The organism is Pseudomonas paraeruginosa PA7 (genome assembly GCF_000017205.1).
Taxonomy (GTDB): Bacteria; Pseudomonadota; Gammaproteobacteria; order Pseudomonadales; family Pseudomonadaceae; genus Pseudomonas; species Pseudomonas paraeruginosa.
On the sequence record NC_009656.1, the window covers coordinates 1,541,266 to 1,595,685 of the forward strand.

52 protein-coding genes (2 of these 52 cut by a window edge) are annotated in these 54,420 nt (G+C 67.3%); 27 read left to right on the forward strand and 25 right to left on the reverse strand.

The genetic code is table 11. The features are described from left to right. Both PSPA7_RS07235 and rpoS read left to right on the forward strand, forming a co-directional pair. On the forward strand, nt 1-507 hold the 3' portion of the coding sequence (locus PSPA7_RS07235; RefSeq protein WP_023442978.1) for a peptidoglycan DD-metalloendopeptidase family protein. Its footprint begins 387 nt before the window's first position; the window shows 507 of its 894 coding nt (coding positions 388-894); the start codon falls outside the window, past its left edge; its stop codon occupies nt 505-507. Between the two features lie 100 nt (nt 508-607). Then, entirely contained in the window at nt 608-1,612 is a 1,005-nt protein-coding gene (gene rpoS, locus PSPA7_RS07240) for an RNA polymerase sigma factor RpoS (RefSeq protein ID WP_034080333.1), read from the forward strand. 425 nt (nt 1,613-2,037) lie between these two features. Here rpoS and fdxA read toward each other — a convergent pair whose 3' ends face one another. The 3 genes from fdxA to PSPA7_RS07255 form a co-directional block, all read right to left on the reverse strand. Continuing rightward, nucleotides 2,038-2,361: a ferredoxin FdxA gene (fdxA, locus tag PSPA7_RS07245; RefSeq protein WP_003092272.1), complete on the reverse strand. Its 324-nt coding sequence runs from the start codon at nt 2,359-2,361 to the stop codon at nt 2,038-2,040. Between the two features lie 66 nt (nt 2,362-2,427). Beyond that, entirely contained in the window at nt 2,428-4,995 is a 2,568-nt protein-coding gene (gene mutS, locus PSPA7_RS07250; RefSeq protein WP_003152354.1) for a DNA mismatch repair protein MutS, read from the reverse strand. A 125-nt stretch (nt 4,996-5,120) separates the two neighbouring features. Beyond that, nucleotides 5,121-6,128 carry a TolB family protein gene (locus PSPA7_RS07255; protein WP_012074710.1) on the reverse strand — a complete coding sequence of 336 codons (1,008 nt, stop codon included), beginning with the start codon at nt 6,126-6,128 and terminating at the stop codon, nt 5,121-5,123. A gap of 146 nt (nt 6,129-6,274) precedes the next feature. Between PSPA7_RS07255 and PSPA7_RS07260 the strand changes: the two genes are divergently transcribed. The 3 genes from PSPA7_RS07260 to recX all read left to right on the forward strand — a co-directional run bounded on the left by PSPA7_RS07260 (nt 6,275) and on the right by recX (nt 8,422). Beyond that, complete coding sequence (locus PSPA7_RS07260) at nt 6,275-6,781, forward strand: CinA family protein (protein ID WP_003152358.1); 507 nt, start codon at nt 6,275-6,277, stop codon at nt 6,779-6,781. 133 nt (nt 6,782-6,914) lie between these two features. Continuing rightward, on the forward strand, nt 6,915-7,955 hold the full coding sequence (recA, locus tag PSPA7_RS07265; RefSeq protein WP_003092260.1) for a recombinase RecA: 1,041 nt from the start codon (nt 6,915-6,917) through the stop codon (nt 7,953-7,955). Nucleotides 7,956-7,960: 5 nt separating this feature from the next. Beyond that, entirely contained in the window at nt 7,961-8,422 is a 462-nt protein-coding gene (recX, locus tag PSPA7_RS07270; RefSeq protein WP_003152362.1) for a recombination regulator RecX, read from the forward strand. A 21-nt stretch (nt 8,423-8,443) separates the two neighbouring features. Here the strand turns inward: recX and PSPA7_RS07275 are convergent, their stop codons facing one another. Both PSPA7_RS07275 and PSPA7_RS07280 read right to left on the reverse strand, forming a co-directional pair. Continuing rightward, complete coding sequence (locus PSPA7_RS07275; RefSeq protein WP_003152364.1) at nt 8,444-9,514, reverse strand: LOG family protein; 1,071 nt, start codon at nt 9,512-9,514, stop codon at nt 8,444-8,446. Between the two features lie 82 nt (nt 9,515-9,596). Further along, on the reverse strand, nt 9,597-11,000 hold the full coding sequence (locus tag PSPA7_RS07280) for an MBL fold metallo-hydrolase RNA specificity domain-containing protein (RefSeq protein ID WP_012074711.1): 1,404 nt from the start codon (nt 10,998-11,000) through the stop codon (nt 9,597-9,599). 177 nt (nt 11,001-11,177) lie between these two features. On the opposite strand from PSPA7_RS07280, the gene xfp reads away from it, so the two are divergent. Further along, a complete protein-coding gene (gene xfp, locus PSPA7_RS07285; RefSeq protein ID WP_033996780.1) occupies nt 11,178-13,583 on the forward strand; it encodes a phosphoketolase Xfp in 2,406 nt (801 codons plus the stop codon). A 114-nt stretch (nt 13,584-13,697) separates the two neighbouring features. Here the strand turns inward: xfp and PSPA7_RS07290 are convergent, their stop codons facing one another. From PSPA7_RS07290 to PSPA7_RS07315, 6 genes are all read right to left on the reverse strand, one after another. Continuing rightward, on the reverse strand, nt 13,698-13,919 hold the full coding sequence (locus PSPA7_RS07290) for a DUF3820 family protein (RefSeq protein WP_003092249.1): 222 nt from the start codon (nt 13,917-13,919) through the stop codon (nt 13,698-13,700). 18 nt (nt 13,920-13,937) lie between these two features. Then, complete coding sequence (locus PSPA7_RS07295) at nt 13,938-14,348, reverse strand: quorum-sensing-regulated virulence factor family protein (RefSeq protein ID WP_003092248.1); 411 nt, start codon at nt 14,346-14,348, stop codon at nt 13,938-13,940. Between the two features lie 174 nt (nt 14,349-14,522). Beyond that, a complete protein-coding gene (locus PSPA7_RS07300; RefSeq protein WP_041025301.1) occupies nt 14,523-15,587 on the reverse strand; it encodes a polyamine ABC transporter substrate-binding protein in 1,065 nt (354 codons plus the stop codon). 88 nt (nt 15,588-15,675) lie between these two features. Beyond that, entirely contained in the window at nt 15,676-16,446 is a 771-nt protein-coding gene (locus tag PSPA7_RS07305; RefSeq protein WP_012074714.1) for an ABC transporter permease, read from the reverse strand. Further along, a complete protein-coding gene (locus PSPA7_RS07310; RefSeq protein WP_012074715.1) occupies nt 16,439-17,332 on the reverse strand; it encodes an ABC transporter permease in 894 nt (297 codons plus the stop codon). The genes PSPA7_RS07305 and PSPA7_RS07310 overlap by 8 nt, the downstream gene beginning before the upstream one ends. 4 nt (nt 17,333-17,336) lie before the next feature. After that, a complete protein-coding gene (locus PSPA7_RS07315; RefSeq protein ID WP_079262159.1) occupies nt 17,337-18,452 on the reverse strand; it encodes an ABC transporter ATP-binding protein in 1,116 nt (371 codons plus the stop codon). A gap of 233 nt (nt 18,453-18,685) precedes the next feature. Between PSPA7_RS07315 and PSPA7_RS07320 the strand changes: the two genes are divergently transcribed. After that, nucleotides 18,686-19,402 carry a tRNA-uridine aminocarboxypropyltransferase gene (locus PSPA7_RS07320; RefSeq protein WP_003150104.1) on the forward strand — a complete coding sequence of 239 codons (717 nt, stop codon included), beginning with the start codon at nt 18,686-18,688 and terminating at the stop codon, nt 19,400-19,402. Between the two features lie 6 nt (nt 19,403-19,408). Here PSPA7_RS07320 and PSPA7_RS07325 read toward each other — a convergent pair whose 3' ends face one another. Next, a complete protein-coding gene (locus PSPA7_RS07325; protein ID WP_074197305.1) occupies nt 19,409-20,335 on the reverse strand; it encodes a DMT family transporter in 927 nt (308 codons plus the stop codon). A gap of 132 nt (nt 20,336-20,467) precedes the next feature. On the opposite strand from PSPA7_RS07325, the gene erdR reads away from it, so the two are divergent. Beyond that, nucleotides 20,468-21,121 carry a response regulator transcription factor ErdR gene (gene erdR / locus PSPA7_RS07330; RefSeq protein WP_003092229.1) on the forward strand — a complete coding sequence of 218 codons (654 nt, stop codon included), beginning with the start codon at nt 20,468-20,470 and terminating at the stop codon, nt 21,119-21,121. A gap of 71 nt (nt 21,122-21,192) precedes the next feature. Beyond that, nucleotides 21,193-21,564, forward strand: coding sequence for a diacylglycerol kinase (locus tag PSPA7_RS07335; protein WP_003092226.1), 372 nt, complete (start codon nt 21,193-21,195; stop codon nt 21,562-21,564). A gap of 68 nt (nt 21,565-21,632) precedes the next feature. On the opposite strand, the gene PSPA7_RS07340 is transcribed toward PSPA7_RS07335, so the two are convergent. Beyond that, nucleotides 21,633-23,243 carry an FMN-binding glutamate synthase family protein gene (locus PSPA7_RS07340; protein WP_003150109.1) on the reverse strand — a complete coding sequence of 537 codons (1,611 nt, stop codon included), beginning with the start codon at nt 23,241-23,243 and terminating at the stop codon, nt 21,633-21,635. Between the two features lie 242 nt (nt 23,244-23,485). Between PSPA7_RS07340 and PSPA7_RS07345 the strand changes: the two genes are divergently transcribed. Then, a complete protein-coding gene (locus PSPA7_RS07345; RefSeq protein ID WP_012074719.1) occupies nt 23,486-23,749 on the forward strand; it encodes a type B 50S ribosomal protein L31 in 264 nt (87 codons plus the stop codon). Beyond that, nucleotides 23,749-23,901: a type B 50S ribosomal protein L36 gene (gene ykgO, locus PSPA7_RS07350; RefSeq protein ID WP_003092209.1), complete on the forward strand. Its 153-nt coding sequence runs from the start codon at nt 23,749-23,751 to the stop codon at nt 23,899-23,901. The genes PSPA7_RS07345 and ykgO overlap by 1 nt, the downstream gene beginning before the upstream one ends. Before the next feature lie 27 nt (nt 23,902-23,928). Here the strand turns inward: ykgO and PSPA7_RS07355 are convergent, their stop codons facing one another. After that, nucleotides 23,929-24,714 (reverse strand): helix-turn-helix transcriptional regulator, encoded by a 786-nt coding sequence (locus tag PSPA7_RS07355; RefSeq protein WP_003150111.1) that lies wholly within the window; start codon nt 24,712-24,714, stop codon nt 23,929-23,931. A gap of 127 nt (nt 24,715-24,841) precedes the next feature. Between PSPA7_RS07355 and PSPA7_RS07360 the strand changes: the two genes are divergently transcribed. The 3 genes from PSPA7_RS07360 to PSPA7_RS07370 all read left to right on the forward strand — a co-directional run bounded on the left by PSPA7_RS07360 (nt 24,842) and on the right by PSPA7_RS07370 (nt 28,342). Further along, on the forward strand, nt 24,842-25,657 hold the full coding sequence (locus PSPA7_RS07360) for a carbon-nitrogen hydrolase family protein (protein ID WP_012074721.1): 816 nt from the start codon (nt 24,842-24,844) through the stop codon (nt 25,655-25,657). Between the two features lie 199 nt (nt 25,658-25,856). Continuing rightward, entirely contained in the window at nt 25,857-27,179 is a 1,323-nt protein-coding gene (locus tag PSPA7_RS07365) for an APC family permease (RefSeq protein WP_012074722.1), read from the forward strand. Nucleotides 27,180-27,268: 89 nt separating this feature from the next. Continuing rightward, nucleotides 27,269-28,342 carry a bifunctional transcriptional activator/DNA repair enzyme AdaA gene (locus PSPA7_RS07370; RefSeq protein WP_012074723.1) on the forward strand — a complete coding sequence of 358 codons (1,074 nt, stop codon included), beginning with the start codon at nt 27,269-27,271 and terminating at the stop codon, nt 28,340-28,342. Here the strand turns inward: PSPA7_RS07370 and PSPA7_RS07375 are convergent. Together PSPA7_RS07375 and PSPA7_RS07380 are read right to left on the reverse strand one after the other, a co-directional pair. Next, nucleotides 28,339-29,751: an MFS transporter gene (locus PSPA7_RS07375; RefSeq protein WP_012074724.1), complete on the reverse strand. Its 1,413-nt coding sequence runs from the start codon at nt 29,749-29,751 to the stop codon at nt 28,339-28,341. The genes PSPA7_RS07370 and PSPA7_RS07375 overlap by 4 nt on opposite strands. Before the next feature lie 215 nt (nt 29,752-29,966). Beyond that, nucleotides 29,967-30,854: a LysR family transcriptional regulator gene (locus PSPA7_RS07380; RefSeq protein WP_003157130.1), complete on the reverse strand. Its 888-nt coding sequence runs from the start codon at nt 30,852-30,854 to the stop codon at nt 29,967-29,969. 112 nt (nt 30,855-30,966) lie between these two features. On the opposite strand from PSPA7_RS07380, the gene PSPA7_RS07385 reads away from it, so the two are divergent. Genes PSPA7_RS07385 through PSPA7_RS07410 form a run of 6 tightly spaced genes read left to right on the forward strand, consistent with a single transcriptional unit; the run spans nt 30,967 to nt 38,821 of the window. After that, complete coding sequence (locus tag PSPA7_RS07385; protein ID WP_012074726.1) at nt 30,967-32,694, forward strand: acyl-CoA dehydrogenase family protein; 1,728 nt, start codon at nt 30,967-30,969, stop codon at nt 32,692-32,694. A 39-nt stretch (nt 32,695-32,733) separates the two neighbouring features. Next, complete coding sequence (locus tag PSPA7_RS07390; protein WP_012074727.1) at nt 32,734-33,921, forward strand: CaiB/BaiF CoA transferase family protein; 1,188 nt, start codon at nt 32,734-32,736, stop codon at nt 33,919-33,921. Between the two features lie 52 nt (nt 33,922-33,973). Beyond that, nucleotides 33,974-34,771 carry an enoyl-CoA hydratase gene (locus tag PSPA7_RS07395; RefSeq protein ID WP_041025302.1) on the forward strand — a complete coding sequence of 266 codons (798 nt, stop codon included), beginning with the start codon at nt 33,974-33,976 and terminating at the stop codon, nt 34,769-34,771. Further along, entirely contained in the window at nt 34,768-36,300 is a 1,533-nt protein-coding gene (locus PSPA7_RS07400) for a 3-hydroxyacyl-CoA dehydrogenase (RefSeq protein ID WP_012074729.1), read from the forward strand. Before PSPA7_RS07395 ends, PSPA7_RS07400 begins: the two co-directional genes overlap by 4 nt. Nucleotides 36,301-36,322: 22 nt before the next feature. Next, complete coding sequence (locus PSPA7_RS07405) at nt 36,323-37,525, forward strand: 3-oxoadipyl-CoA thiolase (protein WP_012074730.1); 1,203 nt, start codon at nt 36,323-36,325, stop codon at nt 37,523-37,525. Nucleotides 37,526-37,570: 45 nt separating this feature from the next. Further along, the gene (locus PSPA7_RS07410) at nt 37,571-38,821 is read left to right on the forward strand and encodes an OprD family porin (protein WP_012074731.1); all 1,251 of its coding nucleotides are present in this window, start codon (nt 37,571-37,573) and stop codon (nt 38,819-38,821) included. Nucleotides 38,822-38,826: 5 nt separating this feature from the next. On the opposite strand, the gene metR is transcribed toward PSPA7_RS07410, so the two are convergent. Further along, nucleotides 38,827-39,747 carry a transcriptional regulator MetR gene (gene metR / locus PSPA7_RS07415; RefSeq protein WP_003156821.1) on the reverse strand — a complete coding sequence of 307 codons (921 nt, stop codon included), beginning with the start codon at nt 39,745-39,747 and terminating at the stop codon, nt 38,827-38,829. 110 nt (nt 39,748-39,857) lie between these two features. On the opposite strand from metR, the gene metE reads away from it, so the two are divergent. Beyond that, entirely contained in the window at nt 39,858-42,149 is a 2,292-nt protein-coding gene (gene metE, locus PSPA7_RS07420) for a 5-methyltetrahydropteroyltriglutamate--homocysteine S-methyltransferase (RefSeq protein WP_012074732.1), read from the forward strand. A gap of 122 nt (nt 42,150-42,271) precedes the next feature. Beyond that, a complete protein-coding gene (locus PSPA7_RS07425; protein WP_012074733.1) occupies nt 42,272-43,258 on the forward strand; it encodes an alpha/beta fold hydrolase in 987 nt (328 codons plus the stop codon). Nucleotides 43,259-43,274: 16 nt separating this feature from the next. On the opposite strand, the gene PSPA7_RS07430 is transcribed toward PSPA7_RS07425, so the two are convergent. Both PSPA7_RS07430 and glpD read right to left on the reverse strand, forming a co-directional pair. Continuing rightward, on the reverse strand, nt 43,275-43,604 hold the full coding sequence (locus tag PSPA7_RS07430) for a GlpM family protein (RefSeq protein WP_003119370.1): 330 nt from the start codon (nt 43,602-43,604) through the stop codon (nt 43,275-43,277). A 131-nt stretch (nt 43,605-43,735) separates the two neighbouring features. Continuing rightward, a complete protein-coding gene (gene glpD, locus PSPA7_RS07435; protein ID WP_033996759.1) occupies nt 43,736-45,274 on the reverse strand; it encodes a glycerol-3-phosphate dehydrogenase in 1,539 nt (512 codons plus the stop codon). Between the two features lie 22 nt (nt 45,275-45,296). On the opposite strand from glpD, the gene PSPA7_RS31965 reads away from it, so the two are divergent. Continuing rightward, entirely contained in the window at nt 45,297-45,503 is a 207-nt protein-coding gene (locus PSPA7_RS31965) for a hypothetical protein (protein WP_126593882.1), read from the forward strand. A gap of 46 nt (nt 45,504-45,549) precedes the next feature. Here PSPA7_RS31965 and PSPA7_RS07440 read toward each other — a convergent pair whose 3' ends face one another. The 3 genes from PSPA7_RS07440 to glpF all read right to left on the reverse strand — a co-directional run bounded on the left by PSPA7_RS07440 (nt 45,550) and on the right by glpF (nt 48,892). Continuing rightward, complete coding sequence (locus PSPA7_RS07440; protein WP_003092173.1) at nt 45,550-46,305, reverse strand: DeoR/GlpR family transcriptional regulator; 756 nt, start codon at nt 46,303-46,305, stop codon at nt 45,550-45,552. Between the two features lie 190 nt (nt 46,306-46,495). Further along, on the reverse strand, nt 46,496-48,013 hold the full coding sequence (gene glpK, locus PSPA7_RS07445) for a glycerol kinase GlpK (RefSeq protein WP_003152303.1): 1,518 nt from the start codon (nt 48,011-48,013) through the stop codon (nt 46,496-46,498). A gap of 39 nt (nt 48,014-48,052) precedes the next feature. Beyond that, nucleotides 48,053-48,892, reverse strand: coding sequence for a glycerol uptake facilitator protein GlpF (gene glpF / locus PSPA7_RS07450; RefSeq protein ID WP_012074735.1), 840 nt, complete (start codon nt 48,890-48,892; stop codon nt 48,053-48,055). Nucleotides 48,893-49,156: 264 nt separating this feature from the next. Between glpF and ybaK the strand changes: the two genes are divergently transcribed. The 3 genes from ybaK to PSPA7_RS07465 all read left to right on the forward strand — a co-directional run bounded on the left by ybaK (nt 49,157) and on the right by PSPA7_RS07465 (nt 52,206). After that, on the forward strand, nt 49,157-49,627 hold the full coding sequence (ybaK, locus tag PSPA7_RS07455) for a Cys-tRNA(Pro) deacylase (protein WP_012074736.1): 471 nt from the start codon (nt 49,157-49,159) through the stop codon (nt 49,625-49,627). A gap of 63 nt (nt 49,628-49,690) precedes the next feature. Continuing rightward, nucleotides 49,691-51,175, forward strand: a complete 1,485-nt coding sequence (gene glpK / locus PSPA7_RS07460) for a glycerol kinase GlpK (protein WP_012074737.1) — start codon at nt 49,691-49,693, stop codon at nt 51,173-51,175. Nucleotides 51,176-51,420: 245 nt separating this feature from the next. After that, nucleotides 51,421-52,206 (forward strand): PhzF family protein, encoded by a 786-nt coding sequence (locus tag PSPA7_RS07465; RefSeq protein ID WP_012074738.1) that lies wholly within the window; start codon nt 51,421-51,423, stop codon nt 52,204-52,206. Between the two features lie 643 nt (nt 52,207-52,849). On the opposite strand, the gene PSPA7_RS07475 is transcribed toward PSPA7_RS07465, so the two are convergent. Together PSPA7_RS07475 and PSPA7_RS07480 are read right to left on the reverse strand one after the other, a co-directional pair. Further along, nucleotides 52,850-53,272 (reverse strand): hypothetical protein, encoded by a 423-nt coding sequence (locus PSPA7_RS07475; protein WP_003151565.1) that lies wholly within the window; start codon nt 53,270-53,272, stop codon nt 52,850-52,852. Between the two features lie 98 nt (nt 53,273-53,370). Then, nucleotides 53,371-53,901, reverse strand: coding sequence for a cytochrome b (locus PSPA7_RS07480; protein ID WP_012074741.1), 531 nt, complete (start codon nt 53,899-53,901; stop codon nt 53,371-53,373). Between the two features lie 181 nt (nt 53,902-54,082). Here PSPA7_RS07480 and PSPA7_RS07485 point away from each other — a divergent pair, with 181 nt between their 5' ends. Next, complete coding sequence (locus PSPA7_RS07485) at nt 54,083-54,280, forward strand: heavy-metal-associated domain-containing protein (RefSeq protein ID WP_003151561.1); 198 nt, start codon at nt 54,083-54,085, stop codon at nt 54,278-54,280. Here the strand turns inward: PSPA7_RS07485 and nalD are convergent. Then, a protein-coding gene (nalD, locus tag PSPA7_RS07490; RefSeq protein WP_012074742.1) for an efflux system transcriptional repressor NalD crosses the window boundary here: on the reverse strand, nt 54,259-54,420 show its 3' portion. It continues 477 nt past the right edge of the window; 162 of the gene's 639 nt are visible here — the last part of the coding sequence; its start codon lies beyond the right edge, outside the window — the gene reads right to left on this strand; the stop codon is at nt 54,259-54,261. The two genes, PSPA7_RS07485 and nalD, sit on opposite strands and share 22 nt — an antisense overlap.

A 54,420-nucleotide genomic window follows, 5' to 3' on the forward strand; every position in this document is an offset into this window, starting at 1 on the left:
CCGCCGGTGGCGACCAGACCGGCCCCGGTTCCCCCCGCTGTTAGTACGTCGGTACCTGCCAAACCTGCGCCGGCTCCGGCCGCGACCACCACCCCACCCAGCAGCGGCGCGACTCCCGTCGTCGCGGGGGCTGCGGCAGGCGGTTGGGCATGGCCGGCAAGCGGTACGCTGATAGGTCGTTTTGCCTCAAACGGAAGTTTGAATAAAGGGATTGATATAGCTGGTCAATTGGGCCAGCCTGTCCTGGCTGCGTCTGGTGGGACCGTTGTATACGCCGGTAGTGGTTTGCGGGGCTACGGCGAGTTGGTCATCATCAAACACAACGAGACCTACGTGAGTGCCTACGGTCACAACCGCAGGCTGCTGGTGCGGGAAGGGCAACAGGTCAAGGTAGGGCAATCGATTGCCGAGATGGGCTCCACAGGAACCGATCGGGTGAAGCTGCACTTCGAGATTCGCCGCCAGGGTAAACCTGTCGATCCACTGCAATACTTGCCACGTCGCTGACCGGAGTTCGCCCGCCCACATGTAGGTGAGCGGGTCCGGGCGTTCCCAGCGGAAAAGGAGTCGTCCGGGCTTGAGTCGAACTCATGCAAGGGATAACGACATGGCACTCAAAAAAGAAGGGCCGGAGTTTGACCACGATGACGAAGTGCTCCTCCTGGAGCCCGGCATCATGCTGGACGAGCTGTCTGCCGACGAGCAGCCTTCTCTCCGGGCAACTCCAAAAGCCACCACCTCCTTCTCTTCCAAGCAACACAAGCACATCGACTACACGCGTGCGTTGGACGCAACGCAGCTGTATCTCAACGAAATCGGTTTCTCGCCCCTGCTGACGCCCGAAGAGGAAGTCCACTTCGCCCGTCTGGCGCAGAAGGGCGATCCCGCTGGTCGGAAGCGGATGATCGAGAGCAACCTGCGACTGGTGGTGAAGATCGCCCGGCGCTATGTCAATCGCGGACTGTCCCTGCTCGACCTGATCGAGGAAGGCAACCTCGGCCTTATCCGCGCCGTGGAGAAGTTCGATCCGGAGCGCGGATTCCGGTTCTCGACCTACGCCACCTGGTGGATCCGCCAGACCATCGAACGGGCCATCATGAACCAGACCCGGACCATCCGTTTGCCGATCCATGTGGTCAAGGAGCTGAACGTCTACCTGCGTGCGGCGCGGGAGCTGACCCACAAGCTCGACCACGAACCGTCCCCCGAGGAAATCGCCAACCTGCTGGAAAAACCGGTCGCCGAGGTCAAGCGCATGCTCGGCCTGAACGAGCGGGTCACTTCGGTGGACGTTTCCCTTGGCCCGGACTCCGACAAGACCCTGCTCGACACCCTGACCGATGATCGCCCCACCGACCCGTGCGAGTTGCTGCAGGACGACGACCTCAGCGAAAGCATCGACCAGTGGCTGTCGGAACTCACCGACAAGCAGCGTGAAGTGGTGATTCGCCGCTTCGGCCTGCGCGGGCATGAAAGCAGCACGCTGGAGGAGGTCGGCCAGGAAATCGGCCTGACCCGCGAGCGGGTCCGCCAGATCCAGGTGGAGGCACTCAAGCGTCTGCGCGAGATATTGGAGAAGAACGGCCTGTCGAGCGACGCACTGTTCCAGTGACAGGAATCCTTCGACCCACACAAGACCCGGCGTTCGCCGGGTTTTTTGTGTCTGCTCTTGTAAGCATTAACTTACACGGCGTGTGAGCCTAAGTAGATAAAACCCCGGGAAGATGGTGAAGAACTCTCGTGTATAAATATAACTTATTGAAAATAAAAGGTTTATTTTACAAGGAGTGCTCGCTGACAAAGCCTCGCTGCGGTTTCTGCCAGGTTGCGGGCTCCTGGGGAATCGCTAATATCACTCCTGCGTACAGGGAACACGCAGCCCCGAAGGATCGGGGAAGGGACATCGCCAGGGAGGCGATTCATCAGGATGATGACGAGGGACTGAAGAGTGGGCGGGGGAATACCCCGCCCCTTTTTTTTACCTGCCGTTTTACCCATCGCCAAATAAAAGGCCCGCTGTTTGCGGGCCTTGGCGTATCAGCGCTCCAGGTGCTGGAGCTTGCCGGCGACGCCGTCCCATTCCTCGGCGTCGGGCAGGGCATCCTTCTTCTCGGTGATGTTCGGCCAGACTTCCGCCAGCTCGCTGTTCAGTTCGATGAACTCCTGCATGTTCTCCGGCACTTCGTCTTCGGAGAAAATCGCCTGGGCCGGACATTCGGGCTCGCACAGGGCGCAGTCGATGCACTCGTCCGGGTGGATGACCAGGAAATTGGGTCCTTCGTAGAAGCAGTCTACCGGGCAGACTTCCACGCAGTCGGTGTATTTGCACTTGATGCAGTTGTCGGTGACGACGAAGGTCATTTTCTAATTCTCTCCTCAGGCGGGCGGCTAAGCGCGCGCGATTCTAGCAGCTTGTGCGGTGGTCCGTCAGACCCGCATCTTCCATGCATATAACAGATCGAGAGCTTGCCGCGGGCTGATATCGTCGGGATTGATCCTCGACAATTCATCGATCACCGGGTGCGGCAGGCTGGCGAACAGGTCGCTCTGCATCGGCGAAGCGGGCTTGCCACTCTGCTGGCTTGGCACCTCGTGCGGCAGGCTGGTGGTCTCCAGGCGCTTGAGGTGCTCGCGGGCGCGCTGGATCACCGGGCTCGGTACGCCGGCCAACTGGGCCACCGCCAGGCCGTAGCTCTGGCTCGCCGGTCCCGGCAGGACGTGGTGGAGGAACACGATGCGCTCGTTGTGCTCGGTCGCGTTCAGGTGCACGTTGGCTACCGCCGGCTGGCTTTCCGGCAGCACGGTCAGCTCGAAGTAGTGGGTGGCGAACAGGGTGAAGGCGCGGGTCCGCGCCAGGTCCTCGGCCGCCGCCCAGGCCAGCGACAGGCCGTCGAAGGTGCTGGTGCCGCGGCCGACCTCGTCCATCAGCACCAGGCTCTTGTCGGTGGCGTTGTGCAGGATGTTGGCGGTTTCGCTCATCTCCACCATGAAGGTCGAGCGGCCGCCGGCAAGGTCGTCGGACGAGCCGATGCGGGTGAAGATGCGGTCCACCAGGGACAGCTCGCAGCGTGCGGCGGGAACGAAGCTGCCGATGTGAGCGAGTAGCACGATCAGCGCGGTTTGCCGCATGTAGGTGGATTTACCGCCCATGTTCGGGCCGGTTATCACCAGCATGCGGGTGTCGGCGTCCAGCGCCAGGTCGTTGGCCACGAACGGCGTCTCCAGCACCTGCTCGACCACCGGATGGCGGCCCTGCTCGATGTGCAGGCAGGTATGTTCGACGAACCGCGGGCGATTCAGGTCGAGGTTCAGCGCGCGTTCGGCGAGATTCGCCAGCACGTCCAGCTCCGCCAGCGCCGAGGCGCTGTCCTGGAGCGGGGCGAGATGGCCGATCAGGCGTTCCAGCAGCTCTTCGTAGAGCGCTTTCTCGCGTGCCAGGGCGCGGCTCTGGGCCGACAGCGCCTTGTCCTCGAAGGCCTTCAGTTCCGGCGTGATGAAGCGCTCGGCGCCCTTCAGGGTCTGGCGGCGGATGTAGTCGGCCGGGGCCTGCTCGGCCTGTACCCGCGGCAGCTCGATGAAGTAGCCGTGGATGCGGTTGTAGCCGACCTTCAGGTTGGGCAGCCCGGTGCGGGCTTTCTCGCGGGCCTCCAGGTCCATCAGGAACTGTCCGGCGTTCTCGCTCAGTGCCTGCAGCTCGTCCAGTTCGGCGTCATAGCCGGTCTTGATCACGCCGCCATCGCGGATCACCGCCGGCGGGTTGTCGATGATCGCCTTGGCCAGCAGTTCGGCGAGTTCGGGATAGGTGCCGATGGTGGTGGCCAGCGCCTGCAGGTGCGGCGCCTCCAGTTCGGTCATGGCGTTCTGCAGGTCCGGCAACGCGGCCAGCGCGTCGCGCAGGCGCGCCAGGTCGCGAGGGCGGGCATTGCGCAGGCCGATGCGGGCGAGGATACGTTCGAGGTCGCCGATTTCCTTGAGCTGCGGTTGCAGGTTCTCGAAGCGGTAGCGTTCGAGCAGGCAGGCGATGGACTCCTGGCGGGCCTCCAGCACCGCGCGGTCACGCAGCGGACGGTTCAGCCAGCGGCTCATCAGGCGGCTGGCCATGGCGGTCTGGCAACGGTCGACCACCGATTGCAGGGTGTTCTCGCGACCACCGCTGAGGTTGATATCCAGCTCCAGGTTGCGGCGGCTGGCGCCGTCGAGGATCACCGTGTCATCGAGACGATCATGACGCAGGCTGCGCAGGTGCGGCAGGGCGGTACGCTGGGTTTCCTTGGCATAGGCGAGCAGACAGCCGGCGGCGCCGATGGCCAGGGTCAGGTTCTGGCAGCCGAAGCCTTTCAGGTCCTGGGTGCCGAATTGCTGGCAGAGGCTCTTGTGTGCCGAGTCGCGATCGAAGTCCCACGGCGCGCGGCGGCGCACGCCGCGACGCTTCTCCGCCGGCAGGCCCTGTGGCCAGTCGTCGGGAATCAGCAGCTCGGCCGGGTTGAGGCGTTCCAGTTCGGCCAGCAGGGTTTCCCAGCCTTTTATCTCCTGGACGCTGAAGCGGCCGCTGGTGATGTCCAGTACGGCGAGGCCGAACAGGCGCTCGTCGCCGAGGATCGCCGCCAGCAGGTTGTCGCGGCGTTCGTCGAGCAGTGCCTCGTCGCTCACCGTGCCGGGGGTGATGATCCGCACCACCTGGCGCTCCACCGGTCCCTTGCTGGTGGCCGGGTCGCCGATCTGCTCGCAGATCGCCACCGACTCGCCGAGCTTGACCAGCTTGGCCAGGTAGCCCTCCGCCGAATGGAAGGGAATGCCTGCCATCGGGATCGCCTTGCCGCCAGACTGGCCGCGCGCGGTCAGGGTGATGTCGAGCAGCTTGGCGGCCTTCTTCGCGTCCTCGTAGAACAGCTCGTAGAAGTCGCCCATGCGATAGAACATCAATTGGTCGGGGTGCTGATGCTTCAGTTTGAAGTACTGCTGCATCATCGGCGTGTGTTGGGAGAGGTCGGTCATACGGGCCTTCGGAAGCGGGCTTTGGACGGTGCAAAAGAGGGCAATGTTAACCCGATTCGTCGGCCTGTGTCGGGTCCGTTCGGAACCGGCGCGGACCATCAGGTCCGCGCCTGTGCGGGCCGCTTTCAGCGCGCCGCGGTATAGCTGGCACCGAGCTTCTGCCGGCCGTCGGGCAGGTTGATCTGCGCCGGGTCGAGCCGCCAGACGCGCGCCGCGGCGATGTCGCCGAGGAGCAGGCTGTAGGTCGGGTCGAACGAGGTACTGGAGAAGACCAGATAGTCCTCGTTCACCGGAGCTGCATCGGAATTGTCGCCCTGGCAATGGTTGAGCGGCAGTATCGCCGGGGTGCCGGGCGGGCTGTTGGGAACGACCATGGCCAACTGGTCGTTGCCGGCCGGCTGGGTGCGCGAGAGGAAGTAGGCGGTGTAGTCGCGTACCACCGGATAATAGTCGCGGCCCCCCGCAGCCGGGGTGGCGAGTGCGCTGACCTGGCCGTTCTCCAGGTTCCTGCGCACCACCCGCAGGCTGTCGCCGGCTCCTGTCGCGTAGACCACGTACTTGCCTGAGGGGGTGAGGAACGGCATCGATTCCTCGGTGGTCCAGCCGTCGCTGGTCACGGCTTTCCAGGTGCTCACGCCGACGCTGCCATCGCCATTGAAGACCAGGGTGGCGAGGCGGATGTCGCCTTCGTGCTTGAGCACGACCTGGCGACCGTCGAAGGAGAACTTCGGATCCTCGTTGCGGCCGCCGATGGCCGCGGTGAGGTTGCTCGGCGCCTGGGTGCCGCCGATGGCCCAGGCGAACACGTGCCAGGCGCCATTCTGGCGGCCCATGAAGGTCAGGTGACGGCCGTCCGGGGAGAAGTGCGCATTCATCGGGTCCTCGATGTTCCAGCCGGGCTGGTTGAGCTGACGGGTGCTCTTGCTCTTGAAATCATGCAGGTAGAGGTTCGAGGAGCCGTCCCCGTACTCCATATAACTGTGGTAGACCAGGCGTCCGCCAAGCGCGGGCAGGCTGCTGGCCGGTTGCAGGGCCAGGTTGGCGGTACAGGCCGCGTGGGCTGGAAGGTTGGCGACGGGAGAAAGGAGCAGGGCGAGGGAGAGCAGGGAAGTCTTGGACGAAGCTGCGTTCATGGGGGCCGTTCCTTGGGCGATGTAGGAGCCTGCATGTTCGCGCATTCGACGCCGCCTTGCGCTCGCGCTTGTCCGAAAGCTGCTTCTGAATGGAAAAGCCGATGGTGTAGGGTAGTCCCTTTCCGTTTCTTTTCTGGAGAGCAGCGATGACCGTCACGGACTCCGACCTGACCGCACTGGCCACCCGACTGGGCGAAAGCCTGCGCCATCTGGGCGAGCAAGTCAGCACCGCGGAATCCTGCACCGGTGGCGGCATCGCCGAGGCGATCACCCGCATGCCGGGGAGTTCGGCCTGGTTCGAGGCCGGCTACGTGACCTACTCGAACCGGCAGAAGACCCTCCAGTTGGACGTGGCGGAATCGCTGTTCGCGGCGGTCGGCGCGGTCAGCCGGGAAGTTGTCGAGGCGATGGCGCGAGGCGCCCAGCGGCACAGCGGATCGCGCTTCGCGGTGGCGGTCAGCGGGATCGCCGGGCCCGATGGCGGTTCGCCGGAAAAGCCCGTGGGCACCGTCTGGCTGGCATGGGCCGACGGCGAGCGGCTGGTCAGCGAGCGCTGCCAGTTCAACGGCGACCGCGACGCCGTGCGCCGGCAGACGGTGGCGACCGCGCTGACCGGGCTGCTGCGCATGAGCAACGGCGAAAACCCAGGCTAGCCGCGCCTGCGGGCAACCGTTCGGAACATTCTTCCCCGCGGGGGTAGGCGAGCGACTTGCCCTGTGGAATAATACTGTCTACTTATACAGTTGTTCGTGGCCGTCCGGCCGCCCTGACTTCGCGAGGACTTCAATGGACGAGAACAAGAAGCGCGCCCTGGCCGCGGCCCTGGGACAGATCGAACGCCAATTCGGCAAGGGCGCGGTCATGCGCATGGGCGACCATGAGCGCCAGGCGATCCCCGCCATCTCCACCGGCTCCCTGGGCCTGGACATCGCCCTCGGCATCGGCGGCCTGCCCAAGGGCCGGATCGTCGAGATCTACGGTCCGGAATCCTCGGGCAAGACCACCCTGACCCTCTCGGTGATCGCCGAGGCCCAGAAACAGGGCGCCACCTGTGCCTTCGTCGACGCCGAGCACGCGCTCGATCCCGACTATGCCGGCAAGCTGGGCGTCAACGTCGACGACCTGCTGGTCTCCCAGCCGGACACCGGCGAGCAGGCCCTGGAAATCACCGACATGCTGGTGCGCTCCAACGCGGTCGACGTGATCATCGTCGACTCCGTGGCCGCGCTGGTACCCAAGGCCGAGATCGAAGGCGAGATGGGCGACGCCCACGTCGGCCTGCAGGCACGCCTGATGTCCCAGGCGCTGCGCAAGATCACCGGCAACATCAAGAACGCCAACTGCCTGGTCATCTTCATCAACCAGATCCGCATGAAGATCGGCGTGATGTTCGGCAACCCGGAAACCACCACCGGCGGTAACGCGCTGAAGTTCTACGCCTCGGTCCGCCTGGACATCCGTCGTACCGGCGCGGTGAAGGAAGGCGACGAGGTGGTGGGTAGCGAAACCCGCGTCAAGGTGGTGAAGAACAAGGTTTCGCCGCCGTTCCGCCAGGCCGAGTTCCAGATCCTCTACGGCAAGGGCATCTACCGCACCGGCGAGATCATCGACCTGGGCGTGCAACTGGGCCTGGTCGAGAAGTCCGGCGCCTGGTACAGCTACCAGGGCAGCAAGATCGGCCAGGGCAAGGCGAACGCCGCCAAGTACCTGGAAGACAATCCGGAAATCGGTTCGGTGCTGGAGAAGACCATCCGCGACCAACTGCTGGCCAAGAGCGGTCCGGTGAAGGCCGACGCCGAAGAAGTGGCTGACGCCGAAGCCGATTGAGGCCAATGGCGACCGTGCTCGATACGCCCGTCGCCGTACGGCGGGCGGCCATGGATCTGCTGGCGCGCCGTGAGCACGGGCGCGCCGAGCTTTCCCGCAAGTTGCGCCAGCGTGGCGCATCCCCCGAGTTGATCGATCCCGCCCTCGACCGTCTGGCCGAGGAAGGTCTGCTCGACGAATCCCGCTATCTCGAAAGCTTCATCGCCAGTCGCGCCCGCGGCGGCCATGGGCCGTTGCGCATCCGTGAAGAACTGGCGCAACGCGGCCTGCCGCGCGCCGATATCGAAAGGGCGCTGAATGCTTGCGACATCGACTGGAGCGCGCAGTTGCGCGAGGTCTGGCGACGCAAGTTCGCCCGCCTGCCGCTGGACGCCAGGGAAAAGGCCCAGCAGGGCCGCTTCCTGGCGTACCGGGGTTACTCCATGGAGTCGATCAGCCGCCTGTTGAGCGGCCGCAGCGACGATTGAACGCATGCCGGAGCGGCAGCTTCAGTCCCAGTTTTCCGGCAGGTTGATGTAGTCCAGCAACTCCCGCAGACGCCCCTGGTCGCGCCCGTTGAAGACGAAGGCGAGGCGGGTCAGGTTGCGGAACTCCGGTTCGTCCTGCTCCTGCTCGCTGTAGGCCTGCTGCTGGAAGCCACCGCTCAGGCAGAGGCTGGCGAACTCCTCGTGCAGGTGCGCCAGCGCGGCATCGTTCAGCGCATGGTTGAGGCGGATCACGAAGGTGCCTTTCAGCCAGCGGCTGGAGTGGAAGTTGCGGTAGAACCGGGCGATTTCCTTCACCGCGTCTTCCGCCGAATGCACCAGGCGCATCAGGCGCATGTCGGCCGGCAGGATGTAGTGGTTCTCCAGCAGCTGTTCCTGCATGAACTCCAGGGCATGTTCCCAGTAGCGGCCGCCCGGCTGGTCGAGCAGCACGATCGGCACCAGCGGACTCTTGCCGGTCTGCACCAGGGTCAGCACTTCCAGGGCCTCGTCGAGGGTGCCGAAGCCGCCTGGGCAGAGCACCAGGGCGTCGGCTTCCTTGACGAAGAACAGCTTGCGCAGGAAGAAGAAGTGGAACGACAGCAGGTTGCCGCTGCCGTCCACCGTATGGTTGGCGTGCTGCTCGAAGGGCAGGGTGATGTTGAAGCCCAGGCTGTTCTCCAGCCCGGCGCCTTCGTGGGCGGCGGCCATGATGCCGCCGCCGGCGCCGGTGATCACCATCAGGTCGTAGCGCGCCAGTTCTTCGCCCAGCTTGCGCGCCAGGGCGTATACCGGATGCTCGACCGGGGTACGCGCGGAACCGAACACGGTGACCTTGCGCCGCCGCTTGAACTGCTCGAGGACGCTGAAGGCGTGTTCCATCTCGCGCAGGGTCTGCAGCATGATCTTCGCGTCCCAGCGGTTGCGGTCGGCCTGGGCCATGCGCGTCACGGTGAAGAGCATCTCGCGGTACAGCGCGAGGTTGGGGCTTTCGCCGGGAGCGGCGAGGGCGGCCAGTTCGTCGACCTTCTGTGCCAGGTCGGTGCCGCTGGTCTGGAAGTGCCGGGAAAGGTAGTCATCGGCTTCGTAGGGCATACGCATACTCCTTGTCCAACCACCTTCGGGAGGTGGTTTCCGCATACTGCCACGGACCGCGTGACAGTGGCGGAAAGGCGGTTCAGATCTCGATGCGCTCGCCTGACCTGGGAATTTCGGCATCCCAGTCGAGCCGCTGGCGGATCGCCCCCTGCAATGCCTCCATCTTTTCCCGTTCGCCATGGATCAGGTACAGCGCGGGACGGTGGGCGAAGTGGCCGACCCAGTCGAGCAACTGCGATTGCCCGGCGTGGGCGGAGAAGCCGCCGAGGGTATGGATCTGCGCCTTCACCGCGATGCGTTGGTGGAACACGCGCACGGCACTGGCGCCGTCGACGATGTTGCGGCCCAGGGTGCCGCGTGCCTGGAAGCCGGGGAAGACGATATGGCACTCCGGGCGCCAGAGGTTGTGCTTGAAGTGGTGGACGATGCGTCCGCCAGTGCACATGCCACTGCCGGCGATGATGATCGCGCCGCTCTTGATCCGGTTGATCGCCATCGACTCGTCGGCGCTGCGGGTGACGCGCAGCACCGGTAGCCACTCCTCCAGGCGGGTGGTGCCGGTGCCGCGGATGTATTCGCGGTCGCGGTCGTCGAACTCGTTGCTGTGGCGCAGGTAGATGCCGTTGGCGCGGGCGGCCATCGGGCTGTCGAGGAATACCGCCTGTTGTGGCAGGCGGCCTTCCTGGTAGAAGCGACCGAGGTAGTAGAGCAGGTCCTGGGTGCGACCGACGGCGAACGACGGGATCAGCACGTTGCCGCCGTCGCGGTGCGCCTGGTCGAGGATCGCCGCCAGCTCCTCCAGGGTTTCGTTGCTGTCGCGGTGATCGCGATCGCCGTAGGTGGACTCGAGCATCACCACGTCGGCCCGGCTCAGCGGCGAGGGCGCGCGCATCAGGGGCGAGCAGGTGTTGCCGAGGTCGCCGGAAAACACCAGGCGGCGCGGTTGCACCTGGTCGTGGAACTGCACTTCGACGATCGACGAGCCGAGGATGTGCCCGGCGTTGTGGAAGGTCACCCGCACGCCACGAGCGACCGCCACGGTACTGCCGAGACTGATCGGCCGGCGCAGCTTGAGCGCGCGTTCGGTGTCGGCCTGGGTATACAGTGGCTTGATGCTCGGCTTGCCGATCCGGTTGCGCCAGCGGTTCTCCCACTCGGCGTCCTTTTCCTGGATGTGCGCGGAGTCCAGCAGCATGAGTTCCAGCAGTTCGCAGGTGGCTTCGGTGGCGAAGATCGGACCCTTGAAACCCTCGGCCGCCAGGCGCGGCAGCAGGCCGCTGTGGTCGAGGTGGGCGTGGGAGATGACCACCGCGTCGATGCTCGCGGGATCGAAGGGGAAGGGCGCGCGATTGCCCTCGTCGGCCTCGCGGCGGCCCTGGCGCATGCCGCATTCGAGCAGGACTCTCGCCCCGTCGAGGGTTTCCAGCAGATAACAGGAACCGGTGACCTCCTGGGCGGCGCCTAGAAACGTCAGTGATGCCATCGAGCCTCCTCCGTCAGAGCTCTGTCGATACCGATACCATTCGGGATCGTGGAAAGCCATGGAACCATCGTACAAGGCCAGGGTGAACGAATCGGGGGCGGGGAGCTTGATGCAGGTCAGCGCCCTTTGCCGTGTGCTGCCTAGACTGCAAGGCACCACTAGGGAGGCCTACCCACCATGAGTCAGATTCTGCCCAGTCAGGACGAGCTGCTTGCCCATGCGGCGGCCGAGCCGGCGTTTGCCGCGTGGCTGCAAGGCCATGGTCCGCTCCAGCATAGCGCAGAGACCCGCGCCGCCGTGTTCCGCACCGCTCATCAATTGGTCCAGGCTGGGCTGCAGCCGGACCTGGCCAGCGTCTACCATCTGTTCCGCGCCCTCGACCGGCTGACCGCCAGCGCCCTGCGCATCGTCGCGCACATGACCTACGCCCGGCGCATCCGCCTGGATGGCGAGCCATTGCAGGCCGACGATTTCAAGCGGCAGCCCGAGGGGCATACCGGCGGTGCCCTGAACATGGTGCCGGCCTACGCCGGCTACCTGGCACTGAACGCCCTGACCGGCAGGACCCGCGGCTGGCTGATGGGCCAGGGCCACTGCGTGGCCGCCATCGATGCGCTCAACGTGCTTACCGGCAACCTGCATCCGGAGCAGGAGCGCGCCTATGCCGGCGGCGAGGAAGGGCTGAACCGCCTGCTGCAGGACTTCTATGGCTACGCCCAGGCGCCCAACGGCGCGCCTGCCGCGCCGCTCGGCAGCCATGTCAACCCGCATACGGCCGGCGGTATCGCCGAAGGCGGCTACCTGGGCTTCGCCGAATTGCAGTACGCGCACATGCCATTGCCCGGCGAGACCCTGGTGGCGTTCCTCTCCGATGGCGCCGCCGAGGAACAACGCGGCAGCGACTGGATCCCGCGCTGGTGGCGGGCCGAGGACTGCGGGGCGGCGCTGCCGGTGATGATCGCCAATGGCCGGCGCATCGAGCAGCGCACCGAGCTGGGCACCCACGAGGGCCTGGAGGGCTTCAAGCTGCACCTGCGCCGTTGCGGCTTCGACCCGATCAGCTTCGATGGGCGCGATCCGGCCGCCTTCGTCTGTACGCTCTGGGAAATGGAGCAGCGCCTGGAGCGGCGGGTGCAGGAGAAGAACAGCGGGATCCTCCGCTACCCCCTGCCGATTCCCTACGGTATCGCCGAGACGGTCAAGGGCTTCGGTTTCCATGGCGCCGGCAGCAACGCCGCGCACAACCTGCCGCTGCCGGGCAACCCGCGCGACGACGAGCATGCCCGGCAGTTGTTCAACCAGCATGCCCGGGAACTGTGGGTCGAGCCGGAAGCCCTCGAACTGGCGCGCCGGCTGTTCATCGAACTGCGCGGCGAGCGTCCGCTGGAGCGGGACAACCCGTTGGCCATGCGCCACCCCATCGAGCCGATCATCCCGCCGTTGCGCTATCGCGACGACGCCTGTTCGCCGATGGCCGCGCTGGACCGTTTCTACACCGAACTGGTGGAGGCCAACCCCGACCTGCGCGCTCGCGTCGGCAATCCCGACGAACTCGCCAGCAACCGCCTCGGCGGCGTGCTCAAGGCGCTAAGGCATCGGGTCAGCGAACCGGAGAGCGAACTGGAATCGGTGAGCGGGAAGGTCATCACCGCGCTCAACGAGGAGGCGGTGGTGTCCGCCTGCCTGGCCAACCAGGGCGGGCTCAACCTGGTCGCCAGCTACGAGGCGTTCTGCGTGAAGATGCTCGGCGCGGTACGTCAGACCCTGATCTTCGCCCGCCAGCAGAAGGAGGTCGGGCGCCCGGCCGGCTGGCTGGGCTGGCCGCTGGTCGCTACTTCGCATACCTGGGAGAACGGCAAGAACCAGCAGTCGCACCAGGACACCACCTTCTGCGAAGCCCTGCTTGGCGAAATGAGCGACATGGTCCGGGTGCTCTTCCCGGCCGACCATAACAGCGCCCTGGCGCTGCTGCCGACGATCTACCGCAGCCGGGGGCAACTGGCCTGCCTGGTGATTCCCAAGCGCGACCGACCTATGGTGTTCGACGCCGACCAGGCCGAGCGCCTGGCCCGCGACGGCGCCATCCTGGTCGAGGAGCGCTGCGGCTCCGACCCGTTGCTGCTGATCGCCAACGGCAGCTACCAGCTCGAACAGATGCGCCGCGCGGCGCAGCGCCTGGCCGAGGCCGGGCAGGCCTACCGGCTGGTCTACCTGCAGGAGCCGGGACGCTTCCGCGCGCCGCGCGATCGCTGGGAGGTCGAGGCGGTGGCCGACGAGGCGCTGGTGGCGCGGCTGTTCCCCGATAGCCATGAGCGCCGGGTGCTGCTCACCCATATGCGTGCGGAAGTGGCGCGCGGACATCTCTGGCCGATCCTGCCGGATGCGCGGCGCACATCGGTGCTCGGCTACCGCAACCGGGGCGGGACCCTTGACGAAGCGGGCATGCAGTTCGCCAACCGAGCCTGCTGGGGCAACGTGCTGGCGGCTTGTGCCCGGCTGATGGAGGTGCCGCGCACCGCGCTGCTGACCCCGGAGGAAGCGGCGGCGGTGGCTGGCAAGGGCGACCCGGCGTTGTTGCGTTGAGTTCGGCAGGGCGAATAACGCCTGTGGCGCTATTCGCCCTGCCGAACGGGAGTGGGTGCCTGGCGAAGGCAGGGGGGCGGGGGATCGGCGGATAACGTCGGCGACGTCATTCGCCTACGGAGCGGGGGGCCGAAGCGGCTTGAGCAGCCCGTCCAGCCCGTCGATCTTCAGTTCCAGGGTCAGTTGCATCAGCCGCCCGAGTTCACCGGGCGGGAAGCCCTTCTTGTAGAACCACAGCAGGTACTCCTCCGGCAGGTCGACCAGCATCCGTCCCTGGTACTTGCCGAACGGCATCGGCGTCCGGGCGATCTTCAGCAGATGCTGCTTGTCCAACATGGCGGCCGCGCGGCGCGCTTACTTCTTGCCCTGGATGCGGCAGCTGCCGGCATCGAAGCGTTCGGTGGCGACCGGCTGGTTGGTCTTGTACTCGGTGAAGCTGTAGGTGAGGATCGCGCCACGGGCGAGCAGTTGGCGATAGCCGGTGTTGCTGCAGACGCTGTCGCCGAGCTGGCTGCGCACGCTGTCCGGGTTGGAGCGCATGCGTTCGGCGTGGCTGGCGCGCACGCTGAGGTGGTTGATCAGTTGGTTGCCTTCGACGGTATAGCCCTGGTCGAGGATGTCTTCGTTGATGGCGCGGGGAGTGCCTACGCTGCTTTCCTTGGCCACTTTCTCCAGCATCTTGCTCAGTTCGAAATCCTTGAGCGAGGCGGCATGGGCGGCGGTGGGCAGGACGAAACAAAGGGCAAGGGCCATGAAGCGCGACATGAAGGTCTCCTGGGGCAATAAGCGGATTCGACCGACGCAGGGGCCGAATTGTTTCCGTCGGCCCTTTCCCGGGACGGACGGTGGCGAATGGGCGCCATGTTACCGCGTTCGGGGTGGGGCACGGAAACGCAAAAGGGCGACCGAGGGTCGCCCTTTCGTCGATGGCGGCGCGGATCAGCGCAGCTTGATCTCGGTCCAGAGCCTGTTCAGGGCGCGTCGCTGGCGCGAGTTCAGGTCCTTCAGCGGCTCCAGCCTGGCCTGGGTGGCGGCGTCCGGGAAGAGGGCGGCGAGCGTCCTGATCTCCGGCCTGATGAAGGGCTGGGCGGCGGCGTTGGGCGTGCCGGTGCCGATCTGGTTGGTCAGTTCGGAAGCGTTCCGACCGTCGAGCATGAAGTCGATGAAGCGGTAGGCCAGGTCGGGGTTCCTCGAGCCCTTGTGGATCACCATGCTGTCGATGGCCAGCACTGCACCCTGGCGGGGCAGGGCGAAGTCGACCTTGAAGGCGCGGCCGGCAGCCTCCGCGTCGGCCCTGGCCTGGTACATGTCGCTGGAGTAGCCATGGGCGACCCAGATGTTGCCCAGGGTCAGCTCCTTGATATAGCTCGACGAGTTGAACGCGGCCCAGTACGGCTTGGCGGCGAGGATCAGCGCCTGGGCTTCCTTCCAGTGCTGCGGGTCGGTGTCGTTGGCGGAGTGGCCGAGGTACTTCAGGGCGGCGCCGAACAGTTCCTGCGGGTCGTCCATCACCGTGACCCTGCCCTTGATCTTCTCCAGGACCGCCGGGTCGAAGATCACCGACCAGTCGGCCGGGTCGATGCCCAGCTTGTCCAGTTCGGTCTTGTTGTAGCCGACCAGGGTGGTGGTGAAGGCGTAGGGCACGGAGTAGCGGTTGCCCTTGTCGAAGTCCTTGTCCAGGTAGCCCGCGTCCTCGTTCTTCAGGTTCGCCAGGCGGTTCTTGTCCAGTTCCACCAGGTCGCCCTTGCGGACCAGAGCCTCGACCGCGTTCTGGGTCGGGATGATCACGTCGTAGCCGCTGGCCCCGGCGGCCAGCTTGGCCATCATCTCCTCGGTGCCGGAATAGAACTCCTGCACCAGCTCGCAGCCACATTGCTGCTCGAAGCGTTTCACCGTGTCCTCGGCGATGTAGTCGTTCCAGTTGAACAGATACAGCTTCTCGGCGGCGGTGGCCTGGGCGGCTCCTGCCATGAGGGTTGCGACGAGCAACAGCTTTTTCATCATGGTTCCTTGTTACGGGGTGGCAGGGCTCCGGAAACCGGAGCAGGGCGAGGCCGTGGGCCTCTGCGCGAGGCCCGCGGGTTTCGGCGGATCAATGGCCCTTGATGGCGCTGGGGGAGAGTTTCGAGGCGATCACGATCAGCGCCAGGGTGAGCAGCATCAGCAGGGTGGAGACGGCGTTCACTTCGGGCGTCACGGCGATCTTGATCATGGTGTAGATCTGCGTCGGCAGGGTGGCGAAGCCGCCGCCGGCGGTGAAGAAGGTGATCACGAAGTCGTCGATGGACAGGGTGAAGGCCATCAGCGCGCCGGCGACCATGCCCGGCATGATCAGCGGCAGGGTCACCAGGCGGAAGCTCTGCCAGGGCGTGGCGCCGAGGTCGCGGGCCGCCTCGGTGAGGCTTTCGTCCATGCCCGACATGCGCGCCTGCACCACCAGGGCGACGAAGCCGACCGAGAAGGTGATGTGCGCGAGGGTCACCGAAAGCATGCCCAGGCTCATGTTCAGGCCGATGAAGAAGATCACCAGCGAGACCCCCATCAGGAGTTCCGGAATGGCGATCGGGGTCAGTACCAGCAGGGGCAGCACGCGCAGCTTGAAGCGATGCAGGGCGACCCCGGCGAGGGTGCCGAGCAGGGTCGCCACGCTGGCCGAAACCAGCGCGATGACCAGCGAGTTGGCGGCGGCCTGGAGCATGTCGCGGTTGCCGAACAGCTTGCGGTACCAGTCCAGGGTGAAGCCGACCCACTCGGCGTTCAGCCGCGAGTCGTTGAAGGAGTACAGCACCACGATCACCAGCGGTACGTAGAGGAACAGGTACACCAGCGCGGTGGCGCTCCAGAGCAGGTAGGGCCTACGCATGGGCGCCTCCCTTGCGGGCGCGCGCGGCGCCCATGCCGAGGGCGACCAGCAGCAGGATGCAGCCGGTCAGGGCGATCGACAGCGCGCTGCCGAACGGCCAGTCGCGGGAATCGAGGAACTGGCTCTTGATCAGGTTGCCGATCATGATGCCGTCGGTGCCGCCGACCAGGTCGGGGATCGCGAACATCCCCAGCACCGGGATGAACACCAGTGCCGCGCCGGCGGCCACCCCCGGCAGCGAGAGCGGGAAGGTCACCCGCCAGAAGCGTTGCCAACGACCGGCGCCGAGGTCCTGGGCGGCGTGGAGCAGGGCCGGGTCGTGTTTCTCCAGGTTGGCGTAGAGCGGCAGGATCATGAACGGCAGGTGCACGTAGACCATGCACAGGACCACCGCGAACGGAGTGAACATCAGGCTGATCGGCTGCGCGCCGAACAGGTCCAGCGTGGCGTTGATCCCGCGGGTCAGGGCACCGGACGGCGAGAGGATGATCATCCAGGCGTAGACGCGTACCAGCAGGTTGCTCCAGAACGGCAGGATCACCAGCAGGATCAGCAGGTTGCGCCACTTCGCCGGGGCCCGGGCGAGGGTGGTCGCCACCGGGTAGGCGAGCAGCAGGCAGGCCAGGGTGGTGACCAGGGCGTAGCCGAAGGACTTGCCGAACAGTTGCAGGTACACCCAGCTCTCGGTGAGCCGGGTGTAGTTCTCCACGCTGAGGTCGTAGACGGTCCGCCCGTCCTCGCGGTACATCCAGGGCGCCAGGCCGCCGTAGTCGCCGGGAAAGCGGAACGAGGCGAACAGCATGATCAGCGCCGGGACCAGGAAGAAGAACAGCAGATACGCTTGCGGTGGCCAGACCAGCAGCCACTTGCCGAGGTTCTTTCTCATCGTGTCAGGCCCTGACCAGGTGGCCGGCATCGAAGCGCCAGGCGGCTTCCACCGCGTCGCCCACCTCGAAGAACCTGGCCCGGCCAGGGGTGGCGTTGGGCAGCAGGGTTTCCAGGCGCTCGCCGTTCTCCAGTTCGACGATGTACAGGGTCACGTCGCCCAGGTAGAGCAGTTCGGCGACGCGGCCGCGGAAATGCACCTCGTCGCTGTCGGCGGTGACGCTCTGCGCCAGGCGGATCTTCTCCGGCCGCAGGGTCAGCACGCAGGGCTCGCCGGGCTGGGCGTCGAAGGACTTCAGCGCCTGGACCTCGCCCAGACCCCGGAGGTCGATGCGCACGCGCTCGCCGTCGACCGCCTTGACCGTGGCGTCGAGCAGGTTGCACTGGCCGATGAAGTCGGCGACGAAACGACTGCGTGGGAAGCTGTAGATGGTTTCCGGGGCGTCCAGCTGTTCCACCCGGCCCTGGTTCATCACCGCGATGCGGTGCGACAGCGCCAGGGCCTCGCCCTGGTCATGGGTGACATAGACGAAGGTGATGCCGACCTCCTTCTGCAGGTTGATCAGCTCGATCTGCATTTCTTCGCGCAGCTTGGCGTCCAGTGCCGACAGCGGTTCGTCGAGCAGCAGCAGGCGCGGCCGGTTGATCAGCGCGCGGGCGATCGCCACGCGCTGGCGCTGGCCGCCGGAAAGCTGGGTCGGCATGCGCCCGCCCTTGTCCGCCAGGCGTACATCCTTCAACGCCTGCTCGACGCGGGCGTCGATCTCGCTCCTGGCCACGCCGGCCATCTTCAGCGGGAAGGCGATGTTCTGCGCCACGCTCATGTGCGGGAACAGCGCATAGCTCTGGAACACCGTATGCACCGGGCGCCTCTCCGGCTCGACGGCGGCGAGGTCCTGGCCGTCCAGGCGGATCTCGCCGCTGTCCGGCTGATCGAAGCCGGCGAGCATGCGCAGGAGGGTGGTCTTGCCGCAGCCGGAGGGGCCGAGGAGGGTGAAGAATTCGCCGGTGTTGATCGTCAGGCTGACATTGTCGACGGCGGTGAAGTCGCCGAAGCGGCGGGTCACGTTGCGGATCTCGAGCAAGGGGGCGTCACTGGTCTGGAGAAGCGGTAAGGTCAGCGGGCGGGGCCGGCTGCCCGGTGTCGAAAAGGGGGCGGATTATAGGGATCGCATACCGCTCTAACTAGACGTGGAAGGCCCCTGCAAAGAATTTTTTTCCGGGGGCGCGAAAGTTGTCCGACAAAGCAGGAACCACGCGGGCTCTGGTAGAATTTCGCAATCGCTTTCCAGCCCCGTTTCCCCGAGTCTTCGATGTTCCTTCGCCCGTCCTGCCCGCATCGGGAGTCCGTCCGATGAGCCATGCCGTTTCCCGCCTGCGCCAGGAGCGCCTGGCGCGCAGCCTGAAACCCTTCGTCGCGCGCGGTTCGCGGATGCCGCGCTGCGAACGCTGCCGACTGCTGCCGAGCTACTGCATGTGTGCCTGGCGGCCGCGGGTCGAGGCGCGCGCCGGCATGTGCCTGATCATGCACGACATCGAGGCGCTGAAGCCGACCAACACCGGCTGGCTGATCGCCGATAGCGTGGCCGACACCTTCGCCTTCGGCTGGTCGCGCACCGAGGTCGATCCGTGCCTGCTGGCGCTGCTGGACGACCCGCAGTGGCAGCCGTACCTGGTGTTCCCCGGCGAATACGTGGCGGCGGAGCGGGTGGTGAACGCGGTCGGCCCGCCGGCGGAAGGCAAGCGGCCGCTGTTCATCCTGCTCGACGCGACCTGGACCGAGGCGCGCAAGATGTTCCGCAAGAGCCCTTACCTGGAGCGTTTCCCGGTGCTCAGCCTGCTGCCCGAGCAACTCTCGCGCTACCGCCTGCGCCGCTCGACCCGCGGCGAGCACCTGTGCACCGCCGAGGTGGCGGCGCTGTGCCTGGAACTGGCCGGCGACGTGGCGGCGGGCGAGGCGCTGGGTGCCTACCTGGAGGTGTTCAGCGAACGCTACCTGGGCGCCAAGCGGCACATTCCGCTGGACGAGGACAGCCCGGCGCACCGTGCCCTGGCGCCGTTCCGCGGCTGAGCGCGATCAGGCCGGGCGCGCTTCGGCGGCGAGCCCGCGTGGCCACAACTGCGCCACCAGCATGCCCGCCAGCATCAGGGCGCAGCCGAAATAGCCGCGCAGGTGCAGGGTCTCGCTGAGGAACAGGGCACCGGCGATGGCGGCGAACACCGCCTCGAGGGACAGGATGATCGCCGCGTGGGAGGCGATGGCGTGTTTCTGCGCCACTACCTGCAGGGTGAAGCCGGTACCGACGCCGAGCAGGCCGCCGTACAGCAGGGCGGGACCGGCCTGGACGATGGCGTCCCAGTGGATTTCCTCGAAGACCAGCGCTAGCAGCAGGCTCACCACCGCGCAGGTGGCGAACTGCAGGAAGGCCAGGCGGATCGGGTCGTAGCGGCTGGCGAACAGGCCCACCAGCAGCACATGGGCGCCCCAGACCAGCGCGCCGGTGAGTTGCAGCCAGTCGCCGGAGGCGACCTGGAAGCCGGGGCCGATGCTCAGCAGGGCCATGCCGACCACCGCCAGCGACGCGCCCAGCCAGGTGCCCAGGCCGGCGCGCTGGCCGAACAGCAGGCCGAGCAGCGGCACGACGATCACGTAGAGGCCGGTGATGAAGCCGGAGTTGGTCACGCTGGTGAACAGCAGGCCGACCTGCTGCAGGTTGATCCCGGTGGTCAGGGCGACGCCGAGGATGATCCCGGCGAGCAACTGCCCGCGATTGAAGGGTTGCGCGCCTTCGCGTCGCGAGCGCAGCATCAGCAGTGGCACCAGCACCAGGGCACCGAGGACGAAGCGCAGGCCGGTATAGAGGAACGGTCCGATGGCATCCATCCCCAGGCGCTGGGCGACGAACGACACCCCCCAGATCATGGCGGTGATCAGCATCAGGATATCGGCACGCAGGGCTTGGCTTCGCATGGCTCGCTCGACGGGGCGGAGAGGGTTCGCCACTCTGCCAGCAAGCCGGGGTGTTTGAAAAGACGAACGCGGCGTACGAGGTTTCCCTCATTCGGCTTGACCGGTCCGCCCTCGGTCGGCATCCTGAGCGCCGCCTCGGCTGGGCCGAATAACCTAGGACATGTCATGGCTTCTTACGAGATCCTGATCGCCGACGATCACCCCCTGTTCCGCAGCGCTTTGCACCAGGCCCTCACCCTGGGCCTGGGCCCCGACGTACGCCTGGTGGAAGCCGCCAGCATCGCCGAACTGGAAGCGCGCCTGAACGAGAAGGCCGATTGGGATCTGGTCCTGCTGGACCTCAACATGCCGGGGGCCTACGGCTTCTCCGGCCTGGTGCTGCTGCGCGGACAATACCCGCAGGTGCCGGTGGTGATGATCTCCGCCCAGGAGGAGGCCGCCGTGGTGCAGCGCTCCCGCGAGTTCGGCGCCAGCGGCTTCATTCCCAAGTCCAGTCCGCTGGAAACCCTGCAGCAGGCGGTGCGCGCGGTGCTCGACGGGGACACCTGGTGGCCGCCGCAGGACGCCGCCGCCGAAGCCCTCAGCGAGGAGGCCAAGGCCGCCAGCGCCGGACTCGCCAGCCTCACCCCGCAACAGTTCCGGGTCCTGACCATGGTCTGCGAAGGGTTGCTGAACAAGCAGATCGCCTACGACCTGAACGTTTCCGAGGCGACGGTGAAGGCCCACGTCACGGCGATCTTCCGCAAGCTCAACGTGCGTACCCGGACCCAGGCGGCGCTGCTGTTGCAACAAATGGAGACGGTTCCGGCTTCTCATTGAGAAACGGCTTAACGCTTTTTTGACCAGCCGGTGGCTAGACTGCCGGCCTTCCGAATCGATGAGACCCCGACGTGTCGCCTTCTCCCTTCAAAGGCCAGACCGGCCTCAAGCGTATCCTCAACGCCACCGGCTACTCCCTCGCCGGCTTCCTCGCCGCCTTCCGCGGCGAAGCGGCCTTCCGTCAACTGGTGCTGCTCAACGTGGTGCTGATCCCGGTGGCCTTCCTGCTCGACGTCAGCCGCGGCGAGCGCGCCCTGATGATCGCGGTGTGCCTGTTGGCACTGATCGTCGAATTGCTCAACTCGGCGATCGAGGCCACCGTGGACCGTGTCTCGCTGGAACGCCACCCGCTGTCGAAGAACGCCAAGGACATGGGCAGCGCCGCGCAGTTCGTGGCCCTGACCGTGATCACCGTGACCTGGGCGACCATCCTGCTGGGCTGATCTTCCCGGACATGAAAAAGCCGGAGGCATCGCTGCCTCCGGCTTTTTTTTGCGTGTGGGGCGGCGGTTCAGGCCGCCGCGTCGAAGCTGTCGGCTCGCGCCATGTTCCACATGCGCTCGTAGAACTCGCCTTCGATCTTGCCGGAGAGCAGTTCGCCGGGCTTGAGGAAGTAATGCAACTGCGAGAACAGGCGGATCTCGGTATCGGTGATGCGGCGCACCAGGTGCTTGGCTTCGAGCTGCGAGGGGTGCTCCAGGCCCGCCGCGGCGAGCATCTCGGCCAGGCCCTTGAGGGTGTTGCGGTGGAAGTTGCGCACCCGCTCGGCCTTGTCCGGCACCACCAGCGCGCGTTGGCGCAACGGGTCCTGGGTGGCGACGCCGGTCGGGCACTTGTTGGTATGGCAGCTCTGCGACTGGATGCAGCCGATGGCGAACATGAAGCCGCGCGCCGAGTTGGCCCAATCCGCGCCGGTGGCCAGCACGCTGGCGATGTCGAAGGCGCTGACGATCTTGCCGCTGGCGCCGACCTTGATCTTGTCGCGCAGGTTGAGGCCGACCAGGGTGTTGTGGACGAACAGCAGGCCCTCGCGCAGCGGCACGCCGATATGGTCGGTGAACTCCAGCGGCGCCGCGCCGGTGCCGCCTTCCTTGCCGTCGACGACGATGAAGTCGGGGAGGATGCCGGTCTCCAGCATGGCCTTGGCGATGCCCATGAACTCCCATGGATGGCCCAGGCAGAACTTGAAGCCGACCGGCTTGCCGCCGGACAGCTCGCGCAACTGGGCGATGAACTGCATCAGCTCGATAGGCGTGGAGAAGGCGCTGTGGCGCGACGGCGAAACGCAGTCCTCGCCCATCGGCACGCCACGGGTGGCGGCGATCTCGGGAGTGACCTTGTGCTTGGGCAGGATACCGCCGTGGCCCGGCTTGGCGCCCTGGCTGAGCTTGATCTCGATCATCTTCACCTGCGGGTCGAGGGCCTGCGCGGCGAAGCGTTCAGGGTCGAACTTGCCGTCGCGGGTGCGGCAGCCGAAGTAGCCGCTGCCCAGTTCCCAGACCAGATCGCCGCCGTTCTCGCGGTGATAGGGGCTGATGCTGCCCTCGCCGGTGTCGTGGTAGAAGTTGCCCATCTGCGCGCCACGGTTCAGCGAACGGATGGCGTTGGCGCTGAGGGCGCCGAAACTCATCGCCGAGACGTTGAACAGCGAGGCGGAGTAAGGCTTGCTGCATTGCGGACCGCCGATGTCGACGCGGAACTCGCAGGGATCGCTGAGCGGCGCCGGGCGCATCGAGTGGCTGATGAACTCGTAGCCGGCGGTGTACACGTCGATCAGTGTGCCGAAGGGTTTTTCCGAGCTTTCGTTCTTCGCCCGCGAGTAGACTAGCGAGCGCTGGGCGCGGGAGAAGGGCAGGGCGTCGCCATCGGCCTCCAGCAGGTACTGGCGGATCTCCGGGCGGATGCCTTCGACCAGATAGCGGATGTTGCCCAGGATCGGATAGTTGCGGCGCACCGCATGGGGCGTCTGCATCAGGTCGAACAGGCCGAGCAGGCTCAGCGCCACGCCCAGCAGGGTGAATGGCCAGAGCCACTCGAAGCTGCCGAGGAACGGCAGGCTGAGCAGGGTGAGCAGGACGATACAGGCGAAAAACGCATAGCGACTGAGTAGCGACAGATTCATCACGTCTCCGATCTTCAGGCTTCGGTTCAAATGGGTAGTCACCTTCTTCGAGGCGTCTACGACGGGTCCCCCCGCGCTAACCAAGCGCTGATTATGGGAAACAAACGGGGATAGAAAGCAAGCTAATTATTGTGTCTGGATGATCGGTCGGCCGAATGGTCGAAGGAAACTTCCTACGGAGTTGCGAATTATTCTTATCGGAGTAATATGTAACTATATAACATTGTATAGGAGGCTATCCCATGAAACCCGGCATCCATCCCGATTACCGCCCGGTGCTGTTCCACGACACCTCGGCCGACGTGTTCTTCCTGATCGGCTCCACCGCGGAGACCGACAAGACCCACACCCACACCGACGGCAAGACCTATCCCTACGTGACCCTGGACGTTTCCAGCGCCTCGCACCCGGTCTACACCGGCGAACAGCGCAAGACCAAGAGCGAAGGTCGCGTGGCCGGGTTCAACAAGCGTTTCGCCGGCTTCGTCGGCGGCAAGGGGGCCTGATGAAAGTCCTCGCCTCGCTGAAACAGGCCAAGCTGCGCCACCGCGATTGCCAGGTGGTGAAGCGTCGCGGCCGGCTCTACGTGATCTGCAAGTCGAACCCGCGCTTCAAGTGCGTGCAGGGCCGGCCGAAGCCGAAGATCAAGCGCCGCTGAGCAGCGACGGGGCGGACCACCGTCCCGTCAGCCCTGGGCCTGGAGGAACAGGCCGAACAGCTCGGACTGCGACTTGATGCCGAGCTTGCCGTACATGTGCTTGCGGTGGACCTTCACGGTTTCCGCCGAGATCGCCAGCTTGCGGGCGATCTCCTTGCTCGAGCAGCCGCTGAGCATCAGCCGGCCGACTTCCAGTTCGCGCGCGGTCAATGGCGTACCCATCTGTTCCGCGACTTTCTCCAGCGAGCCCTGCCAGCCCGGCTCCGGCGGCGCCGGGCTGTTCAGCACCTCGTCCTCGAAGGCCAGGCGCTGGCGCATCAGCCCGGCCACCCAGGGCCGCACCAGGCCGAGCACGGCGAGCTGTTCCGGCGTGAAGCGCTGCCGCGAGCCGAGCGACAGGCAGAGGGTGCGTTCGCCGGCCAGTTGCACGTTGACCTGGATTTCATCGGCCACCACGTTGAGGCGGAAGTAGCGCTGGTAGTAATCGGTCTGCTCGAAGCACTCCGGGGCCACGTCGGCCAGGCGGAACAGGCCGCTCCCCGGATTCTCGCGGCTGGCGATGTAGAACGGGTCGAGCAGGTAGAGACCGCGCAGGTAGTCCTGGAACAGCGGGTCCGGCCCGCCGTCGGCCCCCGGGCACTCGGCGAACACCTGGGGGCGGCCCTGGCTGAAAAGCAGGGCCACCCAGCTGTCGAAGGGCACATACTGGTCGAGCAGGCGCACCAGGCGGATCCAGAAGTCCGGTGCGTCCAGCGCTTCGACCAGTTGTCCGACGGAGCGGTGCCAGGCGATATCCTGCAAGGTGAAACTCATCATCTACCCCTGTTGGGTTAACCCTCGGACGTAATTATCGGCGCGGGGAACGCCAAGCATACTGTGCCGACCCCTGCATTCGAACAGCGCGCGTGCCGAACAGCGCCGAGAACAACAAGGAATTCCGATGAAAGTCGAACTCGTCCAGATCGCCGGTCGCGATGGCGACACCGCGCATAACCTGGAACGCGCCCTGGCGGCCATCGCCGGCTGCGCGGCGGACACCGAGCTGGTGGTGTTCCCGGAAACCCACCTGACCGGCTTCCCCAGCGAAGACAATATCGCCGCCCTCGCCGAGCCGCTCGACGGCCCGACGGTCCGCGCGGTGCAGCGCGCCGCCCGTGAACGCAACGTCTCGGTGGCGATCGGCATCGCCGAGGCGGATGCCGGCCGCTATTACAACACCACCGTGCTGATCGCTCCCGACGGCATCGCCCTGAAATACCGCAAGACCCACCTGTGGGCCTCCGACCGCGGCATCTTCACCCCCGGCGACCGCTACGCCACCACCCTGTGGAACGGCATCCGGGTCGGCCTGCTGGTGTGCTTCGACATCGAGTTCCCGGAAAGCGCGCGGGCCCTCGGCCAACTGGGTGCGGAACTGATCATCGTGACCAACGGCAACATGGACCCCTACGGCCCGACCCACCGCACCGCGATCATGGCCCGCGCCATGGAGAACCAGGCCTACGCGGTGATGGTCAACCGCGTCGGGCATGGCGACGGCGGGCTGGTCTTCGCCGGCGGCAGCGCGGTGGTCGATCCCTACGGCCAGTTGCTCTGCGAGGCCGGGCGCGAAGAATGCCGGCAGATCGTCGAACTGGACCTCGGCCGGTTGCAGGGCGCGCGTCGGGACTACCGCTACCTGGAAGAACGGCGCCTGGTCCTGCCCGGCGAGCGGCGCGAGTACCCGGACGGCCTGCGCGAGCTGCTGATTCCCTGATTCACCACGGCGCGACAGGAGCGTCGCGTCGTCCGCCGTCCGCCGGCGAGCGGGCGAGGATCGGCCCGGAAAGCCGTAGCACAACGATGGGCGCCCGAGCGTCCGCCGGTCTCCCGGGTGAGGGGAGGCCCCTGCGCCCCGCGGCCTGGCCGGCTGCGGGCCACTGCCATAACAAACGATAATTCCGGAGTAAGCAGTAATGGCCAGACTCAAGCGCACCCTGTCGCTGGGTTCCGTGGTGCTGTTCGGCATCGCCTACATGACCCCCATCATTGTCCTCGGCACCTTCGGCATCCTCGCCGAGACCACCCAAGGGCACGTTCCCGCCGCCTACCTCGCCGCGTCACTGGCGATGCTCTTCACCGCCCTCAGCTACGGACGGATGGCGGCCGCCTTCCCGGTCGCCGGCTCGGCCTACACCTATGTGCGCAAGGCGATCAGTCCCGCGCTCGGCTTCATCGCCGGCTGGGCGGTGCTGCTCGACTACCTGTTCCTGCCCATGGCGATCTGGCTGATCGGCGCCGCCTACCTGCACTCGGCGTTCCCCGCGGTGCCCAACGCGGTCTGGGTGCTGGCGTTCATCGGCGTGACCACGGCGATCAATATCGTCGGCCTGCGCCTGGCGAAGAACGTCAACGGCTTGCTGATGCTGGTGCAGTTCCTGGTGCTCGCCGCCTTCGTCGCGCTCTGCGTGCACTACGTGCTGGGCGATCCGGGCAAGCCGCTGTGGTCGCTGCAACCGTTGCTCGGCGGCGACCTGCAGGTGCCGCTGGTGATGGGCGGAGCGGCGATCGCCTGCTACTCGTTCCTCGGCTTCGACGCGGTCAGCACGCTGACCGAGGAAACCCGCGATCCGCGGCGCAACATCCCGCGCGCGATCCTGCTGATCACCCTGCTGGGCGGGTTGATCTTCATCGTCACCTCGTACTTCGTGCAGCTGGCGCACCCGTCGTTCGCCTTCGACAGCGCGGACTCGGCGGCCTACGAGATCGCCCGCAACATCGGTGGCGACCTGTTCGTCAGCTTCTTCCTGGTCGGCCTGATCGTCGGCCAGTTCACCTCCGGGCTGTCGGCCCAGGCCAGCGCTTCGCGCCTGCTGTTCGCCATGGGGCGCGACGGCGTGCTGCCGCGGCCGTTCTTCGGCCGCCTGGGCAAGCGCTTCGAGACGCCGGTGAACAGCATCGTCCTGTGCGGCGTGGTAGCCCTGCTGGCGTTGCAGATGGACGTGACCACCTCGACCTCGTTCATCAACTTCGGCGCCTTCCTTGCTTTCAGCCTGGTCAATCTGTCGGTGATCTTCCATTACTATCTCGGCGCCGAACGCCGCGGTGCGCGGGAAACCCTGCTGTTCCTGGTGTTCCCGGCGATCGGCCTGCTCGCCGACCTGTGGCTGATGGCCAGCCTCGATCATCTGGCGATCGTCCTCGGACTTTGCTGGTTGGCGTTGGGCGCCGTCTACCTGGCGGCGATCACCCGGGGCTTCCGCGAGCCGCCGCCGGAGATGAGCTTCGAGGAAGGCTGAGGCGGAATCGACGCCCGATTCGCGGCGGCAAGAGCCCGACACCTGGCCTAGAGTGGCTATCCATCGCTTCCCAGGTTCCGGAGTCGGCCATGCATACCGCGCCGCTGTTCTCGCCCCTACCCGACGATGACACCCTGTACGCCGCGCTGCTGGCGCGCGATCCCGCCTACGACGGCTTCGCCTTCGTCGGGGTGAAGAGCACCGGGGTGTTCTGCCGCCTGACCTGCCCGGCACGCAAGCCCAGGCGCGAGAACACGCAGTTCTTCGATTCGATCAAGGGCTGCGTCGAGGCCGGTTTCCGGCCCTGCCTGCGCTGCCGGCCGCTGGAGCGGGTCGGCGCGCAGGAGCCGCTGGTCAGCGACCTGCTCCAGCGCCTCGGCCGGCAGCCGCAGCGGCGCTGGTTCGAAAATGACCTCGCGGCGCTGGGCTACGACCCGTCCACCGTCCGCCGCGCCTTCAAGCGCCAGTTCGGCGTGACCTTCCTGGAAATGGCTCGCCTGCGCCGCCTCGGCCAGGGCGCCGAACGGCTGTCCTCGGGCGCGCGGGTGATCGACGCGCAACTGGATGCCAGCTTCGACTCGGACAGCGGCTTCCGTAGCGCCTTCGCCCGCCTGCTCGGCGAGCCGCCGTCGCAGTTGCGCGGACGCGAGTTGCTCAAGGCCGACTGGTTGCAGACGCCGCTTGGCGCCATGCTCGCGGTGGCCGACGCGCAAGCGCTGCATCTGCTGGAGTTCTTCGACCGCCCCGCCCTGGGGGGCGAGCTGAAGCGCCTGCAGGCGCGCAGCGGCTCGCGCATCGGCTTCGGTCGCTTCGCCCCGATCGACCGCATCGAGGTGGAGCTCGCCGACTACTTCGGCGGCATACGGACGCATTTCCGGACTCCTCTGGCGCTGCACGCCTCGGCTTTCACGCGGACGGTCTGGCAGGCCTTGCGCGAAGTGCCATGCGGGACCACCCGGAGCTATGCCGGGCTGGCCCGCTCGATCGGCTCGCCTTCGGCGGTGCGCGCCGTAGCCCGGGCCAACGGCGCCAACCAGATCGCCATCGTGATTCCCTGCCATCGGGTGATCGGCGCGGACGGTTCCCTGACCGGCTACGGTGGCGGCCTGTGGCGCAAGCGCTGGTTGCTCGAGCATGAGCGGCGGATGGCAGGCGAACCCTAGCCGGGGTTGCCGCCGAGCAACCGGGCCGGCGTGCGCAGCGCCGCTTCGCGGCCGGGAGTCACGGGGCGGTGCGGCAGCTCCTCGGCGTCGGCGCGTTCGGCGGTTGACAGCTCGCCGGCGTGGAAGCCGGTGATCCGCAGCAGGGCCAGGGTGCAGGCCAGCGAGACCAGCGCGTAGCAGGCCGAGGCCAGGGCCACGCCGAGGATGCTGCCGGTGCCGTTGAGGATCCACTGGGCCAGCACCGGCGTGCCGCCGCCGACCAGCAGCGAGCAGAGCTGGTAGGCCAGCGACAGGCCGGTGTAGCGCACCCGCGCCGGGAAGGCGCGGGCGAGGATGCCGCCCACCGCGCCGTAGAACATCGCGTGCGGCACCGTGGCCAGGCACATGCCGACGGCGGCGATCCAGTAGATCCTGGTTTCCACGGCGAAGAACATCGCCGGCATCAGGATGAACTCCGGCAGCACCATCAGGCACACCGCCTTGCGCATGTCGATGCGCGAGGTGAGCAGCGCGCCGAGGGGCTGGCTGACGAACTGCACCACCAGGGCGATGACGATGATGCCGAGGAAGGCGCCCTGGCTGTAGCCAAGGGTCTTGGTCGCCCAGGACAGGGCGAAGGTGCTCTTGAAGTAGGTGACATGGATGATCGGCAGCACGCCGGCGCCGAGCAGGACGATCTTCCAGTGCCTGCCCAGCACCTCGGCGAGCGGCAGCTTCACCGTGCGCTTCTGCGCCAGCACGCGTTTCATGTCTTCCGACTCCTCCAGCTTCAGGCGGATCAGCATGCCGACGATGACCAGCGCCGCCGAGAGCAGGAACGGCGCGCGCCAGCCCCAGAGCAGGAAGTCCGGGGCGGGCAGGGCGCTGAGGGCGAAGAACACCAGGGTCGCCAGGAGGTTGCCGGTGGGCGAGCCCTGCTGGGCGAAGGCGGCGTAGAGGATGCCCTTGCCCCTGGGCGCGCTTTCGCTGGCGATCAGGATCGCGCCACCCCATTCGCCGCCGACCGCGATGCCCTGGACGATACGCAGCGCCACCAGGGAGATCGGCGCCCAGACGCCGATCTGCGCATAGACCGGCAGCAGGCCGATGCAGGTGGTGGCGATGCCCATCATGACCAGGGTGATCACCAGGGTGGTCTTGCGCCCGATGCGGTCGCCGAGGTGGCCGAAGATGATCCCGCCGAGCGGGCGAGCGATGAAGCCCGACCAGAGGGTGACGAAGGACAGCAGGGTGGCCAGGCCGGGGTCCATGTCGGCGGGGAAGAACACCCTGCCGAACACCAGGGCGGCGGCCAGGCCGTAGATGTAGAAGTCGTACCATTCGATGGTGGTGCCGATGAACGAGGCGATACCGGCCCTGCGGGCCTTGGTGTGCAGGGCGGCGTCTTCGGGAGAGGGCGTGCGCGGCATGGGTCGAGTCCTGTTTATTGTTGTTCTCGCCGACACGCCGCTCCCTGCCGCCCCTCGGGAGGGGCGGGGCGGAAACGTCGGTTTCCGTCGTCGGGGAAGGTGTCGGTGTTGACCCGGGTGCCTCGGAGTCTAGGTGGCGCCCCCGCGAATCAATAGTCTTTTAATCTTATGGCTCGATAAGGGATTCCATATCGACGTTTTCCGTCAGCGCTCGCTCAGGCATCGTCCAGACCGTTCTTCAGCGTCGCCAGGAACGCCTGCGCCGCCCGGGAGGGTTCGCTGGCCGGAAGGATCGCGTGGATCTCCGAGCGCGCGCCGGCCGGCTCGATCTCCAGGTAGCGCACCTCGTTCCTCCAGGCCAGGCAGAGGGTCTCCGGGATCAGCGCGACGCCCATGCCGAGACCGACCATGGCGGCGACGGTCTGCCACAGGCGCGCCTCGTGGCGGATGCGCGGGCTGAAGCCGGCGTCCACGCAACGGGCGATGATCAGGTCGTGGTAGTGCGGGGAGACGTGGCGCGGGAAGAGGATGAAGTCTTCGTCGCGCAGCTCGGCGAGGTCCAGGCGCGCCTGGCCTGCCAGGCGGTGTCCGGCGGGCAGGCAGCAGAGGAACGGGTCGCTGATCAAGGGTTCGGAGACGATTTCCGCCGGCAGCCTGCCCCAGTGCACGAAGCCCAGGTCGATCTGCCCGCGCAGCAAGGCCTGGGCCTGCTCCGCGCTGTTCATTTCGCCGAGTACCACCGCCATGTTCGGATGCTCCCGTTCGAAGCGGGACATGGCCCTGGGCAGGCCGCGGTAGAGCATGGAGTTGACGAAGCCGACGCGCAACTGGCCGACGTCGCCCTCGGCGGACAGCTGGGTCAGGCGTTTCACCTTCTCTGCCTGCAGCAGCAGGTTGCGTGCCTCCACCAGCAGGACCTGGCCGGCACCGGTGAGCTTCACCGACTTGTTGTTGCGCAGCAGCAGTTGGATGCCCAGCTGTTCTTCCAGCTTCTTGATATCGAAGCTCAGCGCCGGCTGGGAGATGAACAGGCGCGTGGCGGCGCGGCCGAAATGCAGCTCTTCGGCGACGGCGATGAAATAGCGAAGCTGTCTGAGATCCATGGCAGGCACCGGTTCTACGATCTGTTTTTCTTATCGTGGAGGATTTTTTTTGTATTGGCCGCTTATCGAAGCACTCCCCTAGTCTCGGCGCAAGACCAGCAGGAGCCGCGCCATGACCGCCATGCCCGAAGTACTCGCCGAAGACACCCTGAACATCCCCGACAGCCGCGGGCTGAATCTCTACACTTGCGATCCGGCCCTGGAGCGGCTGCTGGAGGTGTACCTGCCGCCGGCCCTGCTCGCCGAATGGCGGCCGGTCTTCGAACGCCTCGGCGCCCGCGCCGGCGGCGAGCTCGACGTGCTGGCGCTGGCGGCGGACAAGAACCCGCCAGTGCTGGCACCGCGTACCCGGCGTGGCGAGGACCGGCAGAGCGTCCGCAAGCATCCGGACTACATCGCTCTCGAGCGGATCGCCTATGCCGAACTCGGCCTCGCCGCCATGAGCCATCGCCCGGACGGTCCGCCGCCGCTGGTGAAATACACGCTCACCCACCTGTTCGTGCAGGCCGAGTTCGGCCTCTGCTGCCCGGTCAGCATGACCGACTCGCTGACCCGTACCCTGCGCCGGTTCGGCGCCCCGGAACTGGTCGAACGCTACCTGCCGTCCCTGGCTTCGCGGGATTTCGACGAGCTGTTCCAGGGCGCCATGTTCATGACCGAGCAGGCCGCCGGCTCCGACGTCGCGCGAACCTGCAGCGTGGCGCGGGAGGAGGGCGGCGAGTGGAAGCTGTATGGCGACAAGTGGTTCTGCTCCAACCCGGACGCCGACCTGGCGATGGTCCTCGCCCGCCCCGAGGGCGCGCCGGAAGGCATGAAGGGCGTGACCCTGTTCCTCCTGCCGAAGCTTCGCGAGGACGGTTCGCGCAATGCCTACCGCATCGTCCGCCTGAAGGACAAGCTGGGCAGCCGCTCCATGGCCAGCGGCGAGGTCCGCCTGGAAGGCGCCAGTGCCTACCTGATCGGCGAGATCGGCCGCGGCTTCCAGCAGATGGCCGACATGGTCAACATGTCGCGCCTGTCCAATGGCGTGCGCGCCGCCGGCCTGATGCGCCGGGCGCTGAACGAGGCGCTGTTCGTCGCCCGCCACCGCCGCGCCTTCGGCAGGTACCTGGTGGAGATGCCGCTGATGCAGAAGCAATTGCTCAAGCTGATGCTGCCCACCGAGCAGGCGCGCTCGATGTTCATGCAGATCGCCACCCTGCTGCCGCGCGCCGACGGCGGTGACGGCGAGGCGCAGAAGTGCGTGCGCATCCTCACCCCGCTGATCAAGTTCCGCGCCTGTCGCGATGCGCGGCGGGTCACCGGGGACGCCATGGAAGTGCGCGGCGGGGTCGGCTACATCGAGGAGTGGAGCGACGCGCGGCTGGTGCGCGACGCCCACCTCGGCTCGATCTGGGAAGGTACCAGCAACATCGTGGCGCTGGACATCGCCCGCGCGGTCAGCCGTGAACAGGCGCTGGAACCCTTGCGCCGCCACCTGCGCGGCCTGCTCGATGCCAGCGGGTTGCCAAAGGCCGCCCGCGACCTGTTCGACGGCCTGCTCGAGCGCGTCGTCGAGACCATGGCCGGGGTCGCCGCGCAGCGCCTGGACGAACAGGTGCGCCAGGCCGGCAGCGCCCTCTACCACCTGTGCACGGCGATCTTCATGGCCTGGGAGGCCAGCCGCCAGGCGCCCGACCAGCGTCGCCTGGCCCTGGCCCTGCTGGTCGCCCGGCACAGGCTGCTGCCGCGCGACCCGCTGCGCCTGGAGGATTGGTCCAGCCAGGCCGAACTGCTGGGCAGGCTGGTCGGCGAAACGCCGTTGAGCCAGGCCGAGGCCATGCAACTGCTGCCGGCCTGACTGCCGGCAATCCCCGCCCATAACAACCAGAGAGTCGTCATGACCAACCCCGTCGGCGCCCTGCGTGGCCTGAAAATCATCGATCTCAGCCGGGTCCTGGGTGGACCCTACTGTTCCCAGGCGCTGGCCGACCACGGCGCCGAAGTGATCAAGCTGGAACCCCTGGGCGGCGACGAGACCCGCGCTTGGGGGCCGCCCTTCGAGGGCGACATGGCGTCCTACTTCAAGGGCGTGAACCGCAACAAGAAGGGTATCGCCGTCGACCTGGCGCAGCCGCAGGGCATCGAACTGCTGCTACGACTGCTGGAGGACGCCGACGTGCTGCTGGAGAACTTCAAGCCCGGGACCCTGGCGCGCTGGGGTTTGGGTTACCAGGAGGTGTTGCGCGAGCGCTTCCCGCGGCTGATCCATTGCGCGGTGTCCGGTTTCGGCGCCGACGGCCCGCTCGGCGGGCTGCCCGGCTACGACGCGGCGATCCAGGCGATGGCAGGACTGATGAGCGTGAACGGCGAGGCCGGCGGCGACGCCCTGCGCATCGGCCTGCCGATCGTCGACATGGTCACCGGGCTGAACGCCGTGGCCGGCATCCTCCTCGCCCTCCACGAGCGCCAGGCGAGCGGGCGCGGGCAGTCGGTGGACATCGCCCTGTACGACTGCGGTCTGTCCCTGCTGCACCCACACCTGCCGAACTACTTCGCCTCGGGCCGCACGCCCCGGCGCACCGGCAACGCCCACCCGAACATCGCGCCCTACGACAGCTACCGCAGCGGCACCGAGCCGATCTTCCTGGCGGTCGGCAACGACCGCCAGTTCGCCCGCCTGTGCGAATACCTGGGCGCCGAGGAGTTGCCGGCCGACCCGCGCTTCGCCGACAACGGCAAGCGTTCGGTGAACCGCGAGGCGTTGAAGCGGGCGCTGGAGGAGCGCCTCGCGGCCCATGACGGGCGCGAGCTGGCCGAACGGCTGATCCGCCTCGGCGTGCCCTGTGGTGCCATCGCCACGGTGGAGCGGGTGGTGGAGCACCCGCACACCCGGCATCGCGGCATGCTGGTGGAACTCGATGGCTACCGTGGCATCGCCTCGCCGGTGAAGCTTTCGCGCACACCCGCCAGCTATCGCAGCGCGCCGCCGGCGCTCGGCGAGAACAGCCGGGAGGTCCTCGGCGGACTGGGGCTGTCCGCCGAGGTCATCGACTCGCTGATCCAGCGCGGCATCGTCCGCGGCTGAGTCGCCCGCCACGGCGCCGCGCAATCCATTACTCGAGCAATTGGAGATCGCCATGGATTCCTTCCAGGGGGACGCGTGCCCCGAACTCGTGCTGCTGGAGCGGCCGGAGCAGGGCGTGGCCCTGTTGCGGCTGAACCGTCCGGCGCGGCTCAACGCCCTGAACATGCGCCTGCGCGAGACGCTGGCCGCGCATGTCGAGCGTCTCGACGCCTGCGCCGAAACCCGGGTCGTGGTACTCACCGGAACCGCCACGGTGTTCGCCGCCGGCGCCGACCTGGGCGAGTTGGTCGCCGCCTCCGCGCTGGAGATCCAGCAGCGCCGGCTGGAGCGCCACTGGCAGGTGCTCGCCAGCTGCCGCAAGCCGCTGATCGCCGCCGTCGAGGGCTACGCGCTGGGCGGCGGTTGCGAGCTGGCGATGCACTGTGACCTGATCGTCGCCGGCGCCACGGCGCGCTTCGCCCAGCCGGAGATCCGCGTCGGCGTGATGCCCGGCGCCGGCGGTACCCAGCGCCTGGTCCGGGCTGTGGGCAAGTTCCAGGCGCTGCGCATGCTCCTCACCGGCTGCATGGTGCCGGCGCCGCAGGCCCTGGCCATGGGCCTGGTCAGCGAGGTGGTGGAAGAGGGGCGGGCGCTGGCCCGCGCCCTGGAGCTGGCCGGGCAGGTCGCCGCGCTGCCGCCGCTGGCGCTGGCACAGATCAAGGAAGTGGTTGCGGCCGGCGCCGACCTGCCGCTGGAGCAGGCCCTGGCGCTGGAGCGCAAGGCCTTCCAGCTGCTGTTCGACAGCCACGACCAGAAGGAAGGCATGCGCGCCTTCCTGGAAAAGCGCACCGCGGAGTACCTGGGAAAATGAACGAACAACCGCTAACCCGTATCGGCATCGTCGGCACCGGCGCCATGGGCCAGGGCATCGCCCAGCTCGCCGCCTGCGCCGGCCTCTCGGTGCTGCTCTTCGACAGCCGCCAGGGCGCGGCGGCGCAAGCGCGCGACGCTATCGCCCGAACGCTTGCCAGGCAGGTGGAAAAAGGCCGGCTGACCCAGGAAGCGAGCGCGCGCGCCCTGAACAACCTGCGGGTGGTCGAGGACCTGCGGATCCTCTGCGCCTGCCAGCTGGTGGTCGAGGCGATCATCGAGGACCTGGGCGCCAAGCAGGCGCTGTTCCGCCAGTTGGAAGAGGTGCTCGACGACGAGGCGATTCTCGCCAGCAACACCTCGTCGTTGTCGATCACCGCCATCGCCTCGGCCTGCCGTGATCCCGGACGGGTCGCCGGCCTGCATTTCTTCAACCCGGTGCCGTTGATGCGCCTGGTCGAGGTGATCGACGGCCTTGCCACCCGCGCCGGGGTCGCCGAGCGGCTGTGCGCGCTGGTGGCGACCCTGGGCCACCAGGCGGTGCGCGCCAGCGATAGCCCCGGTTTCATCGTCAACCATGCCGGAAGGGCCTTCGGCACCGAGGCGCTGCGCATGCTCGGCGAAAACGTGGCGCCCGTGGCGGCGATCGACGAAGTCCTGCGCGAGGGCGCCGGGTTCCGCATGGGGCCGTTCGAGCTGTTCGACCTGGTCGGTCTCGACGTCAGCCTGCCGGTGATGGAGTCGATCTACCGGCAGTACTACGAGGAGCCGCGCTACCGCCCGCATCCGGTGTTGCGCCAGATGCTCGCCGCCGGCCGCCTGGGCCGCAAGAGCGGACGTGGCTTCCATTGCCATGCCGGAACAGCGCCGTCGCCTGCCGTCGCGCCGGCCGTCGCCGGCGGCGCGGCGTTGCCGCCGGTATGGCTGGGGGTCGATGACGAGGACGACCGCGCGCCGCTGCTGGCGCTGTTACAGCGCCTGGGCGCCGAGGTGGAGAACGGCGAGCGTCCCTCCGCCGCCGCACTCTGCCTGCTCGCACCGCTCGGCGATGACACCAGTACCGCGGCGCGCCGCTTCGAGGTCGATCCGACGCGCAGCCTGGCCATCGATGTGCTGTCGGACCTGGAGCGGCGCCGTTGCCTGATGCTCAACCCGGTCACCCGGCCCGACCTGCGGGACGCCGCCCACGCCCTGTTCGCCTGGGACGGCGCGGGGGTGACGGTGATCCGCGACAGCGCCGGCTTCATCGTCCAGCGCAGCCTGGCGGCGATCGTCAACCTGGCCTGCGACATCGCCCAGCAGGGCATCGCCTCGGTGGAGCACATCGACCTGGCGGTGCGTCTCGGCCTCGGCTATCCGCTGGGACCGCTGGAGTGGGGCGATCGCCTCGGCGCCGGGCGCGTGCTGCGCATCCTCGAGCGTCTCCACGCACTCAGCGGCGACCCGCGTTATCGCCCCAGCCCCTGGCTGCGCCGGCGCGCCGAGCTGGGCCTTCCCCTGCGCCAGCCGGACAGCCCGTTGGCCGCCTGACCCCTTCGTGGAGCGACACACCATGCTCGATGCCTATATCTATGCCGGCCTGCGCACGCCCTTCGGCCGGCACGCCGGGGCGCTCGCCTCGGTGCGTCCGGACGATCTGGCCGGCGCGTTGCTGGCGCGCCTGGCGGAAACCTGCGGGTTCGCCGTCGACGACCTGGAGGATGTGATCCTCGGCTGCACCAACCAGGCCGGCGAGGACAGCCGCAACCTGGCGCGCAACGCGCTGCTCGCCGCCGGCCTGCCGGCGCGCCTGCCCGGGCAGACGATCAACCGGCTGTGCGCCAGCGGGCTGTCGGCGGTGATCGACGCGGCTCGCGCGATCAGTTGCGGCGAAGGCCGGCTGTACCTGGCCGGTGGTGCCGAAAGCATGTCCCGCGCGCCCTTCGTCATGGGCAAGGCGGAAAGCGCCTTCAGCCGCGCGCTGAACGTCTTCGACAGCACCATCGGCGCGCGTTTCGCCAACCCCCGGCTGGTCGAGCGCCATGGCAACGACAGCATGCCGGAGACCGGCGACAACGTGGCGCGCGCCTTCGGCATCGAACGCGAGGAGGCCGACCGTTTCGCTGCCGGCTCGCAGGCACGCTACCAGGCGGCGCTGGCATCCGGTTTCTTCGCCGGGGAGATTCTTCCCGTGGCGGTGCGCGGCGCAAGCCGGGACGAGACACTGTGGGTCGAGCACGACGAGCATCCGCGCCCGCGGGTCGACCTGGCCGCCCTGGCGCGCTTGCCGCCCCTGTTCGCCGGCGGCGTGGTCACCGCCGGCAACGCCACCGGGATCAACGATGGCGCGGCGGTGCTGCTGCTGGGCGACCGCGCCATCGGCGAACGCGAGGGCGTTGCCCCGCTGGCGCGAATCCTCGCTTCCGCCAGCGTCGGAGTCGAGCCACGGCTGATGGGCATCGGCCCGCACCTGGCGATCCTCCGTGCGTTGCAGCGCGCCGGCATCGGCCTCGACGAGGTCGGCCTGATCGAGATCAACGAGGCCTTCGCGCCGCAGGTCCTGGCCTGCCTGAAGCTGCTCGGCCTGGACTACGACGACCCACGGGTCAATCCCCATGGCGGCGCCATCGCCCTCGGCCACCCGCTCGGCGCCTCCGGCGCGCGCCTGGCGCTCACCGCCGCGCGTGGCCTGCAGCGCCTGGAGCGGCGCTACGCGGTGGTCAGTCTGTGCGTCGGGGTCGGCCAGGGGGTGGCCATGGTGCTCGAGCGTTGCTGATGTCTACCTGAAAAAGAGGCGCCCAGGCGCTCGTTCGGAGTGCGTATGAACAACAACAAGAAATGCGCGTTTGCCCTTTTCGCCAGCCTTGCCTGCGACGGCGCTCCGGCGCTGGCCGACGGCTTCGTCGAGGACGCCCGGGCCAGCCTGGCCCTGCGTAACTTCTACATGAACCGCGACTTTCGCGATGGCGCGGGGCGTGCGAAAAGCGAGGAGTGGGCCCAGGGCTTCCTCTTCGACTACCGCTCGGCCTATACCGCCGGCACCCTGGGCATCGGTGTCGATCTGCTCGGCAAGCTGGGCATTCGTTTCGACTCCGGAGCCGGGCGCAGCGGTACCGGCCTGCTGCCGGTCCGCGAGGGTGGCGGCGCGGCGGGTGACTACGCGCGGCTCGAACCGACTGCCAGGCTGCGCCTGTCACGCAGCGAACTGAGGGTCGGCGGCCTGCTGCCGAAGTTACCGACCGTCCAGCCCAACTACGGACGACTGTTTCCCCAGGTGTTCCAGGGCATGCTGCTGACCTCCGGCGAACTGTCCGGGCTGAGCCTGCATCTCGGGCGGCTGACCGAGGTCAGCCAGCGCAACGAGGCGGGTACCGGCGACCTGGCGCTATTCAACCGCAACCGGCGTTTCGCCGGAGCGGCGCAGGCGGACCGTTTCGACCTTGCCGGCCTGGACTACCGCATCGCCCCGGACTGGACCGCCAGCTACCACCATGGCGAACTGGAGCAGGTCTACGTCCAGCATTTCCTCGGTCTCAAAGGACGCATCGGCGTTGCCGCGGACAGCCTGGAAAGCGACTTGCGCCTGGCGCTCAGCCGCGACGCTGGCGGCGCTCGCGGCGGCCGCATCGACAACCGCTCCTTCAGCGGGTCGCTCACCTACCGCCTGCGTAACGGCCAGGCCTTCGCCCTGGGCTACCAGCGGATGGGCGGCGATCACGGCTTCCCCTACCTGGAGGGGAGCGATCCGTACCTGGTCAACTTCGGCCAGTACAACGACTTCGCCGAGGCCGGCGAGTCCTCCTGGCAACTGCGCTACGACTGCGACTTCGCGCCACTCGGATGGCCCGGCCTGAGCCTGATGACGCGCTATTTCAGCGGCCACGGCGCGCAGCCGAAGGGCGCCGATGGCAGCCGCGAATGGGAGCGCGACAGCGACCTGCGCTACGTGTTGCAGGGCGGCGCGCTGAAGGGCCTGGGGCTGGTCTGGCGCAACGCGACCTATCGCTCGGGCTTCGCCCGCGACATCGACGAGAACCGCCTGTACCTGACCTACGAGCTGTCGCTGTTCTGAGCCGCTCAGCCCTTGGCGGCGCTGACCCCTTCGAGGGTGGCGAAGGAAGTGTCCTTGGCGGTGAGCAGGAAGTCGCGCATGAACGGCGCGTCGAGCATGTCCGCGCGGATCGCGGCGAAGAGCGTGCAGTACAGGCCCTTCTCCCCGAGGCGGCGGGCGGTCACGTAGCCGCGCGAGCTGTACTCGTGCAGCGCCCAGTTGGGCAGGCAGCAGACGCCGCGTCCGGAAGCCACCAGTTGCATCATCATCACCGTCAGTTCGGCGGTGCGCACCTGGGCCGGCTCGATGTCGGCGGGGTCGAGGAAGCGGGTGAAGATGTCCAGGCGGTCGCGCTCCACCGGGTAGGTGATCAGGGTTTCCCGCTCCAGGTCTTCCGCGACGATGCATGGCCGGCTGGCCAGGACATGCTGGTTGGCCACCGCCAGCAGGGCCTCGTAGGTGAACAGCGGCACGTAGGTGATGCCGGGCAACTCGACCGGGTCGGCCGTCACCACCAGGTCGAGGTCGCCGCGGGCCAGGGCCGGTAGCGGCGCGAAGGAGAAACCCGAGGCCAGGTCCAGCTCGACCTCCGGCCAGGCGTCGCGGAACTGGTCGATGGTCGGCATCAGCCACTGGAAGCAACTGTGGCATTCGATCGCCATGTGCAGGCGTCCGGCGGTGCCGCCGGCGAGCCGCGCCAGGTCGCGCTCGGCGGTGCGCAGCTGGGGCAGCAGCGAGTCGGCCAGTTGCAGCAGGCGCAGTCCGGCGCTGGTGAAGCGCACCGGCTTGGTCTTGCGCACGAACAACTGCATGCCCAGGCGCTCCTCGAGTTCCTTGAACTGGTGCGACAACGCCGATTGGGTCAGGTGCAGGCGCTCGGCGGCTTCGACCAGACTGTCGGCTTCGCGCAAGGCGTGCAGGGTCTTGAGATGGCGAAGTTCGAGCATGGCGCGCCTCTGTATGAGCAAAACTTGATGACAAAGCGAATTTATTGAGTTTGTCTCATGCGCCTGGCGCTGTCGACAATTCCTCCATCAATTTGCATGGAGATTTCGGCATGGCGCTCGCCCACACCCTCGGTTTTCCCCGCATCGGCCGCGACCGTGAACTGAAGAAGGCGCTGGAAGCCTACTGGAAGGGCGAACTCGACCAGCCCGGCCTGCTCCAGGTCGGCCGCGAGTTGCGCCGGCAGCACTGGCAACTGCAGAAGGACGCCGGCATCGAACTGCTGCCGGTGGGCGACTTCGCCTGGTACGACCAGGTCCTGGCGCACTCGCTGGCCTTCGGGGTGATCCCCGAGCGCTTCCGTCCGGCCGACGGCCAGCCGACCCTGGATACCCTGTTCGCCATGGCCCGCGGCGTCGCCCAGGGCTGTTGCGGCGGCGCGCATGCCCAGGAAATGACCAAGTGGTTCGACACCAACTACCACTACCTGGTCCCGGAGTTCACCGTCGACCAGGCGTTCAGCCTGAGCTGGACGCAGCTGTTCGAAGAGGTCGACGAGGCGCTGGCCCTCGGTCACGCGGTGAAGCCGGTGCTGATCGGCCCGCTGAGCTACCTGTGGCTGGGCAAGGCCAAGGGCGGCGAGTTCGACAGGCTCGAGCTGCTCGAGCGGCTGCTGCCGGTCTACGGGGAGATCTTCCAGGGCCTGGCGGCACGTGGCGTCGAATGGGTGCAGATCGATGAGCCGATCCTCGTCCTCGACCTGCCGCAGGCATGGAAGAACGCCTTCGAGCGCGCCTACAACCTGATCCAGCGCGAACCGTTGAAGAAGCTGGTCGCCACCTATTTCGGCGGGCTGGAGGACAACCTCGGGCTGGCCGCCGGCCTGCCGGTGGATGGCCTGCACATCGACCTGGTGCGAGCCCCCGGGCAGTACCCGACCATTCTCGATCGCCTGCCGGCCTACAAGGTACTTTCGCTGGGGCTGGTCAATGGCCGCAACGTCTGGCGCTGCGACCTGGAGAAGGCCCTGGAGGTGCTCGCCCACGCCCATGAGCGGCTCGGCGAGCGGCTCTGGGTGGCGCCGTCCTGCTCCCTGCTGCACAGTCCGGTGGACCTGTGCCGTGAGGACCAGTTGGACGAGGAACTGCAGAGCTGGCTGGCGTTCGCCGTGCAGAAGTGCGAGGAAGTGGCGATCCTGGCGCGCGCGCTGGTCGAGCCGGAAGCGCCCGAGGTGCGCCAGGCCTTCGAGGTCAGCCGTCGGGTAGAGGCCAGTCGTCGCCGCTCGACGCGCATCCACAAGCGCGAGGTGCAGGCGCGCCTGGCCGCGGTGCGGCCACAGGACAGCCGGCGCGCCTCGGCCTTCGCCGAGCGCGCCGTGCAGCAGCGGGCGCGGCTGGAGCTGCCGGCGTTCCCCACCACCACCATCGGTTCCTTCCCGCAGACCTCGGCGATCCGCCTGGCGCGGCAGTCCTGGAAGCAGGGCAGGCTCAGCCAGGCCGAGTACACCGAGGCCATGCACAGCGAGATCCGTCACGCCGTGCAAGTGCAGGAGCGCCTGGGCCTGGATGTGCTGGTGCATGGCGAGGCCGAGCGCAACGACATGGTGGAATACTTCGCCGAGCAACTGGACGGCTACGCCTTCACCCGCTTCGGCTGGGTGCAGAGCTACGGTTCGCGCTGCGTGAAGCCGGCGGTGATCTACGGCGACCTGAGTCGGCCGCGGCCGATGACGGTGGAGTGGATCCGCTACGCGCAGAGCCTGACCGGCAAGGTCATGAAGGGCATGCTGACCGGTCCGGTGACCATGCTCATGTGGTCGTTCCCGCGCGAAGACGTGTCCCGCGAGGTGCAGGCACGGCAACTGGCGCTGGCGCTGCGCGACGAGGTCAGCGACCTGGAGCAGGCCGGCATCCGTATCGTCCAGATCGACGAGGCGGCGTTCCGCGAAGGCCTGCCGCTGCGTCGCGCCGACTGGCCGCACTATCTGGAGTGGGCGACCGAAGCCTTCCGCCTGTGCGCTTCCGGGGTACGCGACGAGACGCAGATCCACACCCACATGTGCTACAGCGAGTTCAACGATGTGATCGAGTCCATCGCGGCGATGGACGCCGACGTGATCACCATCGAGACCTCGCGTTCGGACATGGAGTTGCTCGAGGCGTTCGAGGCCTTCGCCTATCCCAACGAGATCGGCCCGGGAGTCTACGATATCCATTCGCCGCGAGTGCCGGCGGTGGAGGACATGGTCAAGCTGCTGAGCAAGGCCGCCGAACGGATACCGGCCGCGCGCCTGTGGGTCAACCCCGACTGCGGCCTGAAGACCCGCGCCTGGGCCGAGACCGAGGCGGCCCTGGCCAATATGGTGGCGGCCGCCCGCCAGCTGCGCCAGGCGAACCTCGCCTGAACGAGCCGCCGGGCGACCGCCCGGCGGCATTCATCAAACTGTCACGGTTTCGTGGCAGCACGCTGGACGAGATTTAATCAGAATCGCGTTCCACTGGGGTCTTGCGTTCTGGATTTTCCTTCATGCGTGCTTTCATCTTCCTGGCTGCCCTGCTGTGCAGCCTTTCTTCCTTCGCGGCGGCGCGTTGCGATGCGCGGGTAGCGACCGAGACCGTCGAACTGGGCGACGTGCGCCTGGCCTACCAGAGCATCGGCCGCGACAGCGATCCGGCCCTGCTGCTGGTGATGGGCCTGGGCGGGCAACTGATCCACTGGCCGGACGAGGTGGTCAGCGCCCTGTGCGAGCAAGGCTTCCGGGTGATCCGCTACGACAACCGCGACGTCGGCCTGTCGGCCTGGAACGTGCCGGTGCCCAGCTCGCGGCTGACCTACGAAGTGGTGCGCTATCGCCTCGGCCTGCCGGTCAGCGCGCCCTATACCCTCACCGACATGGCCGGCGATGCCCTGCATCTGCTCGACGCGCTGGATATCCCCCAGGCCCATGTGCTCGGCGCCAGCATGGGCGGGATGATCGCCCAGCACATCGCCGACATGGCGCCGCAGCGCCTGCTCAGCCTGACCCTGGTGATGACCAGCTCCGGCGCCGAAGGCCTGCCGGCGCCCAGCGAGTCGCTGCTGCGCCTGCTGGCGCGACGCGAGGCGGCCAGCCGTGAACAGGCGGTCGAGCAGCAGGCCGACCTGCTGGCGGCGCTGGGCAGCCCGGAGGTGCGCGACGATCGTCAGCAGCTTCTGCAGCAGGCCGCGCGGTCCTACGACCGTGCGTTCAATCCCGAGGGCGTGCAGCGGCAACTGCTGGCGATCCTCGCCGAGCCGAGCCGGGTGCCGCTGCTCAATCGCCTGCAGGTGCCGACCCTGGTCATCCACGGCACCGCCGACCCGCTGTTGCCGGTGATGCATGGCGTGCACGTGGCGGCGCACATCCGCGGCTCGGAGCTGAAGCTGATCCCCGGCCTCGCCCATCGCTTCCAGGAAGCCTTCAAGGAGCCGTTGCTGGCGGCGGTGGTGCCTTACCTGAAGGCCCATCGCCAGGCCAGCGTCGTCCAGCTCTGAAGCCGCGCTCGCGGTCTCAGGCGTGCAGGCGTACCCAGAGGCCCACCAGCACGCTTGCCGCCACCAGCCAGGCCAGCGCCGCCAGGGCCAGAGAGGTCTCCAGGCGGAAGCGCTCGACCAGCAGGTAGAGCGCGGCGAGATAGACGAAGTAGGGGATGATCGACCACATGCCGAAGACGATGGTGGTCTTCAGGTCGTCCAGCGAACGGCCCTTGCCGACGATGTAGTGAGCGATCAGGGCGAAGGTGGGGAACAGCGGCACCAGGCCGGCGATGTAGTAGTTGCGGGTCTTCGACAGGACGGCGAGGAGCACGACCACGGCGGCGCCGATCAGCGCCTTGAACATCAGGTCCACGGGATTCTCGACTGCGGCGGCGCCACCGGCTTGGTGGCGTCGCACATTATGCCCGGATCGTCCCGTGCCGTTCCATAACGAGCGAGGCCCGCAATGCGGGCCTCGTCGTTTCTGGCTGGCGATCAGGCCGCGCGGACCCGCGGGCGATGCGGATGCTCGCTCTGCAGGTACTGGCCGAGGCGCACCTGCTGGCTCGGCGAGAGGAACAGGCCGAGCTTGCTGCGGCGCCAGAGGATGTCCTCGGCGTCCTGGGCCCACTCGTGCTCGCACAGGTAGTCCACTTCGCGGGCATACAGGCCGCCGCCCAGGTGCTCGCCGAGATCGGCTTCGCCGTTGACCCCGTCCAGCAGGCGCCAAACGCGGGTGCCATAGCTGCGCGCCCAGCGCAGGGCCAGATCGCGGTCGAGCCAGGCGTAGCGGTTGGCCAGTTGCTCGGTGAGCGCCTCGACGCTCTGCATCTGCTCGCCGCCCGGCAGCGGCGCCTTGGCGGTCCAGGCCGGGCCGAGGTTGGCGAAGAACGGCTGAAGCTGCGCCAGCGCCGATTCGGCCAGCTTGCGGTAGGTGGTCAGCTTACCGCCGAACACCGAGAGCAGTGGCGGCTCGCCGTTGCCGGCGGAGAGCGACAGGGTGTAGTCGCGGGTGATCGCCGAAGGCTCGTCGGACTCGTCGTCGCACAGCGGACGCACGCCGGCGAAGCTGTGCAGGATGTCGCTGGCCGCCAGCTGCTGCTTGAAGTGGGCGTTGACCACTTGCAGCAGGTAGGCGGTTTCCTCTTCGCTGATCGCTACCTTGGCCGGATCGCCCTGGTACTCGCGATCGGTGGTGCCGATCATGGTGAAGCGATCCAGATAGGGAATGGCGAAGACGATGCGGCGGTCCTCGTTCTGCAGGATGTAGGCGTGATCGCCTTCATACAGCTTCGGCACGATGATGTGGCTGCCCTGGATCAGGCGGATGCCGTAGGGCGACTTCTGTTTCAGGTCGTCCTGGATGAAGCGCGCCACCCAGGGGCCGGCGGCGTTCACCAGGGCGCGGGCGCGGATCGAATACAGGCTACCGTCGCTGCGCTCCAGGTGCAGGTGCCAGAGGCCCTTGCTGCGGCGGGCGCTGACGCAGCGGGTGCGGGTATGGACGTGGGCGCCGTGCTCGCGGGCGGAGATCGCGTTGAGCACCACCAGGCGCGCGTCGTCCACCGCGCAGTCGGAATATTCGAAGCCACGGCGGATCTCGGCCTTCAGCGGGCTGCTGCCGGTGAAGCGCAGGCCACGCGAGGCGGGCAGCTTCTCACGCTTGCCGAGGTGGTCGTAGAGGAACAGGCCGGCGCGGATCATCCAGGCCGGGCGCAGGTGCGGCCGGTGCGGCAGGACGAAGCGCAGCGGCTTGACGATGTGCGGCGCCTTGGCCAGCAGGACCTCGCGCTCGGCCAGGGCTTCGCGGACCAGGCGGAATTCGTAGTGTTCGAGGTAGCGCAGGCCGCCGTGAATCAGCTTGCTGCTGGCCGAGGAGGTGTGCCGGGCCAGGTCGTGCTGTTCGCAAAGGAACACCGACAGGCCGCGCCCGGCTGCGTCGGCGGCGATCCCTACACCGTTGATGCCACCGCCGACCACGGCGACATCGTAGACTTCGGCGAGTGGAGCGGAGGGGGTGTGCGCTTGACTCATGTGAAAGGCCCTGAAGTCGAAAGTGAACGTCGTTTTGTTCGAATTCGAAAATAGCTTAGTCGATTGCGCAGTTATTGACCAGCCCGATTCAGCAGGCTTTTTCAATTTCGAAGGGTTGTCCGGGCGCTACGCGTTCGCCCTTCCGCGCAGGAACAGCCCTCTCCGCATGCGCGAAGCGGCCGCCGATGGTCGCGGCGCATGGTCAGGCGTCGGCAGGTGGTTTTTCTGAAACGAACATTCACGGCGCCGAACGGCGCCGTGGGAGGGAAAATGCCTCAGACCAGGTCCAGGTGGACCTTGTGCTGCGCCATCAGGCGGGCGATGGCGGCGGGCGGCGGGCTGTCGCTGATGACCCGGTTGACCAGCGAGATCGGCCCCAGGCGGACCACCGCGTTACGGCCGAACTTGCTCGAGTCGGCGGCCAGGAACACCTGCCGGGCGTTGTCGATGATCGCCTGGGATACGCGCACTTCCTGGTAGTCGAAGTCGAGCAGGCTGCCGTCCTCGTCGATGCCGCTGATGCCGACCAGGGCGAAGTCGACGCGGAACTGCTGGATGAAGTCCACCGCCGCCTGGCCGACGATGCCGCCGTCGCTGCGCACGGTGCCGCCGGCGACCAGCACTTCGAAGTCTTCCTTGGCGCTGAGGGTGGCGGCCACGTGAAGGTTGTTGGTGATGATCTTCAGGTTGCGGTGGTTGAGCAGGGCGCGGGCGATGGCCTCGGTGGTGGTGCCGATGTTGATGAACAGCGAGGCGTTGTCCGGTACCAGGCTGGCCACGGCTTCGGCGATGCGCTGCTTCTCGTCGCGCATCTGGTCGGCGCGCATGGTGTAGGCGGTGTTCTCGATGCTCGAGTCGTAGGCCGCGCCGCCATGGTAGCGGCGCAACAGCCCCTGTTCGGCGAGCTGGTTGATGTCGCGGCGGATGGTCTGCGGGGTGACCGCGAACATCTGCGCCATCTCCTCGATGCTCAGGTAACCGCGCTCGCGGACCTCCTCGATGATGCTTTGCTGTCGGGGGGGCAGGTTCATTGGTTGTTCTCGTGCTGCCGGGCCGGAACCCTGGAAAGTCGCCAAGGATGCCGCACGAGGGGCCCCGTTGTCAGCCGCGCATGAAGCACGGAGGGTGGCGCGGCGGTCGCCGCAAACGTTGCCCAGGGCAGGCCAGAGCGGCGCGGGGAAAAGCGCCATCCGCTGCGTAACGGCGAATGGCGCCGGGCGCTCACCGCTCGCCGTCGTCCCAGTCGCGGGTGCGCTCCACGGCTTTCTTCCAGCCGGCATAGAGCTTTTCGCGCCGGGGTTCGTCGCACTCCGGCTCGAACACCCGTTCGATCACCGCCTTGCTCTTCAGCTCGTCGAGGCTGCTCCAGAAGCCGCAGGCCAGGCCGGCCAGGTAGGCGGCGCCGAGGGCGGTGGTCTCGCGCATCACCGGACGTTCCACGCGGGTGCCGAGGATGTCGGCCTGGAACTGCATGAGGAAGTTGTTGGCCACCGCCCCGCCGTCCACGCGCAGGGCGCGCAGGCGCTCGCCGGCGTCCTGCTGCATGGCGTCGAGCACGTCGCGGGTCTGGTAGGCGATCGACTCCAGGGTGGCGCGGATCAGGTGGTCGGCCTTGACCCCGCGGGTCAGGCCGAACACCGCGCCGCGCGCATAGGGATCCCAATAGGGCGCGCCGAGGCCGGTGAAGGCCGGCACCAGGTAGACGCCGTTGCTGTCCTTGACCTTGGTGGCGAAGTACTCGGAATCGAAGGAGTCGTTGATCACCTTCAGTTCGTCGCGCAGCCATTGCACCGTGGAGCCGCCGTTGAACACCGCGCCCTCCAGTGCATAGCCGACCTCGCCGCGCGGGCCGCAGGCGATGGTGGTGAGCAGGCCGTGGGTGGATTTCACCGCCTTGTCGCCGGTGTGCATCAGCAGGAAGCAGCCGGTGCCATAGGTGTTCTTCGCCTGCCCCGGCTCCACGCACATCTGGCCGAACAGGGCGGCCTGCTGGTCGCCGGCGATCCCGGCGATCGGCAGCTCGCCGCCGCCGACCCCGCCGATCCGGGCGTTGCCGTAGACCTCCGAAGAGTTGCGCACCTCGGGCAGCATCGAGCGCGGGATGTCGAGCACCTCGAGCATCCGCGCGTCCCAGTCGAGGCTATGGATGTTGAACAGCATCGTCCGCGAGGCATTGGTGTAGTCGGTGACGTGGACCTTGCCTTCGGTGAGCTTCCAGATCAGCCAGGTGTCGATGGTGCCGAACAGCAGGTCGCCATTGCGCGCGCGTTCGCGGGCGCCTTCGACGTTGTCGAGGATCCACTTCAGCTTGGTCCCGGAGAAGTACGGGTCGGTGACCAGCCCGGTGGTCTCGCGGATATAGTCTTCCAGGCCGTCGCGCTTGAGCTGCGCGCAGATCGCCGCGCTGCGTCGGCACTGCCAGACGATCGCGTTGTGGATCGGCCGGCCGCTGTGGCGGTCCCAGACCACCGTGGTCTCGCGCTGGTTGGTGATGCCGATGGCGGCCACCTGGTCGTGCTCGATGCTGGCCTGGGCCAGGGCCTCGACCAGGGTCGAGCTCTGCGTGGCCCAGATTTCCATCGGATCGTGCTCGACCCAGCCGGCCTGCGGGTAGAACTGGGCGAACTCGCGCTGGGCCTGGCTGACCACGTTGGCGTCGCGGTCGAAGACGATGGCGCGGGAACTGGTGGTGCCCTGGTCCAGGGCGACGACGTATTTCTTGTTGTGCTTGTCGGTCATGGCTGTGGCCTTGTGGCTATGGCGGGATGGAGCGGGCGGTCAGGAAGCGCGAACCTTCTCCGGCTCGGCGTCGGCCGGCGCCGCGGCGCTCGGCAGATGGCGCGCGATCAGTACACGATAGCCGCCGGCACCGAGGCAGGCACCGAGGATCGGCGCGAAGATCGGCACCAGGAAGTAGGGAATCTCGCGGCCGCCGGTGAAGGCGATGGGCCCCCAGCCGGCCAGGTAGGTCATCAGCTTGGGCCCGAAGTCGCGCGCCGGGTTCATCGCGAAGCCGGTCAGCGGGCCCATGGCGCTGCCGATCACGGCGATCAGCAGGCCGATCAGCAGCGGCGCCAGCGGGCCGCGCGGCAGGCCGTTGCCGTCGTCGGTAAGGGCCATGATCACCGCCATCAGGATCGCGGTAATCACCATCTCGACGAGGAACGCCTGGCCGACCGACAGCGCCGGGTGTGGGTAGGTGGAGAATACCGAGGCCAGGGCCAGGCTGTCCTGGCTGCCGCGGACGATGTGCTGCGCCTGCTCGAATTCGACGAACAGGCTGCTGTAGAGGGTGTAGACCAGCGCCGCCGCACAGAACGCGCCGGCCACCTGGGCGGCCATGTAGAACGGCAGCTTGCGCCCCTCGAAGCCGGCGAACAGCCATAGCGCGATGCTCACCGCCGGGTTCAGGTGCGCGCCGGAGACGCCGGCGCTGAGGTAGATGCCCAGGCTGACACCGACTCCCCAGATGATGCTGATCTCCCACAGGCCGAAGCTTGCGCCGGCGACCTTGAGGGCGGCGACACAACCGGTGCCGAAGAAAATGAGGAGGGCGGTGCCGAGGAACTCGGCCAGGCATTGGCCGAACAGGGACGGGGTCGGGGCGGCAGTGGTCATGGGGCCTCTCTTGTCTGTTCTTGTAATTATGGCGGGCAGCCGTGAAAATTGTTCAGTTTCGAAAAAATATATTCACAAAGGAATGCTGTCAAAGCGCGAAGATGAACGTTTGTCCGAAAACCGACCCTCTGGTTTCGTTTTCGCGGCCAACCGAACATCCTGCCCGAGGCACGCCAGCCGCGGCATCGAGGCCCGTGCAGGGTTGCCGGGGATGGCTTAAGGTAGGCGCCGGTTTTCAGCCCACGTTCTTCTCCGGGAGTACCCATGACCCCTGCCATCGACCTGCTGAAAAAGGCTCGCGCCGAACACAAGGTGCTCAGCTACAGCCATGACCCCAAGGCGCCGTCCTACGGGCTGGAAGCCGCGGAAAAACTCGGCCTGGATCCGCAGCGGGTATTCAAGACGCTGCTCGCTGCCACGGAGAAGGGCGAATTGCTGGTGGCGGTGGTACCGGTGATCGGCAGCCTCGACCTGAAGGCCCTGGCCCACGCGGCGGGGGCGAAGAAGGCCGACATGGCCGATCCGCAGGCGGCGCAGCGGGCCACCGGTTACCTGGTGGGCGGGATCAGCCCGCTGGGGCAGAAGAAGCGCCTGCGCACCTTCATCGATGAAAGCGCGCGGCAGTACCCGAGCATCCATGTCAGCGCAGGACGGCGCGGGCTGGAGGTGGAGCTGGCGGCCGAGGTGCTGGCCCGGCTGACCCAGGGCTCGTTCGCCGCCATCGGCCGCGAATGAGCCGCTAACCCCGTCGGTCGAGCGACCGGCATTCGTCTTACTTTTCAATCTGTCAGGTTTTCCATGTCCCACTACCTCCTTGCCATCGACCAGGGCACCACCAGCTCCCGCGCCATCGTGTTCAGTGCCCAGGGCTTGCCGGTGGCGAGCTGCCAGCAGGAATTCAAGCAGTACTTCCCGAAGGACGGCTGGGTGGAGCACGACGGCGAGGAAATCTGGCTGACCACCCTTCAGGTCTGCCGCGACGCGCTTGCGCGCAAGGGCCTGAACGCGGCGGACATCGCCGCCATCGGTATCACCAACCAGCGCGAGACCACGCTGGTCTGGGACGCCGCCAGCGGCGACCTGGTCCACCCGGCCATCGTCTGGCAGGACCGCCGTACCGCCGACTACTGCGCCGAACTCAAGGCCGCCGGCCACGAGGCGAACGTCAGTGCGCGCACCGGGCTGCTGATCGATCCTTATTTCTCCGCCACCAAGCTGCGCTGGATCCTCGACAACGTGCCCGGTGCCCGCCAGCGCGCCGAACGCGGCGAGTTGCGCTTCGGCACCGTCGACTGCTTCCTGCTCTGGCGCCTGACCGGTGGCCGCTCCCATCGCACCGACGCGACCAATGCCTCGCGCACCCTGCTGTTCAACATCCACAACCAGGACTGGGACGAGGAGCTGCTGGCGCTGTTCGGGATCCCGCGCAGCCTGCTACCGGAGGTGCTCGACTGCGCGGCGGAGTTCGGCGTCACCGAGCCGTCGCTGCTTGGCGCGGCGATCCCGGTGCTGGGCATGGCCGGCGACCAGCAGGCCGCGCTGATCGGCCAGGCCTGCTTCCAGCCGGGCATGGTGAAGAGTACCTACGGCACCGGCTGCTTCATGATCCAGAACACCGGCGAGCAGCCGGTGACCTCGAAGAACCGCCTGCTCACCACGGTCGGCTACCGCCTGGACGGCAAGGTCAGCTACGCCGTGGAAGGCAGCATCTTCGTCGCCGGCGCCGCGGTGCAGTGGCTGCGCGACGGCATCAAGCTGATCGACCACGCCCACGAGAGCGAAGCCCTGGCGATCCAGGCCGGCGACTCCAACGGCGTCTACCTGGTGCCGGCCTTCACCGGCCTCGGCGCGCCCTACTGGGACCCGAAGGCGCGCGGCGCGATCTTCGGCCTGACCCGCGACACCGGGATCAAGGAGATCGTCACCGCCGGCCTGCAATCGGTCTGCTACCAGACCCGCGACCTGCTCGAGGCGATGCGCCAGGACGGCACGCCGCCCAGCGCGCTGCGGGTGGACGGCGGGATGGTGGTGAACAACTGGGTGATGCAGTTCCTCACCGACATCCTCGGCGTCACCGTGGAGCGCCCGGAAGTCACCGAGACCACCGCCCTCGGCGTGGCCTACATGGCTGGCCTGAAGGCCGGTTTCTATCGCGACCTGGACGACATCGCCAGCCACTGGCACCTGCAGCGCCGCTTCGACGCGCACATGGCCGAGGAGCGTCGCGGCGAGCTCTACGCCGGTTGGCAGAACGCGGTGCGGCGGGTGCGCAGCGAGACCTGAGCGGCTTTCCCGGCCGCGAAGGCGGACGGCGCAGAACTCGTTCGCCGACCCTGCGAGTCCGGTGCGGAACGCGGTGTTCTTGCCGATGGCTTCACAACGCCGGCAGGTCGCCGCAAACGCCCGCTCGGGCAATGGGTCGAAGGCAGGGCGAAGTCCCACTGTTACGATCGGAAAAGATCGTACTGTGTCGCCCATCCCGGAGCCGCTGGTGGCATGCCGGGGCGATCGTCCCCAGGAGGTGTGCCATGCAGCTCGAGTTCCATCAGGTCGACGCGTTTTCCTCCCGTCCGTTCAGCGGCAATCCCGCCATGGTCTATCGCCTCGACGCCTGGCTGGCCGATGAGCTGATGCAGATGATCGCGGCCGAGCACAACCTGTCCGAGACTGCCTTTGTCGTTCGCGAGGGCGAGGCCTGGCGGATCCGCTGGTTCACCCCGAGCGTCGAGGTGGTGCTCTGTGGTCACGCCACCCTGGCGGCGGCCCATGTACTGTTCGAGGTCCATGACGAACCAGGCGAGCGCCTGGAATTCATCTCTCGCTCCGGTGCGCTGCGGGTCGCCCGCGAGGACTCGCGCCTGGCCCTGGATTTCCCCGCGCAGTACCCGAGCGAGGTCGGCAGCACCATCGAACTGGAGCAGGCCCTCGGCCTGCCGCCGGTGGACGTGCTGGGCTCCACCGACAAGCTGCTGGTACTGCTCGAGTCCGAGGACGCGGTGCGTGCCTGCCGTCCGGACTTCGCGGCGCTGGCGCGGCTGCCCTGGCGCGGCGTGATCATTACCGCGCGAGGGCAGTTGAAGGATTTCGTCTCGCGTTTCTTCGCCCCGGTGATGGGCGTCGACGAGGATCCGGTGACCGGCTCCGCGCATTGCAGCCTGATTCCCTACTGGGCCCGGCGCTTGAACAAACTGTCGCTGACCGCCCAGCAGTGCTCGGCGCGCGGCGGCGAGCTGTGGTGCCGGTTGGAGGGCGAGCGGGTGAGTATCGCCGGGCATGCGGTGCTGGTGGCGAGCGGAAGGATTCGATTGGGCTGAGGGGCGCTTCAGGATCGGGTTCCTGGCATGCACGAAGTGAGGCTTGCCCTCCGAGTGGTGGGGCGGCAAACCCGCCCCGTCAGGAGGCCGAGCGGAATCGTTGCGGAGGGGGACGAGTGGCCGGATGCCGGGGCGAGTCTTTTGGTTCCTTTTGGACGCTTGCAAAAGGAACTCGCCTGGGAAGGCGAAACAAGAGGCCAAGGCAGGCACGACAAGCAGCTTGACCAGCAAACACGAAGCCTGCTCGAACGTCCCGTAGGGCGGATACCGCCACAGGCGGTATCCGCCGATGCCCTGGAGAGCCGGCGGATAACCGCAAGCGGTTATTCGCCCTACGGATCGGGCTCCTGGCATGCCCTTCGAGGGGCAGGGCTAGTCTTTTGGACGCTTGCAGAAGGAGCTTGCCTGGAAAGACCGAAACAAGAGGCCAAGGCAAGCACGACAAGCAGATTGACCGGCAACCACGACGCCCGCTCAAGCGCTAAGCAACAGCTTCCCCCCTTACTGCCGTGCAGGCAGCGACGGGAGCTGGGGGCCAGTGCACGCATTCACGGCCCGCCAGGCAGTCCCCGTGCACCCGGTGCCGAAACGCCACCTTCGTGCTCTGAGTCATGGCGAATGCCCCACGGCAAGTCGCTACCCCTCAGTACCCATCCGCCACCGGCGCCAGGTAGAGCCCGCCGGCACCGAGGGTAATGCGCAGGTTGCGGATTTCCCCGGCGCGCAGGGTCAGGGTCTGCCCGGCGAGGATGGTCATGCCGTTGCGGCAGGCGTCGCCCGGGCCGTTCGGCGCTAGCCGCAGGTTGACCGCGCCGGGTTGCAGGTTCAGCGCCAGGCTGGCGCCGGGCTGCAGGTTGCCGACCAGTTCGTCGTGGACATACAGGCCGACGTCGCAGGCGGTGCCGGACTCGACCCGCTCGCGGGAAACGTTGAGCACCGCGTAGCCGATCGGCGCCGGGTCCGGTTGCGCCCAGGCGCCGCCCGCCGGTTGTGGCTCCGTGGCGCCCACCGGAAGGGCGCAGGCGAGGGCGAGGATGTACAGCGAAAAGGGAAGCATACGGGACATGACGGGCCTCGACGGCGGGGGCGTGCGGAAAAGCTTGGCCGAAGCCGGGGGCCGCGACAAGTCGGGACGGGCAACCGCGCGCCCGTCCGTCGCCGGGATCAGGCGCCGCGCTGTGGCAGCATGGCGCGCAGTACATCGTCCTTCTGCACGCGGTGGTGCCAGATGGCCGCGACGGCGTGGCCGAGGATCAGCGCGAAAAGCAGGTACTGGAGGGTGACGTGGGTGCCGCCGGCGAACGCCTTGAAGGCTTCCGGCAAGTCGAACGGGCCGACCTGCACCAGCCAGAACAGGTCCAGCGGACGCTTGCCGGCGAGCATGCCGGAGAGCGGCATGACGATCAGCACCGCATACAGCAGCGCATGCCCGGACTTGGCCGCGAAGCGCTGCCAGCCGGGACAGGCGGCCAGGGTATCCGGGGTGCCCTGGGTGCGGCGCAGCACCAGGCGCGCCAGGGTCAGTAGCAGGACCGCCACGCCTAGCGACTTGTGCAGGGTGAACACGTTGCCCTTGCCGCCGAGCGGGCCGGCGAAAAGGTCGGCGCCGTAGGGCAGGGCGATGATCAGCAGCACCGCGATGGCGCTGAGCCAGTGCAGGGCGATCTGGGACGGGGAATAGCGGCGGATGGACATGGTTCTACCTCATGAAAATCAAGGTGAACATGTTAACCATGAGCTTTGTGTGGTTTAAGCCTCTTTACCGCGCCTTTACCCGTTCTTGACGCTTCGTCGGTTACCGGATGTTTCAGCTTGACCTTGACATCATGGGAAGGTTGACACTCGCGGCATCGATGACCACCAGAGAGGCAATACCATGCAAGTCTTCAAGGTTCAGGGCATGACCTGCGGCCACTGCGTACGGGCGATCACCCAGGCGGTGCAGGCGAAGGATTCGGCGGCGGACGTCCAGGTCGACCTCGGTGCCGGCGAGGTGCGGGTCGCCAGCCGGCTCGACAGCGGCCAGGTGCTCGAGGCGATCCGCGAGGAAGGCTACGGCGCCGAGCTGGCCTGACCCCAGTCGCGGACCAGCCCGCGGAACATCGGCTCCAGCAGGTGTTCCGCGTCGGTGGCCGGGTCGAACAGGCGCGGATCGCGCAACCAGTCGTTGAACAGCCCGAGGATCAGCGCGTGCAAGGCGCGTGAGGCGATCCG

What these genes read in the sequence shown, in the direction of transcription:
- PSPA7_RS07305 (WP_012074714.1), bottom strand. Translation starts at nt 16,446, where the DNA reads ATGCGTAGGCCCTACCTGCTCTGGAGCGCCACCGCGCTGGTGTACCTG.
- PSPA7_RS07370 (WP_012074723.1), top strand. Translation starts at nt 27,269, where the DNA reads ATGCATACCGCGCCGCTGTTCTCGCCCCTACCCGACGATGACACCCTG.
- ykgO (WP_003092209.1), top strand. Translation starts at nt 23,749, where the DNA reads ATGAAAGTCCTCGCCTCGCTGAAACAGGCCAAGCTGCGCCACCGCGAT.
- metR (WP_003156821.1), bottom strand. Translation starts at nt 39,747, where the DNA reads ATGCTCGAACTTCGCCATCTCAAGACCCTGCACGCCTTGCGCGAAGCC.
- recA (WP_003092260.1), top strand. Translation starts at nt 6,915, where the DNA reads ATGGACGAGAACAAGAAGCGCGCCCTGGCCGCGGCCCTGGGACAGATC.
- PSPA7_RS07410 (WP_012074731.1), top strand. Translation starts at nt 37,571, where the DNA reads ATGAACAACAACAAGAAATGCGCGTTTGCCCTTTTCGCCAGCCTTGCC.
- rpoS (WP_034080333.1), top strand. Translation starts at nt 608, where the DNA reads ATGGCACTCAAAAAAGAAGGGCCGGAGTTTGACCACGATGACGAAGTG.
- PSPA7_RS07375 (WP_012074724.1), bottom strand. Translation starts at nt 29,751, where the DNA reads ATGCCGCGCACGCCCTCTCCCGAAGACGCCGCCCTGCACACCAAGGCC.
- PSPA7_RS07485 (WP_003151561.1), top strand. Translation starts at nt 54,083, where the DNA reads ATGCAAGTCTTCAAGGTTCAGGGCATGACCTGCGGCCACTGCGTACGG.
- PSPA7_RS07280 (WP_012074711.1), bottom strand. Translation starts at nt 11,000, where the DNA reads ATGGCATCACTGACGTTTCTAGGCGCCGCCCAGGAGGTCACCGGTTCC.
- PSPA7_RS07395 (WP_041025302.1), top strand. Translation starts at nt 33,974, where the DNA reads ATGGATTCCTTCCAGGGGGACGCGTGCCCCGAACTCGTGCTGCTGGAG.
- PSPA7_RS07345 (WP_012074719.1), top strand. Translation starts at nt 23,486, where the DNA reads ATGAAACCCGGCATCCATCCCGATTACCGCCCGGTGCTGTTCCACGAC.
- xfp (WP_033996780.1), top strand. Translation starts at nt 11,178, where the DNA reads ATGAGTCAGATTCTGCCCAGTCAGGACGAGCTGCTTGCCCATGCGGCG.
- PSPA7_RS07275 (WP_003152364.1), bottom strand. Translation starts at nt 9,514, where the DNA reads ATGCCCTACGAAGCCGATGACTACCTTTCCCGGCACTTCCAGACCAGC.
- ybaK (WP_012074736.1), top strand. Translation starts at nt 49,157, where the DNA reads ATGACCCCTGCCATCGACCTGCTGAAAAAGGCTCGCGCCGAACACAAG.
- PSPA7_RS07430 (WP_003119370.1), bottom strand. Translation starts at nt 43,604, where the DNA reads ATGTTCAAGGCGCTGATCGGCGCCGCCGTGGTCGTGCTCCTCGCCGTC.
- PSPA7_RS07380 (WP_003157130.1), bottom strand. Translation starts at nt 30,854, where the DNA reads ATGGATCTCAGACAGCTTCGCTATTTCATCGCCGTCGCCGAAGAGCTG.
- PSPA7_RS07355 (WP_003150111.1), bottom strand. Translation starts at nt 24,714, where the DNA reads ATGAGTTTCACCTTGCAGGATATCGCCTGGCACCGCTCCGTCGGACAA.
- PSPA7_RS07365 (WP_012074722.1), top strand. Translation starts at nt 25,857, where the DNA reads ATGGCCAGACTCAAGCGCACCCTGTCGCTGGGTTCCGTGGTGCTGTTC.
- glpK (WP_012074737.1), top strand. Translation starts at nt 49,691, where the DNA reads ATGTCCCACTACCTCCTTGCCATCGACCAGGGCACCACCAGCTCCCGC.
- PSPA7_RS07295 (WP_003092248.1), bottom strand. Translation starts at nt 14,348, where the DNA reads ATGTCGCGCTTCATGGCCCTTGCCCTTTGTTTCGTCCTGCCCACCGCC.
- PSPA7_RS07475 (WP_003151565.1), bottom strand. Translation starts at nt 53,272, where the DNA reads ATGTCCCGTATGCTTCCCTTTTCGCTGTACATCCTCGCCCTCGCCTGC.
- PSPA7_RS07300 (WP_041025301.1), bottom strand. Translation starts at nt 15,587, where the DNA reads ATGATGAAAAAGCTGTTGCTCGTCGCAACCCTCATGGCAGGAGCCGCC.
- PSPA7_RS07320 (WP_003150104.1), top strand. Translation starts at nt 18,686, where the DNA reads ATGAGCCATGCCGTTTCCCGCCTGCGCCAGGAGCGCCTGGCGCGCAGC.
- PSPA7_RS07255 (WP_012074710.1), bottom strand. Translation starts at nt 6,128, where the DNA reads ATGAACGCAGCTTCGTCCAAGACTTCCCTGCTCTCCCTCGCCCTGCTC.
- metE (WP_012074732.1), top strand. Translation starts at nt 39,858, where the DNA reads ATGGCGCTCGCCCACACCCTCGGTTTTCCCCGCATCGGCCGCGACCGT.
- recX (WP_003152362.1), top strand. Translation starts at nt 7,961, where the DNA reads ATGGCGACCGTGCTCGATACGCCCGTCGCCGTACGGCGGGCGGCCATG.
- PSPA7_RS07405 (WP_012074730.1), top strand. Translation starts at nt 36,323, where the DNA reads ATGCTCGATGCCTATATCTATGCCGGCCTGCGCACGCCCTTCGGCCGG.
- PSPA7_RS07480 (WP_012074741.1), bottom strand. Translation starts at nt 53,901, where the DNA reads ATGTCCATCCGCCGCTATTCCCCGTCCCAGATCGCCCTGCACTGGCTC.
- PSPA7_RS07425 (WP_012074733.1), top strand. Translation starts at nt 42,272, where the DNA reads ATGCGTGCTTTCATCTTCCTGGCTGCCCTGCTGTGCAGCCTTTCTTCC.
- PSPA7_RS07290 (WP_003092249.1), bottom strand. Translation starts at nt 13,919, where the DNA reads ATGTTGGACAAGCAGCATCTGCTGAAGATCGCCCGGACGCCGATGCCG.
- erdR (WP_003092229.1), top strand. Translation starts at nt 20,468, where the DNA reads ATGGCTTCTTACGAGATCCTGATCGCCGACGATCACCCCCTGTTCCGC.
- fdxA (WP_003092272.1), bottom strand. Translation starts at nt 2,361, where the DNA reads ATGACCTTCGTCGTCACCGACAACTGCATCAAGTGCAAATACACCGAC.
- glpD (WP_033996759.1), bottom strand. Translation starts at nt 45,274, where the DNA reads ATGAGTCAAGCGCACACCCCCTCCGCTCCACTCGCCGAAGTCTACGAT.
- PSPA7_RS07385 (WP_012074726.1), top strand. Translation starts at nt 30,967, where the DNA reads ATGACCGCCATGCCCGAAGTACTCGCCGAAGACACCCTGAACATCCCC.
- PSPA7_RS07310 (WP_012074715.1), bottom strand. Translation starts at nt 17,332, where the DNA reads ATGAGAAAGAACCTCGGCAAGTGGCTGCTGGTCTGGCCACCGCAAGCG.
- PSPA7_RS07465 (WP_012074738.1), top strand. Translation starts at nt 51,421, where the DNA reads ATGCAGCTCGAGTTCCATCAGGTCGACGCGTTTTCCTCCCGTCCGTTC.
- PSPA7_RS07390 (WP_012074727.1), top strand. Translation starts at nt 32,734, where the DNA reads ATGACCAACCCCGTCGGCGCCCTGCGTGGCCTGAAAATCATCGATCTC.
- PSPA7_RS07440 (WP_003092173.1), bottom strand. Translation starts at nt 46,305, where the DNA reads ATGAACCTGCCCCCCCGACAGCAAAGCATCATCGAGGAGGTCCGCGAG.
- PSPA7_RS07400 (WP_012074729.1), top strand. Translation starts at nt 34,768, where the DNA reads ATGAACGAACAACCGCTAACCCGTATCGGCATCGTCGGCACCGGCGCC.
- mutS (WP_003152354.1), bottom strand. Translation starts at nt 4,995, where the DNA reads ATGACCGACCTCTCCCAACACACGCCGATGATGCAGCAGTACTTCAAA.
- PSPA7_RS07340 (WP_003150109.1), bottom strand. Translation starts at nt 23,243, where the DNA reads ATGAATCTGTCGCTACTCAGTCGCTATGCGTTTTTCGCCTGTATCGTC.
- glpF (WP_012074735.1), bottom strand. Translation starts at nt 48,892, where the DNA reads ATGACCACTGCCGCCCCGACCCCGTCCCTGTTCGGCCAATGCCTGGCC.
- PSPA7_RS07260 (WP_003152358.1), top strand. Translation starts at nt 6,275, where the DNA reads ATGACCGTCACGGACTCCGACCTGACCGCACTGGCCACCCGACTGGGC.
- PSPA7_RS07360 (WP_012074721.1), top strand. Translation starts at nt 24,842, where the DNA reads ATGAAAGTCGAACTCGTCCAGATCGCCGGTCGCGATGGCGACACCGCG.
- glpK (WP_003152303.1), bottom strand. Translation starts at nt 48,013, where the DNA reads ATGACCGACAAGCACAACAAGAAATACGTCGTCGCCCTGGACCAGGGC.